General features: G+C 64.0%; 43 protein-coding genes and 1 pseudogene (1 of these 44 running past the window's edge). 22 read left to right on the plus strand and 22 right to left on the minus strand.

Annotated features, from left to right (window positions below; all coding sequences use genetic code 11):
• The coding region (locus EA187_RS20345; RefSeq protein ID WP_164856103.1) for a hypothetical protein at nucleotides 1-251 on the plus strand (251 nt) is incomplete at its 5' end.
• An 855-nt stretch (nucleotides 252-1,106) separates the two neighbouring features.
• On the opposite strand, the gene katG is transcribed toward EA187_RS20345, so the two are convergent.
• On the minus strand, nucleotides 1,107-3,311 hold the full coding sequence (katG, locus tag EA187_RS07865) for a catalase/peroxidase HPI (RefSeq protein ID WP_127779885.1): 2,205 nt from the start codon (nucleotides 3,309-3,311) through the stop codon (nucleotides 1,107-1,109).
• A 153-nt stretch (nucleotides 3,312-3,464) separates the two neighbouring features.
• On the opposite strand from katG, the gene EA187_RS07870 reads away from it, so the two are divergent.
• On the plus strand, nucleotides 3,465-4,451 hold the full coding sequence (locus tag EA187_RS07870; RefSeq protein ID WP_127779886.1) for a hydrogen peroxide-inducible genes activator: 987 nt from the start codon (nucleotides 3,465-3,467) through the stop codon (nucleotides 4,449-4,451).
• A 78-nt stretch (nucleotides 4,452-4,529) separates the two neighbouring features.
• Here the strand turns inward: EA187_RS07870 and EA187_RS07875 are convergent, their stop codons facing one another.
• The 5 genes from EA187_RS07875 to asnB all read right to left on the minus strand — a co-directional run bounded on the left by EA187_RS07875 (nucleotide 4,530) and on the right by asnB (nucleotide 11,080).
• Nucleotides 4,530-5,285: a cytidylyltransferase domain-containing protein gene (locus tag EA187_RS07875; protein WP_127779887.1), complete on the minus strand. Its 756-nt coding sequence runs from the start codon at nucleotides 5,283-5,285 to the stop codon at nucleotides 4,530-4,532.
• A gap of 87 nt (nucleotides 5,286-5,372) precedes the next feature.
• The gene (locus EA187_RS07880) at nucleotides 5,373-6,098 is read right to left on the minus strand and encodes an N-acetylneuraminate synthase family protein (RefSeq protein ID WP_127779888.1); all 726 of its coding nucleotides are present in this window, start codon (nucleotides 6,096-6,098) and stop codon (nucleotides 5,373-5,375) included.
• Nucleotides 6,099-6,159: 61 nt separating this feature from the next.
• Nucleotides 6,160-7,575, minus strand: coding sequence for a glycosyltransferase family 2 protein (locus EA187_RS07885; protein ID WP_164856104.1), 1,416 nt, complete (start codon nucleotides 7,573-7,575; stop codon nucleotides 6,160-6,162).
• Nucleotides 7,560-8,969, minus strand: coding sequence for a hypothetical protein (locus EA187_RS20350; RefSeq protein WP_164856105.1), 1,410 nt, complete (start codon nucleotides 8,967-8,969; stop codon nucleotides 7,560-7,562). Before EA187_RS20350 ends, EA187_RS07885 begins: the two co-directional genes overlap by 16 nt.
• A complete protein-coding gene (gene asnB, locus EA187_RS07890) occupies nucleotides 8,966-11,080 on the minus strand; it encodes an asparagine synthase (glutamine-hydrolyzing) (RefSeq protein ID WP_127779890.1) in 2,115 nt (704 codons plus the stop codon). Before asnB ends, EA187_RS20350 begins: the two co-directional genes overlap by 4 nt.
• Before the next feature lie 259 nt (nucleotides 11,081-11,339).
• Between asnB and glpD the strand changes: the two genes are divergently transcribed.
• The gene (glpD, locus tag EA187_RS07895; protein WP_206524222.1) at nucleotides 11,340-13,025 is read left to right on the plus strand and encodes a glycerol-3-phosphate dehydrogenase; all 1,686 of its coding nucleotides are present in this window, start codon (nucleotides 11,340-11,342) and stop codon (nucleotides 13,023-13,025) included.
• A gap of 103 nt (nucleotides 13,026-13,128) precedes the next feature.
• Here the strand turns inward: glpD and EA187_RS07900 are convergent, their stop codons facing one another.
• The 4 genes from EA187_RS07900 to EA187_RS07915 all read right to left on the minus strand — a co-directional run bounded on the left by EA187_RS07900 (nucleotide 13,129) and on the right by EA187_RS07915 (nucleotide 18,224).
• On the minus strand, nucleotides 13,129-14,307 hold the full coding sequence (locus EA187_RS07900; RefSeq protein WP_127779892.1) for a hypothetical protein: 1,179 nt from the start codon (nucleotides 14,305-14,307) through the stop codon (nucleotides 13,129-13,131).
• A 202-nt stretch (nucleotides 14,308-14,509) separates the two neighbouring features.
• Nucleotides 14,510-15,799 (minus strand): hypothetical protein, encoded by a 1,290-nt coding sequence (locus tag EA187_RS07905; protein WP_127779893.1) that lies wholly within the window; start codon nucleotides 15,797-15,799, stop codon nucleotides 14,510-14,512.
• Nucleotides 15,800-16,022: 223 nt separating this feature from the next.
• Nucleotides 16,023-17,063, minus strand: a complete 1,041-nt coding sequence (locus tag EA187_RS07910) for a diacylglycerol/lipid kinase family protein (RefSeq protein ID WP_115606316.1) — start codon at nucleotides 17,061-17,063, stop codon at nucleotides 16,023-16,025.
• Nucleotides 17,064-17,144: 81 nt separating this feature from the next.
• Complete coding sequence (locus EA187_RS07915; RefSeq protein ID WP_164856106.1) at nucleotides 17,145-18,224, minus strand: Gfo/Idh/MocA family protein; 1,080 nt, start codon at nucleotides 18,222-18,224, stop codon at nucleotides 17,145-17,147.
• 399 nt (nucleotides 18,225-18,623) lie between these two features.
• On the opposite strand from EA187_RS07915, the gene EA187_RS07920 reads away from it, so the two are divergent.
• Both EA187_RS07920 and EA187_RS07925 read left to right on the plus strand, forming a co-directional pair.
• Complete coding sequence (locus EA187_RS07920) at nucleotides 18,624-21,194, plus strand: FHA domain-containing protein (RefSeq protein WP_127779894.1); 2,571 nt, start codon at nucleotides 18,624-18,626, stop codon at nucleotides 21,192-21,194.
• A 209-nt stretch (nucleotides 21,195-21,403) separates the two neighbouring features.
• Nucleotides 21,404-23,269, plus strand: a complete 1,866-nt coding sequence (locus EA187_RS07925; RefSeq protein ID WP_127779895.1) for a VWA domain-containing protein — start codon at nucleotides 21,404-21,406, stop codon at nucleotides 23,267-23,269.
• A 137-nt stretch (nucleotides 23,270-23,406) separates the two neighbouring features.
• Here EA187_RS07925 and EA187_RS07930 read toward each other — a convergent pair whose 3' ends face one another.
• Entirely contained in the window at nucleotides 23,407-24,084 is a 678-nt protein-coding gene (locus EA187_RS07930; protein ID WP_127779896.1) for a hypothetical protein, read from the minus strand.
• A gap of 80 nt (nucleotides 24,085-24,164) precedes the next feature.
• Between EA187_RS07930 and EA187_RS07935 the strand changes: the two genes are divergently transcribed.
• The 5 genes from EA187_RS07935 (at nucleotide 24,165) to EA187_RS07955 (ending at nucleotide 28,988) form a co-directional block, all read left to right on the plus strand.
• Complete coding sequence (locus EA187_RS07935; RefSeq protein ID WP_127779897.1) at nucleotides 24,165-24,836, plus strand: hypothetical protein; 672 nt, start codon at nucleotides 24,165-24,167, stop codon at nucleotides 24,834-24,836.
• A 242-nt stretch (nucleotides 24,837-25,078) separates the two neighbouring features.
• Nucleotides 25,079-25,594 (plus strand): gluconate 2-dehydrogenase subunit 3 family protein, encoded by a 516-nt coding sequence (locus EA187_RS07940; protein ID WP_164856107.1) that lies wholly within the window; start codon nucleotides 25,079-25,081, stop codon nucleotides 25,592-25,594.
• Between the two features lie 34 nt (nucleotides 25,595-25,628).
• Nucleotides 25,629-27,203, plus strand: coding sequence for a GMC family oxidoreductase N-terminal domain-containing protein (locus tag EA187_RS07945; RefSeq protein ID WP_115606296.1), 1,575 nt, complete (start codon nucleotides 25,629-25,631; stop codon nucleotides 27,201-27,203).
• Between the two features lie 45 nt (nucleotides 27,204-27,248).
• Nucleotides 27,249-27,626 (plus strand): Rieske (2Fe-2S) protein, encoded by a 378-nt coding sequence (locus EA187_RS07950; RefSeq protein ID WP_164856108.1) that lies wholly within the window; start codon nucleotides 27,249-27,251, stop codon nucleotides 27,624-27,626.
• A 54-nt stretch (nucleotides 27,627-27,680) separates the two neighbouring features.
• Complete coding sequence (locus EA187_RS07955; protein WP_127779899.1) at nucleotides 27,681-28,988, plus strand: mechanosensitive ion channel family protein; 1,308 nt, start codon at nucleotides 27,681-27,683, stop codon at nucleotides 28,986-28,988.
• Nucleotides 28,989-29,015: 27 nt separating this feature from the next.
• Here EA187_RS07955 and EA187_RS07960 read toward each other — a convergent pair whose 3' ends face one another.
• Nucleotides 29,016-29,966 (minus strand): NUDIX hydrolase, encoded by a 951-nt coding sequence (locus EA187_RS07960; protein ID WP_127779900.1) that lies wholly within the window; start codon nucleotides 29,964-29,966, stop codon nucleotides 29,016-29,018.
• Between the two features lie 124 nt (nucleotides 29,967-30,090).
• On the opposite strand from EA187_RS07960, the gene EA187_RS07965 reads away from it, so the two are divergent.
• The 9 genes from EA187_RS07965 (at nucleotide 30,091) to EA187_RS08005 (ending at nucleotide 42,867) form a co-directional block, all read left to right on the plus strand.
• Nucleotides 30,091-31,167 (plus strand): OmpA family protein, encoded by a 1,077-nt coding sequence (locus tag EA187_RS07965; RefSeq protein ID WP_164856109.1) that lies wholly within the window; start codon nucleotides 30,091-30,093, stop codon nucleotides 31,165-31,167.
• Nucleotides 31,168-31,368: 201 nt separating this feature from the next.
• Complete coding sequence (locus EA187_RS07970; RefSeq protein WP_127779901.1) at nucleotides 31,369-33,810, plus strand: L,D-transpeptidase family protein; 2,442 nt, start codon at nucleotides 31,369-31,371, stop codon at nucleotides 33,808-33,810.
• 96 nt (nucleotides 33,811-33,906) lie between these two features.
• Nucleotides 33,907-34,647 carry a TlyA family RNA methyltransferase gene (locus EA187_RS07975; RefSeq protein WP_127779902.1) on the plus strand — a complete coding sequence of 247 codons (741 nt, stop codon included), beginning with the start codon at nucleotides 33,907-33,909 and terminating at the stop codon, nucleotides 34,645-34,647.
• Between the two features lie 585 nt (nucleotides 34,648-35,232).
• Complete coding sequence (locus EA187_RS07980; RefSeq protein WP_164856110.1) at nucleotides 35,233-36,552, plus strand: alkaline phosphatase family protein; 1,320 nt, start codon at nucleotides 35,233-35,235, stop codon at nucleotides 36,550-36,552.
• Between the two features lie 71 nt (nucleotides 36,553-36,623).
• Nucleotides 36,624-37,328, plus strand: a complete 705-nt coding sequence (locus EA187_RS07985; protein WP_127779904.1) for a TetR/AcrR family transcriptional regulator — start codon at nucleotides 36,624-36,626, stop codon at nucleotides 37,326-37,328.
• A 3-nt stretch (nucleotides 37,329-37,331) separates the two neighbouring features.
• Nucleotides 37,332-37,646, plus strand: a complete 315-nt coding sequence (cutA, locus tag EA187_RS07990) for a divalent-cation tolerance protein CutA (protein ID WP_127779905.1) — start codon at nucleotides 37,332-37,334, stop codon at nucleotides 37,644-37,646.
• On the plus strand, nucleotides 37,624-40,296 hold the full coding sequence (locus tag EA187_RS07995; protein ID WP_127779906.1) for a PEP/pyruvate-binding domain-containing protein: 2,673 nt from the start codon (nucleotides 37,624-37,626) through the stop codon (nucleotides 40,294-40,296). Before cutA ends, EA187_RS07995 begins: the two co-directional genes overlap by 23 nt.
• A 190-nt stretch (nucleotides 40,297-40,486) precedes the next feature.
• A complete protein-coding gene (locus EA187_RS08000; RefSeq protein WP_115606273.1) occupies nucleotides 40,487-41,533 on the plus strand; it encodes a pirin family protein in 1,047 nt (348 codons plus the stop codon).
• 197 nt (nucleotides 41,534-41,730) lie between these two features.
• Nucleotides 41,731-42,867, plus strand: a complete 1,137-nt coding sequence (locus EA187_RS08005; protein ID WP_115606270.1) for a metal-dependent hydrolase — start codon at nucleotides 41,731-41,733, stop codon at nucleotides 42,865-42,867.
• Nucleotides 42,868-42,979: 112 nt separating this feature from the next.
• On the opposite strand, the gene EA187_RS08010 is transcribed toward EA187_RS08005, so the two are convergent.
• A complete protein-coding gene (locus EA187_RS08010) occupies nucleotides 42,980-43,924 on the minus strand; it encodes a hypothetical protein (RefSeq protein ID WP_115606269.1) in 945 nt (314 codons plus the stop codon).
• A 238-nt stretch (nucleotides 43,925-44,162) separates the two neighbouring features.
• Between EA187_RS08010 and EA187_RS08015 the strand changes: the two genes are divergently transcribed.
• Nucleotides 44,163-44,582, plus strand: a complete 420-nt coding sequence (locus EA187_RS08015; RefSeq protein WP_115606267.1) for an HIRAN domain-containing protein — start codon at nucleotides 44,163-44,165, stop codon at nucleotides 44,580-44,582.
• On the opposite strand, the pseudogene EA187_RS08020 reads toward EA187_RS08015, so the two are convergent.
• The 3 genes and pseudogenes from EA187_RS08020 to EA187_RS08030 form a co-directional block, all read right to left on the minus strand.
• Nucleotides 44,567-45,367 (minus strand): annotated as a pseudogene (locus EA187_RS08020) (HipA domain-containing protein); the annotation flags it as partial. The gene EA187_RS08015 and the pseudogene EA187_RS08020 overlap by 16 nt on opposite strands.
• A 15-nt stretch (nucleotides 45,368-45,382) precedes the next feature.
• Complete coding sequence (locus EA187_RS08025; protein WP_115606263.1) at nucleotides 45,383-45,646, minus strand: helix-turn-helix domain-containing protein; 264 nt, start codon at nucleotides 45,644-45,646, stop codon at nucleotides 45,383-45,385.
• Between the two features lie 250 nt (nucleotides 45,647-45,896).
• Nucleotides 45,897-47,051, minus strand: coding sequence for a hypothetical protein (locus EA187_RS08030; protein ID WP_127779907.1), 1,155 nt, complete (start codon nucleotides 47,049-47,051; stop codon nucleotides 45,897-45,899).
• A 375-nt stretch (nucleotides 47,052-47,426) separates the two neighbouring features.
• On the opposite strand from EA187_RS08030, the gene EA187_RS08035 reads away from it, so the two are divergent.
• Nucleotides 47,427-49,172 carry a DUF4397 domain-containing protein gene (locus EA187_RS08035; protein ID WP_127779908.1) on the plus strand — a complete coding sequence of 582 codons (1,746 nt, stop codon included), beginning with the start codon at nucleotides 47,427-47,429 and terminating at the stop codon, nucleotides 49,170-49,172.
• A gap of 118 nt (nucleotides 49,173-49,290) precedes the next feature.
• The gene (locus tag EA187_RS08040) at nucleotides 49,291-51,021 is read left to right on the plus strand and encodes a DUF4397 domain-containing protein (protein WP_127779909.1); all 1,731 of its coding nucleotides are present in this window, start codon (nucleotides 49,291-49,293) and stop codon (nucleotides 51,019-51,021) included.
• Between the two features lie 135 nt (nucleotides 51,022-51,156).
• On the opposite strand, the gene EA187_RS08045 is transcribed toward EA187_RS08040, so the two are convergent.
• The 6 genes from EA187_RS08045 to EA187_RS08070 form a co-directional block, all read right to left on the minus strand.
• Nucleotides 51,157-51,504 (minus strand): hypothetical protein, encoded by a 348-nt coding sequence (locus tag EA187_RS08045; protein ID WP_127779910.1) that lies wholly within the window; start codon nucleotides 51,502-51,504, stop codon nucleotides 51,157-51,159.
• 6 nt (nucleotides 51,505-51,510) lie between these two features.
• Nucleotides 51,511-52,356, minus strand: a complete 846-nt coding sequence (locus EA187_RS08050) for a hypothetical protein (protein ID WP_127779911.1) — start codon at nucleotides 52,354-52,356, stop codon at nucleotides 51,511-51,513.
• A 107-nt stretch (nucleotides 52,357-52,463) separates the two neighbouring features.
• Nucleotides 52,464-54,569 carry a hypothetical protein gene (locus EA187_RS08055; RefSeq protein ID WP_127779912.1) on the minus strand — a complete coding sequence of 702 codons (2,106 nt, stop codon included), beginning with the start codon at nucleotides 54,567-54,569 and terminating at the stop codon, nucleotides 52,464-52,466.
• 267 nt (nucleotides 54,570-54,836) lie between these two features.
• Nucleotides 54,837-55,595: a hypothetical protein gene (locus tag EA187_RS08060; RefSeq protein ID WP_127779913.1), complete on the minus strand. Its 759-nt coding sequence runs from the start codon at nucleotides 55,593-55,595 to the stop codon at nucleotides 54,837-54,839.
• 166 nt (nucleotides 55,596-55,761) lie between these two features.
• Nucleotides 55,762-56,607, minus strand: a complete 846-nt coding sequence (locus EA187_RS08065) for a hypothetical protein (protein ID WP_115606253.1) — start codon at nucleotides 56,605-56,607, stop codon at nucleotides 55,762-55,764.
• A gap of 124 nt (nucleotides 56,608-56,731) precedes the next feature.
• On the minus strand, nucleotides 56,732-57,671 hold the 3' portion of the coding sequence (locus tag EA187_RS08070) for a DUF2325 domain-containing protein (protein WP_127779914.1). The gene runs 740 nt beyond the window's last position; 940 of the gene's 1,680 nt are visible here — the last part of the coding sequence; its start codon lies beyond the right edge, outside the window; it ends in the stop codon at nucleotides 56,732-56,734.

The raw sequence follows: 57,671 nt of genomic DNA on the forward strand, positions 1-57,671 counted from the left end.
TTTACGGGGCGATTCTGGCTCTAGCGCTCTCCAACCGCCTACTCGAATATCTGCGTAAAAAAGCTCGTGGACGAGCGATGCCGACGACCCGCTTTGCGGAGGTTTTTCGCACGCTCTCATACCAGCTGCTTCTGGAACTCACCGCACATCGCCGTCAGGAAAAGACCGACCTCTTCGCGATGCTTCTTTACGAGGCCATCGATCCAAACCTGATACGGGGGCGTTCGAGCGACATTCTTTGGGATTTGTGAGGTGTTAGAGAATGAGTGTTTATGCGGGTTTGAGGCTTAAGCGAACACGGATGCATGTCGATGACAAAGACGTTCTTCGCAATCAGTACTGCCGTTATCGTCGTCGTCTATTCCATTGTTGCAGATCTCAAAGACAATGTCGGAAAACGCGACCTCTTGTCCCGCTCGCCCCTCATCATCAGCTCCGCTACATGCGCTGATTAATAACGCCGCGACGCAAATCAAAACCCTTATATAGACTCTCACATTGGCCCTTTGAGTTTGCGCCAGACTGCGCAGTTTGGGGTACATAAAGAGAAGGACACTACCTATTTCCTTACCTGAGCGCAAGATCTGCAGCCGGACATGTTGATTATCATTGCGGTGACTTTTTTCCTCATTCTTTGTTTTGGGGGGCATCTTTAGAGTCGCACGCTGTGCGGGGGTGGCGCAACTGCTAGTTTAGACTTTTTGTGGTTATCGTTATAGAACTGGATTATACGTATAATCCAGTCAGTAAGCGTTCAGCACACCGTGCTTTTCGATTCGTTTAAGCGAGCCTGAGCGCCGACGCTGCGACTTCACCACGAAGCACTTCGACTGAAGCGGTGATACAATCAAGCAAGTTTCGACCTGCTGGCGACAGGTTTCGGCGACGGTCCTGGCGACGCCGATTACAGCCGTTTTTGACGAGATGATGGGCATCGCGTGTCCTGCAGCCTCCTACGTCAGCGCCTTCGTCTTTTTGCCACAGCGCAATCCCTCCCAGCCCCTAAACAAAAACCCCTCGCCGCATCCGCGGCGAGGGGTTTGTCGATCAGGCCAGAAGTCCTGATTCTATGCGGCTGAGAGGGGCATCACCCCTCCGGGTCGCACTTACGCGACATCGAAGCGGTCCAGGTTCATGACCTTGCTCCAGGCCGCCGCGAAGTCGCTGACAAACTTCTCGTCGGCGTCGTCGCAGGCGTAAACTTCGGCGATGGCGCGCAGCTGGGAGTTGCTGCCAAAGATCAGGTCGGCGCGGGTGGCCGACCACTTCACCTCGCCGGTGCCGCGGTCGCGGCCTTCGAAGCGGTAGCCCTTCTCGTCGGAGGCCTGCCACTCCAGGTTCTGGTCGAGGAGGTTGACGAAGAAGTCGTTGGTCAGGGTGCCCGGGGCGTCGGTGAAGACGCCGGCTTTGTCGCCGCCGGTGTTGGCGTCGAGGACGCGCATGCCACCGATGAGCGCGGTCATCTCGGGGGCGGTGAGCGTCATAAGCTGGGCGCGGTCGACCAGGAGCTCTTCGGCCGAGCGCTTGAGGCCTTCGGTGTAGAAGTTGCGGAAGGCGTCGGCTTTGGGCTCAAGCGGCGCGAAGGAGTCGGCGTCGGTCTGGGCCTCGGAGGCGTCGGTGCGACCCGGGGTGAAGGGCACCTCAATGTCGTAGCCGGCGTCTTTGGCGGCCTTTTCGACCGCGGCGCTTCCGCCCAGCACGATGAGGTCGGCCAGCGAGACGCGCTTGTCGTCGGATTGGGCGTTGTTAAAGCCGGTCTGCACCTCTTCGAGCACCTTGAGCACCGTGACGAGCTCGGCGGGTTCGTTGACGGCCCAGTCCTTCTGGGGGGCCAGGCGAATGCGCGCGCCGTTGGCGCCGCCGCGCTTGTCGCTGTTGCGGAAGGTCGCGGCCGAGCCCCAGGCTGTCTTCACCAGCTGCGGGATGCTCAGGCCGGAGTCGAGGATCTTCGCTTTGAGGTCGCTGATGTCGTCGGCGTTGATCAGCGTGTGATCGACCGCCGGGACGGGGTCCTGCCAGATGTACTCTTCGCTCGGAACTTCCGGCCCCAGGTAGAGCGAGGTCGGACCCATGTCGCGGTGGGTGAGCTTGAACCAGGCTTTGGCGAACACGTCGGCGAGCTGGTCGGGGTTCTTGTAGAAACGCTCGGAGATCGCGCGGTAGGCCGGGTCCATGATCAAGGCGAGGTCGGTCGTGGCCATCATCGGGGCGTGACGCTTGTCGGGATCGTGGGCGTCCGGCACGGCATCACTTCCCGCCCCATCTTTAGGGATCCACTGGTTGGCGCCGGCCGGGCTTTGGGTGAGCTCCCACTCGTATCCAAAGAGCGTCTCGAAGAAGCTGTTATCCCAGGTCGTGGGCGTGGGGGTCCAGGCCCCTTCGAGGCCGCTGGTGATGGTGTCTCCCCCCTTCCCGCTGCCGAAGCTGCTCTTCCAGCCCAGGCCCATCTCTTCGATACCGGCCGCTTCCGGCTCACGACCGACATGCGCGGCGTCGCCGGCGCCGTGGGTCTTACCGAAGGTATGGCCGCCGGCGATCAATGCGACCGTCTCCTCGTCGTTCATCGCCATGCGGGCAAAGGTCTCGCGGATGTCATGGGCCGCTGCGACCGGGTCGGGCTTACCGTTGGGGCCTTCGGGGTTGACGTAGATCAGGCCCATCTGCACCGCGGCCAGGGGGTTGGACAGCTCGCGCTCGCCACTGTAGCGCTCATCGCCCAGCCACTCGGTCTCGGGGCCCCAGTCGATGTCTTCTTCCGGCTCCCACACATCGGCGCGGCCGCCGGCAAAGCCCGCGGTCTTAAAGCCCATCGACTCCAGCGCGACGTTGCCGGTGAGGATCATCAGGTCGGCCCAGGAGATCTTGCGGCCGTACTTCTGCTTGACCGGCCAGAGCAGACGACGCGCCTTGTCGAGGTTGGCGTTATCCGGCCAGCTGTTCAGCGGGGCGAAGCGCTGGGTGCCGGACGTGGCTCCGCCTCGACCGTCGCTGATGCGGTAGGTCCCCGCGCTGTGCCAGGCCATGCGAATCATGAGGGGACCATAGTGGCCGTAGTCGGCTGGCCACCAATCCTGCGAGGTGGTCAAAACCTTCTCGATATCGGCTTTGACCGCCGCCAGATCCACACTCTTGAACTCCGCGGCGTAATCGAACTCCTCGCCCATCGGGTCCACAGAGCTGGTGTTCTGCACCAGAACTTTCAGGTTGAGCTGATTCGGCCACCAGTGCTTGTTGGCGATCGATCCGGTCGGCCGGGGGCCGGTGGAGCCGTGCATCACAGGACACTTATTCGCGTTCGCGTTCTCGGACATGGCCTCTCCTGATGGGGATGGTGGAATGATGGTTTTGCGGGGAGCGTCGACGCCTGCTGCGTCGGGCCCCGGTGACGGAGCTTGTTTTAATCACCCGTCGTGCATAAGACAAAGATATTGTAGGCATACCTCCCATAACTTCAGGTTACTAAAATGCTGCCCACGCTTCGCCAACTCGAGTACATCGTGGCCCTGGCCGACACCGGACAATTCGTGGAAGCAGCGCGCGTATGTTCGGTCAGCCAGCCCGCACTTAGCAAGCAGATCCGCGAGGTGGAGGAGCTCCTGGGCGTGGAGCTCTTCGAGCGGGCTCGCCCCCGGGTGCTCTTGACGGGAGCCGGCGAGGAGGTTGTGAAACGGGCGAGGAGCCTCTTGCTGGAGGCAAAGGAGCTGGTGGACGCGGCGCAGGTGTTTGCGGGTGCGCGCCAGGGCACGGTGCGCCTGGGTGTGATTCCCACCATCGCGCCCTACGGGCTGCCCGGTCTGCTGGCGAAGTTTCGCCGCATCTACCCCGAGGTGGCCTTTGCGATCGAAGAGCTTCAGACCGACGACCTTTTGCGGGAGCTACGCCAGGGAGCGATCGACCTGGGCCTACTCGCGCGCCCCTTTGACGATCAGGGGTTGAGCGGGCCGGACCTGATCGTGGAGCCCTTTGTGCTGGTGGCACCCGCCGGCCATCCGCTGAGCGCACCGGAGCGCATCGCTACCGACGAGATCGCCGGAGCCAGTCTGATTTTGATGCAGGATGGCCATTGTTTGAGGGATCAAGCGATGGATGTGTGTCGGCTGGCGGGAAACCCGCCGGCGACGACCGTGACCGCGGCCAGCGTGGCAACGCTGGTGCGCATGGTCGAGAGCGGGCTGGGCGCGACGCTTTTGCCGGCCAGCGCGCTGAGCGCGGAGGTGCGCCCGGGCCAGGATCTGGTCGCGCGCAGTTTTGGCGACGACCCGCCCGGGCGCACGCTGACCCTTCAGTGGCGCGCCTCATCGCCGGCGCACAGCTGGTACACCGAGCTTGGCGAGGTGCTACGCGAGCACTACCTGACCCTCAACGCCACCATGCCCGAGGTCGGAGGACCGCGCCCCGTGCTGCGCTCCCCGGGCTCGGCGCAGGGAGCAACGCCTGAGACGGGGCTCTGAACCCGACCTCTTCAAACGCACTCCCCGGGCCGCCCTTTGATGTGCGCTCCCCGGCGACACCCTACTCCGGTACTTCACTCAGCGGGCGCTGCGCTGCATGCAGTGGGCGTTGCGCTCCACCAGATCCGGGCGCCGGTGCAGCCACTCCAGCACGCGCCGGCAATCCACAATGTCGCCGGGGCGGTAGAGCGCGTCGTAGATCTCGCGCAAGAGCGCGTAGTCTTCGGGATAGTCCATCGTCAGCCGAAACCCGGAGCAGAGCGCCGGATCGGGATTGAGGTAGTCGACCGGGTAGACCCGCGGTCGCTCTTTAATAAAGAGCGTGACGTGCTCGCGCTCCTCGGGGCGCATCGCCAGAAGATGCGCGTCGACCAGCGCGCTCACCCGGTAAGCCTCACTGCCAAATCCTAAGGTGAGGCCGGTGCGGGCAAAATGCCCGTCGACGCCGATCGCGTCACTCTGCAGAAGATGGCCCAGCATGCGCTCGAGATGCTCCACGCAGACCAGCGGTGAGTCGCCGGTGATGCGCACCACCACCTCGGCCTCGGTCTGTGCAAGCGCGAGGTAGAAGCGGCCGAGCACATCATCGCGCGAGCCGCGAAAGAGGCGCACTCCGGGGGTGTTGAGCCAATTCACCAGCGCTTCGATCGGGTCATCTTCGGGCCGATCGCTGGTGGCGATGATGATCTCGTCGATCTGTGAGACCCGCTTGAGACGCTCAATGATGTGCCAGAGGGCCGGTCGCCCGGCCAGGGGCATCAGTACTTTTCCCGGGAGCCGCTCCGAGCTCATCCTCGCCTGGACCACTGCCACCACTTTCGCTCGCTCCGTCATCGTCGCCCCCCGCCCCTTGCCCTTGATCGATTGTCAGAACCTCAACCTTCGCCGACCCGGCGTCCCTGCCAGACCGGCGCGCTTCTTTTAGCCCGGCACGCCACCGACCCCGGGTGGGTCACCGCTTAAGCCCCTGGCGAGCCGGCTGAGCGGTCGGCCCAGATCCACCATCTGACGAAGTTCCTCGGGGGTCGCGCTCAAGATATGATCGCGGTGCACTCCGCGAATCGTCTTATCGAGGGTGAAGTGCTTTTCGATAAATTGCGCGCCGCGAGCAATCGCCAGCAGGCAGCCTTCGATGCCGTGCATATGGTCGCTGTAGCCGTAGTACCCGTCCGGCTCAAAACGCTCCGGAAGCCCCTCCAGGTGCACCGGGTAGGTGGGGTAATGAGAGCGGCAGAAGATATAGCGCAGGGTGTCGGTGGGCGGCCCAAAGGGCAGGTCTTCGCCTGTCCACCAGCCCAGCGAGATGTACGTCTCGCGCCCCTGCTCAAGCACCCGCTCCACGAGCTCCGGTTTGTCGACGACGGTGCGTGAGGCGATCTTGTAGCGGCTCGGATTAAGCGGACGCGCCAGCTCCAGGGCCTCTTCGTTGATGATCGAGGCCATGAAGTCGATCTCCCACCACTCGCACCAACGCTTGAGCTGCATGGCCATATCGGGGTTGATGTGGTTGAGCTCCCCGGGCTGATCGCGCCAGCCAAACTGAAACTTGGCCACATCGGCCCCGGAGAGTTTGGCCTGGCGGATCAGCTCGTAGGCCAGATCGAAGTTCCCCTCATGGTTGAGTCCTATTTCGGCAACAAAAAGCATGGTTTCCCCTCCCTTAAGGCGCCTCAATGAGCGCCTGCAACCTGTTGATTTTACTCAATGATCACTCTGCAGCAGCCGTCGGAGGCTCCTGCCGTCGCTCGCCATCGTGTCGCAGAAGGTGGTCGAGCATCCAGCGGTCGAAGTCGCTCTTGAGCTGAAAGCTCTCCCGCCAGGGCATCACCACATGCGAGATGCTCTTGCCGTGGTAGTCGTCCGAGCGGATCGCGTCGCGCCAGACCGCGGTCACGGCACCGTTGAAGACGTAAAGCCCCTCACGCTCCAGGCGCAGCTTGCGCATCATCGCCGGGTTGAGCGGCTCCAGGCCGTCGGCACCATGCTGAAAGTGCATGTCGAAATCCTCGTAGACGCTGATCACGCTGTCGGCGTCGTAAAGCACCAGGGTGTCGAGCGCCTTGGTAATGTGTTCGGCGCGACGAAGCGGACTGTGAGCGCTGAGCACCACCACCACGTCGGGAAAGAGATCGTGGTCGGTCTCCAGACGCGTGATGGCGTCGTGCACAACCTCCGAGAGCTTGCGATCGGCCTCCGAGAGGGCCGAGGGGCGCAGCATCGCCGGGATATCGCGCGTGGCGCAGTGCTCCACCACCCGCGGGCAGTCGGTGGTGACCCAGATCGCGTCAAAACGCCCGCTGGCCCGCGCCGACTCCAGGGTGTGGTCGATGAGCGGACGGCCTCCCACCTCGCTCAAAACCACATCGGGCATGCTCTTGTAGGTGTTTTTGGCGGGCACAAGCCCCACCACCCGTGGCTTGACCGCCCCTTCGAGCTTCTCGGCCATGGAGCGCTTGATCTGGCGGCGCGCGGTAAGCAGACGATCTTCGTTGCGGCTCAGCGACTCGGGATGCTGGCGGTAGAAGAAGAGCGGCGTGGCCACCCCATCCACCGCATAATGGCGCGAGACCTTGAGCCAGAGCTCGTAGCCATCCTGGGCGTTGTGGCGCTCGTCGTAGCCGCCCAGCGCCTTGAGCACCCTGCGGCGCACCATCGTGCAGGCCCCGTGGGCCGGCAGGTCGAGCAGGCGAGCCTCGCTGCCCGGGAGCTTGCGCTGCTCCACCCCCAGAAATCGCCCCTCGGCGTCGACATAGACATAATTGGGGTAGACCAGCGCCACCTCCGGGCGACGCTCCATACGCTCGCTCATCACCAGAAGCGCCGACTCATCGAGCCAGTCATCGGCGTCCAGGCGCATGATGTATTTGCCGCGGGCCATCTCCAGCACGCGATTGGCGTTGCGCTGCAGGCCCTGCGCCTGATCATGACGCAGCACGCGGATGCGCTGCGGGTCTTTTTGCAGATAACGCTGACAGATCTCCGGCGTCTCATCGCTGGAGGCGTCATCGACGATGATCAGCTCCCAGTTCTGCAGGCTCTGCGCCAGAACACTCTCAACAGCCTGCTCCAGATAACGCCCGTAGTTATGGCAGGTGATGTATACGCTGACTAACGGCCTCTCCATCTCGCCCCCCTGCGAAAATCTTCGGTGAAGTCGGCAAATGTGCGCGTGCGTGCCTTCGATGTGGGCTCGGCAGACGACGCGCCACCGGGCCCCCGGCCCCCTCTCAGGCCGGCGCGCAACCGCCAGGGGCGCGCGCTCAAGATAAGGAGCACCAGCAGGTACATCGGCATCATCGGCACCCGGTAGCGCGAGAGGGTGCCCAGGTTGGTGGTCGCAAGCCCCACGCCCAGCCCGAAAAGCAGCACGAAGACCACGCAAAAGATCAGCGGCGGTGAGCTGCGCAGCACCCGCCACGCCCCCCTCGCCCCCAGTACCCATAAGATGCGCACCCAGAGCAGAAGCACCAGCGTGGTCTCCACCGCGTTGATAGCTGCCACCGCGTTATGCGCCTCAAAGATAAAGGGCCGAAAGAGCGAGGCCGAGATCGCCAGAGGCGCAAAGGCCAGCTGCCCCCCAAGGCTCGTGGTCGTGCCATCGCCCATGCTGTAGGAGGAGCCCCCCTGGATGCGTTCGCCCTGGTACTGCAGGTTGGCCGTCTCCTCGGCCAACGAGTCCAACGAGTACTGCGGAAAGATCTGTCCCAGGCCGATCATAGCGCCCACACCCGCCGCCCCTAAGATCGCGATCTGAAAGGGTTTTCTGGCGATCGCAACCGTACCATGGGTGGCCATGGAGCGCCGCCAGTACCACCAGAGCGCGGCGGCGGCCACCATCGGAAAAAGGATGTAGCTTTTGACCAGCGCCACAGCCACCGCCCCGGCAGCCAACCACAGAATCCCCCAGCCCTTGCCGCGGCTCCCCAGCAGACGGTGCAGCCCGTAGATCATCCAGCCTAAGCCCCCCATCGCCACCGCTTCTTTGACCACCCCGCTCGTCCAGAAGACCGCCGAGGGCACAAGCAGCGTGGCTACCATCACCTGCAAACGCAGCTCTTTGCCAAAATGCGCGCTGAAGGTGCGGTACATCGCCAGCTGGCCGCTAAACGCCACAAAGCTCAAGATCAGCCCGCAACCAAACATCGAGGAGCCGGTCAGGATCAGCAAAAAGGCCGTGATCCCGATCATCGTGGTCGTCGAGGTGCCCTCCTGACCAAAAACCTCGATGGGGATCTCGGCGGGCTGCTGAAAGATCAGACGCAGCACCTCCGGCCCCCAGCGCAGCGGGTCGACGCGGATGTAATCGGCCAGCGCTTCGCCATAGCCGTAATAGACCTCCATATCGCCGCGACCGAAGAACTCGTAGGTGAGTACGATCAGCACAAAGGCCGCGATGACATGGGCCCAGAAGCTCATCCATACAAAACGACGATCCTCTCCCGGAAGCCGGGTCTGGCCCACAAAGAGGGCAAAGATGCCGGTGAAGATCAGGATGGTGCAGGCGAAGACCTCGTTCATCGTCGGCCCACCATTGAGGGGGCGTCCATCTGTCTGAGGCCCGGCGAGTGACCGGCGGCGCGGCGACTGCGGGTGGGGTGCTGACGCTCAAGCCAGGCCTGGAACATCAGAACGTTCCAGAGTTCATAGGCTCGCGAGCGCTTCCCGCTTAAGTGTTCACGCCAGATGGCGCGCACCGGCTCGGGGTGCAAAAAGCCCTCGCGCTCCAGGCGCTCCGGACGCAAGAGCTCCTCAGCCCAGGGGCGAAGCTCGGCGCGCAGCCAGGCGTCCAGGGGCACGCCAAAGCCCATCTTCGGGCGCTCCACCAGCGCGCGGGGCACATAGCGATAGAGCACGCGCCTCAAGATATGTTTGCCATCGCGCCCCCGCACCTTCATGCCTAAAGGCAGGCGCCAGGCAAAGGCCACCACGCGATGGTCGAGCAGCGGAACGCGGGCCTCCAGGCTCACGCCCATCGAGGCGCGATCGACCTTGGTGAGGATGTCATCGGGCAGATAGCCCACAAGGTCGCGGTACATCCAGCGCTCGGCCAGGCTCGCCACCTGAGGCTCCTGCTCCCAGCTCCAGGTGCGGGGAGGCTCCTGAAGATCGCGCACCGCCCGATGGCCGGTCGGCCAGTTGGCGAGCAGGCGTCGGTAGAGATCTTCGGCGTCGGGGGTATCCAGGAGCTCGGCGAGTTTGTGGAGTTTGTCGCCGATAAGCCGAAGTCGGCCGGGGGTAAAGGGAGCGGGCTCGGGCGAGGAGGAAGACGCCCCCGGCACAAGCTCGCGTACGCCATCGAGCAGCCGGCGCACCTTCGCGCCGGGGCTGAACGCCCCCTCCCCCAGACTGGCGAAGAGCGCCTCCCACTGCCCGGGACTCAACCAGAGAAGCGCGCGCCCCACCTGCTCGCGCAGCGGCGCGGGCACCCGGCTCATGCCCTCCCAGATCGGCGGTCCCCACACATGGCGATTATAACCTCCAAAGACCTCATCGCCGCCGTCGCCGCTCAGGGCCACGGTGACCTTCTGGCGCGCGAGCTGGCTGACCAGGAAGGTGGGGATCTGCGAGGCGTCGGCAAAGGGTTCATCGTAGAGGGTGGGCAGCCGGTCGATAACCGCCAGCGCGTCGGAGGGCTCCACAATAAGCGAGGTATGCTCGGTGCCCAGAAAACGCGCCACCCGCGCGGCATCATCGGCCTCATTGTAGCGCGCTTTGGCATTCCCGATGGAGAAGGTCTGAATGGGGCGGCCGGACTGCGCCTGCATCAGCGCCACCACCGTGGTGGAATCGATGCCGCCGGATAAGAAGGCCCCCAGGGGCACATCGGCCACCATGCGCTGGCCGACGGCGCGGCGAAGTTCGCGCTCGAGCTCATCGGTGGCCTGCTCCTCATCGCCCATAAATGGCGAGCGCACCCCCAGCGCGACGACCTCCTCAGCGCGCCACCAGCGATGCTCCTCGCCGCGATCTTTGCCCGGATCGCGGATGGTGAGCATCGCGCCCGGACGCACCTTGTAGACCCCCTCGTAGATCGTATGGGCGCCGCCGACAGCCGAGCGGCTCAAAAATCCGGCCAGAGCGCGACGATCGATCTCCGGCTCAAAGCCGGGATAGTTGCGCAGCGCCTTGAGCTCCGAGCCAAAGAGCAGCACCTGCCCGTGCCAGGCCCAGTAGAGCGGCTTGATGCCCAGCCGATCGCGGACCAGATGCAGCTCGGCGCGCTCGCGATCCCAGAGCGCCATGGCAAACATGCCCACCATCTGCCTCAAACTCTCTTCAAGGCCAAAGGTCTGCACCGCCCCCAGAATCACCTCGGTGTCCGAGCCGCCCACAAGGGGGTAGCTACCGCGGGTGGCCTCGAGCACCCGGGCCTTGAGCTCGGCGAAGTTATAGACCTCCCCGTTATAAACCAGCGCCCAGCGCCCATCGGCCGAGAACATCGGCTGGCGGCCCCGATCGGAGCAGTCCAGAATCGCCAGCCGTCGATGCCCCAGCGCCAGCCCGTGGCGCCCGTCAAACCAGTAGCCCGCCCCATCCGGCCCCCGGTGGCGCAGGGCGTTGGTCATCGCAAAGATCGCCGGCTCAAAGCGCACGCAGCGCCGGTCCCAGAACCCCGCAAGTCCACACATCGATCCCCCTCCCCTCAGACGTTTCAGCTCAAAGAAACCTAACCATATTCGGGGCCTTGAGTAGTACCTGCGACCGCCGCCCTGGCGTCGCTCTGACCCGGGCCGACACCCTGTCCTCCTCAGCCCCCGTTGCTTTTGACGCACCCCGTCATTAAGTTGACAGGTGCTGGCCCGAGGGCGGCAGAAACCTGCGCACCAACCCCTTTCAATTCCACAAAAAAATCAAAGACTTATGAGCAAAAACACCTCAAGACAGGCGATGTGGGACGCGCTCGGCGAGCCCGTCGATCTTTTGATCATTGGCGGCGGGATCAACGGGGCGGGCATCGCCCGCGACGCTGCGCGTCGCGGGCTCAAGGTGGCGCTGGTGGAGGCCCGCGATCTGGCCTACGGCACCAGCTCGCGCTCCTCCAAACTCGTGCACGGCGGGCTGCGCTACCTCCAGCAGTTCGAGTTCAGCCTGGTCTTCGAGGCGGTCAGCGAGCGGCGCATCCTGCTCGACATCGCCCCGCACCTGGTGCGCCCCTTAGGGTTTCTCTTCCCGGTCTACCGCGACTCCCCCCATAACCTGCTCACGCTCAAGGCGGGGATGTGGCTCTATGAGGGCCTCTCGCTCTTTCGCTCCCCGAAACGCCACCGCAAGCTCGGGGTGCGCGACGTCGCAAAAGAAGAGCCCGCGCTCACGCGCGAAGAGCTCAAAGGCGCGCCCCTCTACTACGACTGCTCCACCGACGACGCCCGCCTGACCCTGGAGAGCGCGCTCGACGCCGCCGCTCACGGGGCGACCATCGCCACCTGGACCCGCGCCCTCTCGTTCATCAAAGACGAGGAGAGCGGCCGCATCCAGGGCGCCGTCGTCAAAGATATGCTCGGCGATGGGGGGCTCAAAGAGATCCGCGCCCACGCCGTGATCAACGCCACCGGCCCCTGGACCGATCGCACCCGCGCGTTGAGCGCCGAGCCCACCTCCACCCTTCTGCGCCCCACCAAAGGCGTGCACATCGTCGTCGACCACGCCCGCCTGCCGGTCAACAACGCCGTGGTCTGCTTTCACCCCGACGACAAACGCGTGCTCTTTGCCATCCCCTGGGGCGAACAAACCTACATCGGCACCACCGACACCGACTATAAAGGCGACCCGGGCCAGGTCTACGCCGAGGCCAGCGACGTGGAGTACCTGCTCACCGCCGCCAACGACTACTTTCCCGAGCATCCGCTCACGGCCGACGATGTGATCGCCACCTGGGCCGGGCTGCGCCCGCTGATGGCTCAGGGAAGCGCCTCGGGAGCCGACATCTCCGAGAGCGAAGTCAGCCGCGAGCACCAGATCGTGGTGGGCGAAGACGGCCTGATCACCATCGCCGGCGGCAAGCTCACCACCTACCGACGCATGTCTGCCGAAGTGGTGGAGACGGCCCTGAAGATGCTGCGCCTGGGCGATCATCTCCCCGAGACGGTGCATAATCCTCGCACCGACACCTCAGCGCTTCCCGGCGCGGCCGACTGGCCCGAGGCCGAGAGCGACGAAGAAGCCTTCGAGCTCATCGCGAAACACACTCTGGAAGCCAGCCAGAGCCAGCTCAGTGCATCCTCAGCGCGCTTTCTGGCGCAGACCTATGGCACCCGCGCCCCGGCCCTGGGAGAGCTCGTGGCGGCCGATCCGGCGCTCGGAAAACCCATCACCGAGGGCCGCCCCGAGCTTTTTGTGCAGATCGACTGGGCCATCACCCGCGAGCTGGCTGCCACGCTCACCGACATGCTGGTGCAGCGCACCCAGATCTTCTACCGGGCCGCCGATCAGGGGCGCGAGGCCGCACGCCGCATCGCCGAGCATATGGCCGGGCCGCTGGACTGGAGCGAGGAGGCGATCGACGCCCAGGTCGCACGCTACCTCCACGATGTCGATCTCTCCCAGCGCTGGCGTCGCGACTACGACGCCCTCTAAATCTTAAAGTTCCCGGTTTTTTGCATGAAAAAGGCCTGTTTTGATCCCAGAAGGATCAAAACAGGCCTTTTTTCGTGCGTATCACTTCCGGCGCTCATGCCACTCAGGGCTCGGGCACCTCGCAAATCTCTGCCGCCACACAGACCCACTCCATGTCGCCCTCACAGCGTCCGCTGGCACAGTCCGTATCCGATTCGCAGGGCTCCGAGTCTGCCAGAAGTTCGGCGCAGACGCCCTCGTCGTTGCACCTCAACCCGAAGAGGCACTCCTCATTCTCGGTGCAGCGTGCGTCGGCCTCACGGGGCGCGCCACAGACCCTGCCGGCCTCTTCGTCGAGCTGCCCCTCGCTGTCGAAGAGCGCGCCGCAGACCAGGCCGGGTTCGCAGAGCTGCGGCAGGCTCGGGTCACAGGACTCGCCATCGGCGATCAGGGTAAGTTCCATGGGCTCGGGCTCCTCGCAGAAGCCGTAGTTGCAGCGCTCACCCTCGGCGCACTCACCGCCCCCCTCGGTGCACTCGTCACCGGCCTCGGCGTAGGGCACGCAGGTGGGGCTATCACCGCTCTCGTCGCATGCTTCCCAGGGCTGGCAGACGCCCTCATCACCACAGGTATCCGGCCCGGCGGGGGTGGTGCAGCTCCCGTAGCACTGCGTAGATCCCTCAAAAGTGCACTCCAACTCGCCAGTACACTCGTCGCTTATCAAGCAGGCTTCGCCTTCGTTGCGCGTCGGCTCGAGGATCGCCTTGCACTCCGGCGGCGGCCCGTCCGTATCGGGCCTCTCGCAGTAGGTCGTGGTCAGCGCCTCGGCACAGGCGTCGGCCCCGTCGCGATCGAGAATCACGCGCCCCTCAGCCACCGCCTCAAGCAGATCGGTGAAGCCAATCAGCGAGAGCCACTCGGCCCCGCCGGCCACACAGGCCTCAGGCGAACCAAAGCGGCCGAGCTGCGTACTCAAAAAGGCCGCCGCAGGTGAGCTGTCGGCGCAGGTGTAGGCCGCCTCGCAGAAGCCCCTGGCCAGAATGTTGGCAAGGAGCTCCTCGTCCGTGAGCTCGGGCTGCGGCTCGGTATCGGCGTCCGGAGCGACGTCGGCGTCCGGAGCGACGTCGGCGTCGGGCTCGTCGTCGACATCAGGGATGGGATCGGCGTCGAGCTCGGCGTCTACGCCCGCATCCTGATCGTTGTCGCCTGAGGTGGGGGCTGCCGCGTCGTCACCACATCCCACGGAGATGGCCGCAGCCATCGAAAGCGCGAGCACGCGCATCATCCATTGCCTGGCATTCATAGGATACTCCTTAATTTTCAAGTATTCGCTGTTTTCAAGCGTCATCACATCATGTCGGAGAGGGGCCTTTCATGGCCCCTCTCCCGAAGACTCTCGCCACATCGAGTCTGCGATATCGGACTGGAAATCAAGAGACTAACGAGAAATCAAACACGCATCAAACAGGTGAACGCGCCGCGAAGCCCCCATCATCACAGGACATTCAAGGCAATTCACATACCTCGCGCACGGCACAGGTTCCGTGGTCACCACTCACATCAAAATCGTAGAAACAATACCTGCTCAAACACTCGCCGCTCTCCTGACAGGGCTGTCCGAGCGGCAGGAGCCCGCCGCAGATTGAGGATTCGCCTGGCTGCAGGGAGCCGCAACGCAGTCCGGGCTGGCAATCGCTGATCTCACTACACGTCTCACCGGCGGTCCGAGGGAGCTCACAGGAGGCGACGCTGCCATTGGCCGACGAGGTCTGACAGGTCAGCCCCGCCCGACAGAAGCTCTGATTCACGTACGAGCAGGCCTCCCCCTCATCGACCAGATTGATGGGCTCAGGCGGCGGATTGTACTGGCAATGGCCGCGCACGCATTCGTAGTCTTCGGAGCACTCGCCACCGCCCGCGGTGCACTCATTGCCGAGCTCGTAGGCCACGCACTGCGGCTCGGAACCGCTGCGATCGCAGTATGCGTCGTCACTGCAAATGCCATCATCGCCGCAGGCGTCGGCCACCGCCGGATCGACGCAGGTGCCGTAGCAGGGGGCGTCCTGCTCGTAGCTGTAGTCGCAGCGAAGCCCGGAGGCGCAGTCTTGAAGGTTGATGCAGGCCTCGCCATCGCCGGCCTGGCCGGCCATCGCCGTGCGGCAGGCCTCGGGGATCTCCAGACCGCCCCCATCGTTCTCGGCGCTGCATGCCGCCTGAGTGACGGCATCGCTGCAGGCGTCGAGCTGGTCACGATCCACGACGATGCGCCCCTCATCGACGCTGCGAATGAGCTCGGAGAGATCCATCGAGCCTGCGCCGGTGCGCCAGGCGTCGGCGCAGGCCTGGGCGTCGGGGTAACGCCCCAGGGTGATGCTTAAGTAGGCCACCTGCTCGGAGCCATCCTGACAGCTCCAGACCGCATTACAAAAACCGACGATCATCGCCCGGGCCGCAGCCTCACCGTCGGTGAGCGGGCCAACATCGCCGCCGTCGGGCTCATCAACATCGGTGTCGGGGTCGTCATCGGCGTCGGCATCGGCATCGGGCTCGTTGCCCCCGTCGGGCTCGTTGCCCCCATCCAGATCGCCGGCGTCGCCCGCGTCGGGATCGGCGTCGACATCCGGATCAAAACCGGTGTCGGGATCGCTGCCGGTATCGCGCACATCCGAGTCGGCGTCGCGCGCATCACCGGCGTCGTTCCGAAGATCGATCGTCTGACTCGGACCACAGCCCGGCGCCATCAAGCCCGTGGTGCTCAACACCAACATCCCGCAGAGCCACTTCATTCTCGACATCATCGCATTCCTCCCGCGCCGCGCGCGTTGGTGACCTCCGCGCCCTCTTCCACGCACCGCAGAGCGCGAGCGTCGGGCCGAAGTTTGACTAAAACCACCATCAACCTACCATCCTCAAAGCGCACGCGCGGTGCAAGCCCCCGATGTTGGCATGATGTAAAGCCCGCGGGAGGCCTCCGGCGCAACGCTTCGGAGCGTTTGCGCCCACGTGGCCCCCCGCCCCTTACTGCAGGGGCACCGCCAGCAGACTGGGATGATCCGAGAGCGACCACTCCACCCGGGTGCGGTAGCCGGCCGCATCGCCTGCGACCTGGTAGCTCATCGCCTCCTCAACCTCCACCGCCACCCGCTGGACCAGCCAGTCGCCCAGCTTGCCCTCCTGAACCTCTCCCCGCCAGAAGGCCGGAAGGTCCAGAAGAATGCTGGAGATCGAGCCGTTGTAGGAGCGCAGCTCAAAAAAGCCCGGCTTTAAGTTGGCGTAAGGGAACATCCGGATCTTAAAGCCCCAGTAGGGAATCGAGGCCGAGCTGGTGATCTTCATCGGCCCATCATACATCAACTCCCCGGGGCCGATCTCACGCACAATGCGACCGTGCTCATCGAGCTCGTAGGCGACCTCACCGAGGTTGGTAAAACGGGCGTTACGCGAGCCGCGAATGGTGGCTTTGGGAATGGTTCGCGAGCCGATCGAGAGGGCGTAGCCTCCCAGCCCCGTGGCGAAGTTCTCCAGGGCGGTGTCGCGCACCGCGGCCTTAAAACGATCGTAGTCGTTGAGAATATCGGCGTCCCAGCCAAAACCGCCGAAGGGAAAGCGGTGCTCTCCGTCTTCGACCATGTTGACCTCGTGGACTTTGAGCGGAGCGCCCGCGTGCAGCGCGCGCAGATCCTCGATGATGGGACCGGCACCCACGTACGAGGCCACGGCGTTGCCCGTGCCCAGGCGCAACACCCCCACCGGAGGGGCGTCTTCGCGGGCGATCTTGCCGGCTCTGACCGCCGTCTCAATGGCATTGATCAAAAACATGATCGTGCCATCCCCCCCGCCGGTGAACACCACATCGTAATCCTGCGCCAGGATGCGCTCGACGGTGGTCTGCGCCTGACGAAAGTCGTCGGTCAGATAGAGATCACGCGCCGGCACGAAGCGCTGAACCGCCTCATGGATCTCGCCGGTCCAGGCCTTGGCGCGCGCATTCAGCAGCACCGCATAGCGCCGCGGCGCCTCCATCACACGAATTCGCCCCAGGTCATGCTGCTCGGTCATGAAGCCTCTTAACGCCTGATTTTAATTCATTTTCGTCTGTACGTGCCGGGGATGACCAACGCTTCGGCCATCCCCCGGAGCTCAGCCGTGCTGCAGGTTGACCGCCCGTCCGCGACGCGAGCTCTCCTGGTAGGCCAGGGTCAGCAGCAGGAGCTGGCGGGCCTCATTGGCCCCCAGCAGCGGATCTTCTTCACCCAGGCAGGCACCGATGAAGTTGCGCGTGGCGCGCACGAAGCTGTCTTCATAGGCGGTGTTGCGCTGACCGTAGGCCACCTTGCGGCTGTCGCGACGAAGCTCCACCGGCGCCTCAAGCTGGGTGGGATCGGAGGAACGAATGATGTCGATGGTGCCGCGGGTGCCCTCCACCGTAATCGTCGCCTCCAGCGGATGGTAAGGAGTGCGCAGCTTGCGCTCGGGCGCGTAGTTGAGCGTCATCGTCCCGTAGCAGTCCTGCTGGAAATGCTTCCACATCGCCACCGTCGGCGCGTCGAGCTTCAGCCCCTCGCGGATGGCGGTCTCGGAGCGCCAGACCTCGATCTTCTCGACATTGCCGATCAAGAAGAGCGCGATGCAGAAGGTCTGATACCCCACATCATAGAGCATCGGCGAGCCGCCGGAGAGCTGTGGGTCGAATCGCCACAGGGAGGCTTCGTCTTCGATGGAGGCAAAGTCCCACACATCGCTCTGCCCTCTGGCCACGGTCATCGCCACGCGGATGCCGGTGGGCTTTCCGATCTCGCCGGCGTCGATGAGGTTACGGGCGTCGAGCAGGGGCTTGTAGAAGAGGCAGGGCTCGTAGACCTGCACGATCTTGCCGACCTGACGGGCGGTCTGCACGACCTGGTTGGCCTCCTCGATCGAAAGCGCCAGGGGGCGCTCCACCGAGACGTGTTTGCCGGCCTGCAGTGCGTCGATAACCTGGCTTGCGTGCAGGTAGTGAGGCGTGAGGATCTCGACGGCGTCGATCTCCTTATTCTCCAGCATCTCGCTGAAGTTGGTGTAATAGGCGCGCGCGCCCCAGTCCAGGGAGCGTTGAATGGCGCGGTCTTCATCGCGGTCGCACACCGCCACAATCTCCGCACGCGGGTCTTCTTGATATCCTCTGGCGTGCAGCTCCGAGATGCTACCCGCGCCTACGATACCTACTTTCAGTCGCGCCATCGACGTCTCCGCTTCGCTCTCCATCCTGAGCCACACGCGCCCGGCCTACCACAGACCTGTCAGCCGTCGCGGGCGCCATCACCCGCTCGGCCGCGCGCAATCAGGGTCGGAGAGAATCTGCCTCCTTATAAGTGAGCGCGCTCGGAATTGTCAAAACGCTATTAGCGTGGCAAGCCTGTGGAGGCATGCCCTTCGCAAGGGCTCTTTTCTACGCCTTAAGCAGACGTTGATGTCGCGCGATGCGACATCGCGAGTGACGCGGGCAAGGCGCAACGCGCAGGTGATGCTCTGGCATCGTCGAGGCTTTGCAACGCGGCACGCGGTGCTCTCGATGCCGCAGACGAACGCGGCATCAACGCTGGCTCAGGGCGTCATACTCACTCTCGGTTGGAATCTTCGATGACGCGCCAGCGCTGCACGCAATGCGACGCCCTGATGGAGTCCGATGCGCCCTTCTGCCCGGCGTGCGGTACCCGGGTGCCCGGCGCGCCGGCCTTTGACGACTTCGACGCCGAGATCACCCGCACTGAGATTCAACTTCAGAGCCCTCAGCTGCGTGCGCGTCGCGAGCCGGTGGGCAAGCAGCGGGCGCGCCGGCCCGCGCTCAACACCGAGCGCAGCAGCTCGGTGCGCACACTGCTGATCGGTCGCGATCATAGCTGCGATATTGTGCTCGACGCCCCGCAGATCTCGCGCCGCCATGTCAGCCTCACCCCGCTGGGGCCCGAGCGCTGGCTGGCGCGCGACCTGGGCACGGCCAACGGCACCTACCTGGGGGACCGCCAACGCCGCCTGACCCAGACAGAAGTCGGCCAGGACGACGTGCTCTTTTTAGGGAGCTACCGCTTTCCCTTAAGCCGCCTCAAAGAGTTTACGCGCCGTAGTGCCAGCCCGCGCTCCGGCAGCCAATTGAGCCTTCCGCCCGATAAGGCAGTCATCACGCTGGGCCGAGGCCCCGCGAACGATATCGTGCTGCAATCGCCCCAGGTTTCGCGCCATCATGCCCGTCTGGTGCGCGAGTCGGGTGGGCTTTTTCTCGAAGATCTCTCCAGCGCCAACGGCACCTTCGTGGGCGGCCAGCGTATCCGCCGCGCCCCCATTGAGCACGATCAGATCTTTAGCCTGGGCAGCTTCGCGCTGCGCCTGGATCTTGAGAAGATGCGCCTGCAGAAATCCTACCGCGGCGACATACTCTTGCAGGCCGAGAACCTGCGCATCGAAGTCCCCACTCCCCAGGGAACTCGCCGCCTGCTCGACGGCGTCTCCTTCACCGTCTACCCCACTGAAATCGTTGGACTTCTCGGCCCCTCAGGCGCCGGAAAAACCACCCTCCTCAATGCGCTGATCGCCTACACCCGGCCCTCGTTCGGGCGCACGCTGCTTAACGGCGATGAGATCTTCGCGCATTACGATCGCTACCGCGGCGCGATCGGTTATGTGCCTCAGGAAGATATCATTCACAGCGAGCTGACCGTCTATCAGTCGCTTTACTACACGGCAAAGTTACGCCTCCCACCGGATACCACCGACCAGGAGATTGACCAGCGCATCTGGCAGGTTCTCCACGATCTGGAGATCGCCCAGACCGCCGACCTGCGCATCGGCTCCCCCGAGCAAAAGGGCATCAGCGGCGGCCAGCGAAAACGCGTCAACCTGGCGATGGAACTTCTCACCGACCCCAGCCTGCTCTGCCTCGATGAGCCTACCAGCGGCCTTGCCAGCGAGGATGCGCTCAACGTCATGCAGCTTCTGCGCCGGCTGGCCGACCGCGGCAAGACGATCTTGCTGACCATCCACCAGCCCTCGCTTAAAGCCTACCGGCTGATGGACAACACGCTCTATCTGGCCGATGGCGAGCAGGTCTACTACGGGCCGGCCTTCCCCGACTCGATGCTCTATTTCAACCCGGAAGTCGAAGCCGACTCGGAGGCCGCCGAGCAGCTTTTAAGCGATCCGGGAAGTTGCATGCGTCCTCTGGTCGCCGCGGCGCGCGCCGGCGAGCCCATGGAGACCTTCGCGGCACGCTACCGGCAGAGTGGGTATTTTGAGGAGTTTGTGGCCGCGCGCCGGCGAGCCTCCGAGGAGGTTCATCTCAGCGTGGATGCACGGCGCAAGCCGCCGACCTTTGAGCTTCGCCAGCTGCGCACGCTCACCCATCGCTACCTCACCATCAAACTCAAAGATCGGGTCGGCACGCTGATCCTGCTGATCCAGGCCCCGATCGTCGCGCTCCTGCTCAACCTGGTCTTTTTCCAGGATGAGGGCGGGGTCTTCACCCGCATGGAGCATACCCCGCTGGCGCTCTTTTTGCTGGTGATCTCGGCGATCTGGTTCGGGGGCTCCAACGCCGCGCGCGAGATCGTGGGGGAGCAGGCCATCTACCGCCGTGAGCGCATGGTCAACCTCTCGATTTCGGCCTATGTGACGAGCAAATTTGTGGTGCTGGGGTTCTTCTGCCTGATCCAGTGTGTGGCGCTGCTCGCGCTGACCTACGGGCCGCTGGGATTCCACGGCAACCCGCTGATGCACCTGCTCACCCTCTGGCTCTGTGCGCTGGCGGGGCTGGCCATCGGGCTCTTGCTCTCCGCGGCGGTGCGCACCAGCGAGGCGGCCATTGCGCTGGTGCCGATTGTGCTCATCCCCCAGGTGATTTTAGGCGGGGCGATCATGCCGGTGGAGCGCATGGACACGCTCACCCGCGCGCTCAGCGCCACGACCTTTAGCCGCTCTGGTTTTGAGGCGATGATTCACACCGAAGATCGCGCTCTGGCCTACGAGATCGCGCTTGATGAGCTCCCCATGGCCACCGCCGAAATGCCCGTGGTCCTACCGCTGATGCCCCATCCTCTCGATCGTTTCTTCGGAGAGGCTCAGGCTGGCCACCTCCTCAATCTGGGGGCGCTCGGCGGCTTTACCGTCGTGCTGCTTGGCGGCGTAGCGCTTACGCTTCGTCGGCGCGACATGGATTAAATACGTGCAAACATTGCGCGACACCAAAACTTGCAGACATTTACGACGATTTACAGTCAATCCCCCTTAAAAGCAGCTGAAATTTGTCGAAAGCTTCGCGAGCATTTGCTACCATCGCCTCGACAGAGTTTGGGTTATTCCCGGTCCACGGTATTTCGCGCTACGCTGATTTTATTGCAACGCGCTCCTCACCTCACAGGGTACGAACCATGCGAACATCGCTCATAAACTGGACACTTCCCGCGCTGATCGCGCTGACCTTGCTGGCGTGTACCCCTCCCCCCGGCGAGGTCAACAACTGCCCCGAGGGTCAGGAGCGCAACCCGGTCAGCGGCCAGTGCCGCCCCGGAGGCACCGACGTTCCCGATAGCGGTGATCCGGGTGATGCCGGCGACGGCGATACCGATACCGGTGGCGATCTCAGCGATACCGATCACCCCCATGACGGCCGCGACGAGCTTCCGCCCTGGGACGACGAGAGCAATGATGGGGTGCCCAACCAGTACGACAACTGCCCCTTCGTCCATAACCCCGATCAGCTCGATACCGACGGTGACGGCGTTGGTGATGCCTGCGACAACTGCCCGGACACCTCCAACACCGATCAGGCCGCGTTTGCGACCAACCCGGTCGACGATCGCGGCATCCAGATGGGCAACGCCTGCGCCCCGGGCGTGGAGTACGTCGACACGGTGACCGACACCGATAACGACGGCACCCCCGACACGCTGGACAACTGCCCCGACGTGTCCAACCCTGACCAGGCTGACAGCGACGGCGACAGCATCGGCGACGCCTGCGATAACTGCCCCCTGGCAGCCAACGTCGATCAGACCGCCAGCCCCGGTAACCCCACCGGCCCCAACGGCCTGGTCGTGGGTGATGCCTGCGCGCCGGAGCCCGGTCAGATTCCTATCTGCGAAGAGCAGACCACCGAGTTTGAGCGCCTCGACCCCAACATCTACGTGGTCCTTGACCTCTCCGGATCGATGGGCTGGGGCCTGGGGGGCAGCAACGACAGCAGCCGCCCCAACCGCTGGGAACGCGCCACCGCCGGCATGAACGCCGTGGCCGACGAACTCCACGATGAGATGCGCTTCGGCGTCGGCTCCTTCTCCGGCGGCTGCAGCAACAGCGCTCTGACCAATCGCCTCGCCATGGGCTCGCACTCCGCCCAGTCCATCAAAAACGCCTATAACTCCCTGAGCCCCGGTGGCGGCACCCCCCTGGACTGGGCGCTGCAAAACGTGATCAACAACGACCGCGTCAGCGCCCCCTCCGATCCCCTCGACGACCAGCGCGTCAAAGCCGTGCTCGTCATCACCGACGGGGAGCCGGGCTGCGAAGGGGTTTCGGGGGCCGTCGAAAAAATCCAGGCGCTGCGTAGCCGCGGCATCCTGACCTTCGTCGTCGGCTTCGCCTTCTCCTCCAACAGCCTCCAGCAGATGGCTCAGGCCGGCGGCACCAACACCTTCTACGAAGCCTCCAACGCGACTCAGCTTGCCGACGCCGTGCGCGACATCTCCAACATCCTGGTCAGCTGCTCCTACAGCCTCGAAGACACCCCTCCGGATCCCAACCAGATCTGGGTCTCGGTCAACGGCACCTACCTGCCTGGCTCCGACCTCAGCTACAACGCCAGCGAGAACACTCTGACCCTCTCCGAGGGCGCCTGCTCCCAGATCCGCCAGATCGATGCCGAAGCCCTCGACCTGCAGATCAAGATGGGCTGCGCCAACGCCTGCGTCCCCGAGCAGCCTACCGGGCTCTGCGACATCTACTACCAGACCTGCGGCGAGCCTCTGGACTGCGAGAGCTGCTCGGCGGAAGTCTGTGATGGCGTCGATAACAACTGCGACGGTCGCGTCGACGAGGGCTGCCCGGAATGCTCCATCAACGGGTCGAGCTGTGAGTCGGACACGGATTGCTGCGGCAATCTGGTCTGCGGCAGCGAAGGCACCTGCGGCTTTGGCTGCTTCCCGACCAACGTCGCCTGCACCAGCAACGCGGACTGCTGCAGCAATCAGTGCGCGCCGGTATCCGGCTCGGAGTTTGGCACCTGCGTCATCGGCTGATGCTGGCTAAACCTCTCGCCAGATAGCCTCCAACAAAAAGCCCCGCGGACTTCGGTCCGCGGGGTTTTTTGTTGGAGGTTTGATGAAAGCTGACTTTCGGCCTGCGCGCGGCGCATCACCGGGCCGCTTTGAAGCTCTCAGGGGGTAAACACGCGCTGCATCTCCTCAAACGCACGCTCCAGGCTATCCTCGACCTTCTGGCGGGTGGCCTCGGTGGCCTCCTGCGAGGTGGACTGCAAGAAGGCGTCGGGCTCGGTGCTGTGCTCGTCCTGCGCGGGAGGCTCCGAAGGCTCAAAGCGATCGTCGAGGCATTGCGGTCCGGCGTAGAGCTCAAAGAGATGGGTGCGAATCATCTGCGCCTGCGCCTCCCGAGCGGCCAGCTCAGTCTGACGCGCCGCACGGCGCTCACTCCAGTCCACCCTCTCCTCATCGCCACTGCGGTGTGTGCCATGGTACACGGCATGCCTGGCGGCCTGGCGGCTGGCCTCAAAGGCGCGTTGCGCCACGATCTGAGCGCGCCGCTGCGCTTCGCGCTCCGCCCTGTGTTCGGCGTTGAGGCGGCGAGCACGCTCCACCCGTGACTCACTGGCGACCCCGTCGGTGTAGCGGATGGTGCCGGCAGCCCGAAGACCTCGCTCGCCATGCACCCAGATCACCTGCGATGATGTCGGAGAGCTGACCTCCCGCTCCTCACGCTCCCCCGTCTCCCATACCCCGGTCTCCCATACCCCTGTTCCCCACATCCCCATGCCCAACGCCAGGATGCCGATGGCACCGATCGCGCTGGACTGGACAAGCCAATTCGGGCTGATCATGATCGCACCTCGTCAAAGACCCTTGTCGTCCCCACCTCTCAAATATGCCCCCGACTTCCCGCGGGTAAAGCAGGCCCCCCATGACTGAGACATCCCCCGCCCCCACACGCATGCTTCTGGCCCTGGCGCTGGCTGCCTCGGTGGGGCTGTCCGCCGCGCATCTTCTGCTGACGCCCCCCCTGGTGGCGCTGGCCGGGGGTCAGGTACAGGTCGCCGCCGGAGCCTGGTTCTTTGCCCCGGCCACCCTGGCGGCGCTGGCCTTTCTGGTGGGCCAGGTGGAACTCGCTCAGGCCCGCGCAACCCCCGCGCTCCGGCCGCAACACCTCCCGATCGTCGCCGCTCTGGCTGCTCCGCTGACCCTGGGTGCGCTGTCCCTGGTCCACACCCCGGCTCGCTTTCGCCCGGCAACCTGGCTCACAGACAGCGCCACGCTCGGCCTGATGCTGGGCCTGAGCCTCGCGCTCAGCGCGCTCTTCTGGCAGGGCTCCGTCCAGCAGCACCTCTTTGAAAAGCTGCCGCCGGCGCTCCGCGCGATCGTCGTCGCCCTGCTCAGCCTTTTGCCCCCGGCGGCCTTTTTGGTGCACCCGCAGACCTCCCGGGCGCTGCTCGACGGGTTTCTCCCCGAGTTTGCACTGAGCACGCTTGTGCTGGCCCTGCTGCACGAAGCCGGACTCAGCCACCGCCTGGTCGCCCTCAACGCGCTCGTGCTGGGGGTGGGCGTCGGTGTGATCAACCACGCCCAGCTCATCTGAGCCTCCCGAGAGCGTTTTTTGCCGAAGCGTCACCACGACGCCGGGAATCGGTGCCCGGCGCGTTGCGTTTTGCTTAAAACCAACCAGCCGGTCGGTTTTTACTACGCTTTGAGACGACGACGCGTTATCCTCTTCATCTAAGAGATGTTACGCGTTCTGGCGCTGTGATTTTACACACCTTTTCCACAGGGCTCGGGACTCCAGAAATCAGGCTCGCACAGGGACAGACGGCCATGGATGCCATGCGACGACGCACCTTCCTGAAAGTCAGCGTGTTGGGCGTGCCGGCGCTCGCGCTGAGCGCCGGCACCGCTCGCGTCGGCCTGGGCTGGTACGATCAGCCGGCGTCCCCGCCGATGGCCACCCTGAGCGCGCGCGAAGTCGAGATCTGCGAAGCCATCTGCGACGCCCTCTACCCGGGCGACCACCTGGGCATGCCCCCGGGAAACGAGGTCGGGGTGGTCCAGGCCGTCGACGCGTACTTAAGCGCCATCCCCGAAGACACCGCCAATCTGCTGCGTCTTCTTTTGCACGCCATCGACGATGTCGGGCGCATGGCCACCCTGCCCCCCAGGGCCTTTCACCGGCGCAGCCGCCGCCAGCGCCAGGCCATCCTGCGCGCCTGGGACACCTCCAGCTTCGGCGCGCGTCAGGACGCCTTTAAGGCGCTCAAGATGATCTTCGCCATGGGCTACTGCGAGGCCCCCGAGGTCATTCGTGCCGCCGGCATCGACTACACCTGCGGGGATTGGCAATGATCCTCAACGCCATCACCTCGGAGCGAGCGCGACGATGACGCACCCCATCCTGGACTACTCCGCCGAAGACCATCTCGGCGACCGCCTGCAAACCTACGAGAGCTTTGAGGCTCAACAGGCGCCCGAGAAGCAGACCCATAAGGTGGACGTGGCCATTGTGGGCGCGGGGCCGGGCGGGCTGGTCTGTGCCGCGACGCTCGCTGCGGCGGGCTTGAGCGTGCTGATTGTCGAAGACGGGCGCTTCTGGCCGCGCCACAGCTTTAAGCGAAAGCAAAGCTGGGCGGCCAAACATCTGATGCAGGAGCAGGCCACGCGCGTGATGCAGGGAAACGCGTTTATTCCTCTGGCCAGCGGACGAGGGGTGGGAGGGGGCACGCTGGTCAACTCGGCGATCTGTTTTCGGGCGCCGGATGCGGTGCTCGACGAGTGGGTCGACCGGTGGGGTCTTGCCCATTTTGGGTCGGAGCGCCGCGATCGGATCTTCTCGGAGGTTGAAGAGGTCATCGGCGTGGCTCCCACCCCCGCAGCGCTTGCCGGTGAGAACGCCCGGGTGGCGCAGCGCGGCTTTATGCAGCTGGGCCTCGACCACGCCTACATGCCCCGAAACGCCCCGGGGTGCGTGGGCTGCGGCACCTGTCAGACCGGCTGTCCCACCGGCGGCAAAGCCACCGCCGACATCACCTGGCTTCCCCGCGCGCTCCGCTTTGATACGCGTCTTTTTGCCGACACCCGCTGCGAGCGCCTCACGCTCAACGCGCAGGGCCGCATCACCGGATTGATTGCCCACACCCGCCACCCCGAGACGCGCCAGGTGCGCGTGGAACATACCATTGAGGCCGGCCGTACTCTGCTTGCCGCCGGGGCCGTTAACACCCCGATATTGCTTCTGAATCAGGGGCTGGCCAACTCCAGCGCTCAGGTCGGACTGAACCTGCACGTGCATCCGACCGTCGGCGTGATCGCAAAGTTCGAGGAGCCCATCCGCCTGTGGTCCGGTGCCACCCAGGGGTATTATGCCTATCATCCCGACGATCCGGAGATCTTGCTGGAGACCTTCTCGGCCTCCCCCGACGTCTTCTTAAGCCAGGCCGCGCGCGCAGGCGTCGATCTCAGCGCGGAGTTCTTAAGGGAGTTTCGCACCATGGCCGCCTGTGGGCTGCTCATCCGCGACAGCTCCACGGGGCAGGTCAGCCCGGGCAAGGACCAACGCGCAAAGGTGCGCTATATGCTTGAGCGCGACGATCAGAAAAAGCTCACCGCCGGACTGCACACCCTGGTCGAGATGTTCTTTGAGGCCGGGTCCCGTCGCGTGATGCCGATGGTGCGGGAGAGCCGCTTTTTTGAGAGCGTGAACGCAGCAAAAGATCATGTGCGCATCCACCACACCCCGGGCGACCTCTCGCTCTACGCAAGCCACCCGATGGGCACCTGCCGCATCGGCGATGACCCGGAGCGCTGTGTGGCGCGCCCGCAGGATGGTCGCACCTACGACCACGAGGGGCTTTACATCGTCGACTCCTCGCTCTTTCCCAGCGCGCTGGGTGCCAACCCCCAGGTCACGATCATGGCTCAGGCGCTGGCATTAAGCCGCGCCATCGCCGCCGGCTGAGCCACCATCTTCGACCTCTCCAGCATGCCTTGCCAGGTCCGCATCATGCCCACCCCATCTTCCGACGCCCTGGCCATCGTCGACAGCAGCCAGCTCAAAGCCCCCGGCGACGCCCGCCATTTTGACTACCGCGATGGCTCCGGTCGCACCGGCCGCGGCGTGCTTTTACGCGTCGACGCCCGTACGCTGGTGGCCTTCGACGATCATTGCCCCCACTGGGGCGTGCCCCTTGGTGAGGATCCCTCCCGGCTCTTTGATCCACGTGACGCCTCGATCGTCTGCTCGATGCACCGCGCTCGCTTTGACCCTCACTCCGGTCTGTGCCACACAGGGCTCTGTGAGGGCCAACACCTCACCCGCTTTCAGGTCAGCGAAGGCCCCGGTGTGGGCCTTGTTATCGTGAAGCGCTCCGGGCTCTTTTAGTCCGCCTTTTCTCACGTCTGCCCGGGGCCCCTGCAACTTCTTCAGGAGCTTCGTATGGACAACCTCCCCTTTAAAGACTGGTTTGCGGCCTTCGATCCTTCGGCGCTCTACGCGCTGGGCTTCGGGCTTGGCGCGCTTCTTCTGGCGCTGGCCATCGTCACGCTCATCACGCGTCGCATCGCGCTTCCGGCGCTGCTCAGCTTTGCCCGAAAAAGCTCCATCGCCTGGGATGACATCCTGGTGGAGCAGAAGGTCTTGCACCGTCTGGCGGCGCTCCCCTCGCTGCTCACCCTGCAGCTGGGCATCACCTGGGTGCCGCATCTTTCGGCGAGTTTGAGCGAGGCGATTCGGCTGATCTGTCTGTGCGCGGTGATTGTGGTCATCGCCCGCAGCATCAGCGCGCTGCTCTCGACCTTTAACGAGCTGCATCGGCGCTTCTCGGTCAACCGTGATCGCCCCATCAAAGGCTATCTGCAGGTGGTGCAGGTGCTCGTCTACTGCGTGGCGGGCATCCTCATTGTCTCCTTTCTGCTCGACCGCTCCCCGCTGATCCTTTTGAGCGGTCTGGGCGCGATGACCGCGGTGATCTTGCTGGTCTTCCGCGACAGCCTCTTAAGCCTGGTGGCGGGCATTCAGCTCACCCAGAACGATCTTCTGCGCGTGGGGGACTGGATCGAGATGCCCCAGTTCAACGCCGACGGCGACGTCACCGACATCGCGCTCAACGTGGTCACCGTGCAGAACTGGGACCGCACCCTGACGATCATTCCCACCCATAAGTTTCTGGAGCACTCCTTTAAAAACTGGCGAGGCATGCAACTGAGCGGCGGTCGACGCATCATGCGTGCGATCCATCTGGACCTGGGCTCGGTGCGCTTTTTGAGTGAGGAAGACATCACCGGGCTGCGCACCATCCGGGTGCTTCGGCCCTACCTGGATCAAAAACTCAAAGAGCTCCGCGACCATAACGAAACGACGCTCTCCGAAGAGTTTGCCACCGAGGGCATCAACCGGCGTCGACTCACCAACATCGGCACTCTGCGGGCCTACATCGGGCTGTACCTGCGCGAGCATCCGGGCATTCATAAAGACATGACCTTCATGGTCCGCCAGCTTGAGCCCACCTCCCAGGGGCTGCCCCTGCAGATCTACGTCTTTACCAACACCACCGTGTGGACGGAGTACGAGGCGATCCAGGGCGATGTGTTCGACCATATCCTGGCGTCGCTTCCCCGCTTCGGGTTGCGGGCGTTTCAGGCCCCCTCGGGCGCCGATATCAGCCGCACCACCGAGGCGCTCCAGCCTCTGCGTCAGCTCCCCGCCCCGGAGACACCCCGCGAAAGCGCTCCGGCCTCCCCTTAAAGGCTGGCCGGGTCTTTTCGTGGGCTCTCAGCCCCGCTCGGTCCACCAGAGCCCGCTGCGGCGCACCACCCGGGTCACCCCGCTTCGCTCGCGCAGCGTGCGGCCCGGAGGGCACCGGGCCACGTCCACATCGACACGCTCCTCGCGGTAGGCCGCATCGCCGGGGAGCAGCAGCACAGCCTCATCACCCTCGGGGACATCTTCGAGAAGTTGAGGCAGAATCGGGTCGATCGAGGCATGCTCAAGCTCTGCAACGAGCGCGTCGACGCCCCCGCTCTTCTGAAAGTGCTGCAGATCTTCAAGCACACACAGGGTCGGCGGCGCGAGCAGAATCTCTCCTCTGCGGTACGCCACAATCGCCTCTTCGGGACCAAACCAGCGACTCTCCACGAGCTCGCGCGCATCGACCCGGACCGCCTGGCCCGCGGGTGCCCGGGCCACAAAAAAACGCGTATCGTAGCGCCGCGACTCAAACCCCGGCGTGATCCAGCGCGCGTAATAATGCAGCCCGGAGGCATTCAGGCGCACCGGCCGACCGCAGGCCTCCTTGAGCGCGTCTAAGAACGCCACCATCGAGACACTCCCCTCGTCGAGCTTCTGACGCCACCCCTGCCAGCGCTCACGATCGGCCTCGAAGATCGCCGAGAGGCGCGGGCCATCCTCGCCGGCCGTGCCCTCGGGTTGTGCGAGCAGAACCCCCGTCTCTTCAAAGACCTCACGCAGGGCCGCGATGGTGAGCGCGCGCGCGGCGTCTTCGTCTTCGGCCAGGCCGGCGGCCGCTTCAAAGGGCTGAGAAAACGCCTCTTTGAGCGCCGCATCACCATCGCGCGCATCGACCCGTCCCCCCGGAAACACCCAGCGATCGGCCATGAACGCATGCCCGCTGTGGCGGCGCATCAAAAGCACCTCAAGCCCCGACCCACCATCGCGCATCAGCATCACCGTGGCCGCATCGCGGACCTTGACCGCCTCATCCATCGCGCTTCTCCTCGCTTCGGCATCACTTCGGCGTCGACTCGCATTGAATCGACGCGCTGCCACGTCGTATACCACAGTGCGACGCACCGGCCATCGGCCCCACCTCTTACCCCGGCGCCCGACGATGAAGTTTTTGACTCTGCCCTCCCTCACGAAAAGAAACCTGCGCACCCTTGCTCACTTTAGCGGGGCATCTCTGCTGATGCTCGCGTTGAGCACCTCACCGGCAAGCGCCCAGGACTTTGAGTACCGCGTCAACAACCGCGTGCAGGTCGGCCAGGGCCAACCCTCGCTCACGCTGCGCTCTCCGGCGGTACTGAGCGACGCCGAGCTCACTTTTAAGCGCTCCGACGGCCACACCACCACCCGGCGTCTGGGGAGCCTTGAGCGCGGCGAAGTCAAAGAGGTCGTCATCGAGCAGCCCCCGGGCACCTTTGATTACACCGTCACGTTGCGCGCAAAAGACATCGACGGGGAGCCGGTGGAGTTTGAGCTCACCTTTGATGTCGCCTACACCGAAGCGCTGAAGGTCGAGGTGGACACCGAGGAGGTCGAGCTCGGCCAGGGCCGCCTGCCCATCCGTGTCAACCGCCCGGTCGAGAAGGTGGAGATCGAGTTTTTCGACGCCAACAACCGCCCGCTGGGCACGCACACCTCGCAGCATCGGGGGGCCCGCGGCGATATTGAGCTTCGCTTTGAGGTTCCCGAAGGCGATCTGGCCGCGCTGCGGGTGGCCGTGCACGACACCGAGGGTTTCTGGGAGTCCTTTATTCTGGAGCCTTTCTGGGTGGAGATTCCCCACCAGAGCGTGGTCTTCGACAGCGGCGAACACACCTGGCAGGAGAGCGAGCTTCCCAAACTCACGGAGACGCTGGAGCGGGTGCAGCAGGCCATGCGCGCCCACCGCGACAAGGGCCTGCAGATGCAGCTCTACATCGCCGGGTACACCGATACGGTGGGCAACGCGTCGAGCAACCAGGAGCTCTCGGAGCGCCGGGCCCGGGCCATCGGCCGCTGGTTCTCCGCTCAGGGGCTCGACATCCCCGTCTTCTATCAGGGCTTTGGCGAGTCGGTGCTGGCCAAACCCACCCCCGATGAGACCGCCGAGGAAGCCAACCGCCGCGCCATCTACATCCTGGGCAACGGCGCACCACCCACCTCCTCCGAGCTCCCCCGATCCCGCTGGCAACGCGTGCGCTGACCCCCCACCCTTCCTCGCCAGGCGAGCTAAGGTCGTGCCCGTGTTGATGATTTTCCATCCCGACGGGCGAGCCCTCTGCTTTACTTTACAGAAAAGCGAACGAGCTTTTCTTAATCTTTCGCCGGCCCTGGTTTATACTTCCAACGCTGTAGTGCCGCCTTTTCGGCCCTCTTACCGCGCCTTTCGGGCGCCCCGACACCCATGATCTTCAACACACCGCATCGCGCCTCTCACTCGCTGCGTCTTCTGGCGATGGGACTTCTGACCTCCTCTCTGCTTGCCTTCAGCGCCTGCTCCGAGCCCACCATTGAGCCGGCCGCCGCGCAGAGCTACGCCGCTCAGTGGGCCCCCACGCTCGAAGACGCGCTGCGTGAGAAGAGCGCCTCGGCAGCGGCCAGCCAGGCGCTTAAAGCCGCCTTTGAGAAGAGCGATGAGGTCCGTCAGGCAAGCGGTGAGCCCCCCTTTGCGACGCTCGTCAATCAGATCTATCGCGAGCGGGAGTACGAACCCGCGCTCGTTAAAAACGCCACGCTCACCCCGGCCGGCGAAGCCCTCTGGAACGCACTTCAGGTCATCGAAGATCATCAACTCGATGCCGCGCCCTACCGCCTCGACGAGCTCGCCAGGCTCTTTGAAGAGCTCGAGGCCAAAAAGCAGGCCTACGCCGACTTTGAGGGGCTGCAACCCACCGAGGCCGAAATCGCCGCGGCCACCGCCTGGCTCACCGAGCAGCCCGTCTCCACCTTCGCGCTCAGCGACGACTCGCGTCCGCAGCTGACCGAGGCCCTGCTCAACGCCCCCGAAGGTCAGCGTCTCAATGAGGCCTTGAAGGCCTACGAGACGAAGTCCGCCGATGTGATCGCCATTGAGGCCAGACTTGAGCGGTTGCTGGCCATGGGCCTTGCCCGCTACGCCCGCGAACTGCGCTACTTCCGCCTCAAAGAGATCTTCGTGCACGAGCGCCACTGGGATGAGTACAACGAGCCCGACAGTCGCTCCACTCGCCCCGACGCCGCCAAAGGCCCCTTCCGCGCCGGCCAGGTCTGGCGTCAGGCCTCCCATGTGGCCACCGAGATGGCCAACCGCCGCAAAGAGGAGATCTTTCACCGCGGTATCCAACAGACCTTAAGCGACCTGCTCGACGCCAAAGCCCCGCAAGAGGCGCAGGCCGTGATCGACCGGGTGCCCCCGCAGAACCCGCAATACATGGGCCTGATCAACGCCTACCGGCGCTACCGCGACATCGTCGAGGCCGGCGGCTGGCAGGAGGTTCCCACACCCCGCTCGCTCAAGCCTGGCCAGCGCTCGGAGGCTGTCACCCACCTCAAGCAACGCCTGCGCATTGAGGGCTTTTATCCCGAAAACGCCCCCATCGACGACCACTACGACGAGGCGCTGGAGGAGGCGGTACGCGAGTACCAGCACACCCACCAGATGGTCGCCAACGGCAAGCCTCATAACGTCTTCTGGGGCTCGCTCAACGTGCCGGCCCAGCGCCGCCTGGCTCAAATCGCCCTCAACATCACACGTTGGCGCTCCACCAACACCCGCCACGCCGAAGACGATCAGTACGTCTTCGTCAACATCCCCGACTTCAACGTCGAGCTCTGGAAGGCGCAGGAGCTCAAGCTCCGCTTTGGCATCGTCGTCGGCAACAACAACAAAGAGGTCAACCCCCTCACCGGCGAAGCCGAACGCGCCAACCGCACCCCCACTCTGGCGGCGTATATCGATCGCATCATCTACAACCCCTACTGGAACGTCACCCCGCGCATCCGGGCGGAATCCATCATTCCCAAGGTCCACAACCACATCACGGACGCCTACGTGTCTCGCCTGAGCGCTCTGTTGGCCTCCGCCAAACCCACTCCGGCCCCGGGTGCCCTGCGCGCGCCTCAGGCCCCGACCCTCACCGCCAACCGCGCTCCCGGCATGATCGGAGGCCCCCCGGCCGCTGCTCAGCCCGCCGCTCCGTCAAGCGCGCAGCCGGCTGCCCAACCCACGGTGCCTGCCGCCCCGGTCACCGCTCCCGACCCCGCCGAGTCGCTCACCACCATGCGCTCCACCGATACCGGACGCGTGCGCGCCATCAAAACCGAGCCCCTGCGCCGCATCCTCGAGCATCATTTCCCCGGTGAAGAGGGTCTGGCCCGCTTCAAAGCGCAGTTCCCCTACCTCGACCCGCACACCGGCATGGTCGATGTCTCCACCACCAACCCCGACCACATCCCCTCCTGGTACGAGGCCAACGGCTACGAGGTTGCCTTCCCCGGACGCACCTGGGAGTACGTCCGCATGCTCCCCGGCGGCGAAAATGCCCTGGGCTTTGTCAAAATCATCTTCCCCAACCTCCAGGACATCTACCTGCACGACACTCCCCACAAGCCCCTCTTCTCGCGGCCGGTTCGCGGCTTCAGCCACGGCTGCATTCGCATGGAACAGCCCCTGAACATGGCCGAAACCCTCCTGCAGCTCGACGGCCAGAACCCCGACATCGACCGCATCCTGGAGAAGGGCGACTACAACCCGATCTTCCTCAAGCACCAGGTCCCCGTCTTCATTGAGTACTACACCGTGCGCGTCGACGATGAGGGCCGTCCCCACTTCCTGGCCGACATCTACAACTACGACGAAGAGAGCTGATACAGCCCGACCGCACTCAGGCCGCCAGCGTTGTACCGATGCGGGCGATACCACCGCGCGCTTCCGATTTCTCTTCGGCATCACCGAGCAGTACCTATGGCCACCAAACAACGCCTGGACCTTTTGCTGGTCGAGCGCGAACTCGTCGAGACCCGCTCCCGCGCCCAGGCCCGCATCATGGCCGGTGACGTCTTCGTCAACGGGCAGCGCGTCGACAAAGCCGGCACCCGCATCCCGCTGGACGCCCCCATCGAACTCAAAGGCGACGAGCTCCCCTACGTCTCCCGCGGTGGCCTCAAACTGAAAGCTGCCCTCGATGCCTTTGGCTACGACTGTACCGGCAAGGTTGTCATCGATGTCGGCGCCTCCACCGGCGGCTTTACCGACTGCGTCCTTCAGGAGGGGGCCCTCAAGGTCTTTGCCGTCGACGTCGGCTACGGCCAGCTGGCCTGGAAGCTCCGTCAGGATGCCCGCGTCATCAATATGGAACGCCAGAACATCCGCCACCTCTCCCCGGATGCCCTCGACGCCCCCTGCGATCTGGCCGTGATCGACTGCTCCTTCATCTCCCTGGATCTCGTCCTGCCGGCCACCCTCCCCTTCCTCTCCCCCACCGCCGATCTCATCACGCTGATCAAACCCCAGTTCGAGGTCGGCCCCGACAACGTCGGCAAAGGCGGCGTGGTACGCGACACCCGGGCTCGCCAGGACGCCATTGAGCGCGTCATCGACCAGGCCCGCGCCTCCCAGATGGCCTTCGTCCAGGGCATCGACTGCCCGGTCCACGGACCGGCCGGCAATATCGAATATCTGGCCTGGTTCTCGCGCGTCTCCTGAGCCGAGCGCCCCAGCGCTCCGCTAGCTGCGTCGACAGGGATTCGCAGTAGCGCTGCTACAGCTTCATCCCTGCCTCCTTGCTATCGAAGGCGCTGGATGCGCTCGGGTTGGGGGGCACACGAAGAGGCGCCCCCCCCAACGCGCACACGAATCGACCAACATCGCGAACCCCGGCGTCCCTCAACCACACAACCCCACAACCTCCTAACCACAAAACGCACCCCACCAGACGCACGCACACATCGACCAACGTCGCGAACCCCGGCGGCCCTCAACCACACAACCCCACAACCTCCTAACCACAAAACGCGAACCTCGGAGGTACGCCCGAATCGACCAACATCGCGAACCCCGGCGGCCCTCAACCACACAACCCCATAACCACAACGCAAACCGCCCAACCCGACCGCACTCAGGGCGAAGTCCAGCAAGGAGCCAGGACGAAGCTGTGGCAGCGCCACCGCGAGGACGCAGCGACACCGCTGGCTTCGTCCTGATGCGGTCGGCACCTTGCGCACACCTCCCAACTTCGCCACTATGCGCCCGACCGTGCCGCCCCCCGAATCTCTCCCCCACGAGCCTTCGATGACGTCCCCCACCCGCGCGCTGACGCTGGCCCTCTTCGCCACCCTGCTGCTGGCCGCTCCGGCGTGCTCCTCTTCACCCGCCGACAACGACACCGACACCCCGGAGTTGGACGCCACCGGGCCCGATGTGACCGAAGATCCTGACGACGGCGACACCTCTGATCCGATCAGCGATGAGACTCCGCTGATTCTCATCGGTTTTGATGGCTTTCGTCCCGACTACTTAAGCCTGGCGCCCACGCCCAACTTCGACCGTCTCATCCGCGAGGGTGTGGTCGCCGACTCGCTGGAGCCGGTCTTTCCCACAAAGACCTTTGTGAACCTCTATTCGATCGTCACCGGTCTTTATGCTGAGAACCACGGCATTGTGGGCAACACCGTGCGCGACCCGGCCACCGGCGACCGCCTGCGTATGAGCGACGCCGAACTTCAGGGCCAGTCACGCTGGTGGGGCGGCGAGCCCATCTGGGTGACGGCCGAGAAGCAGGGCAAGCGCGCCGGGACGTACTTCTGGGTGGGCTCAGAGGCCGAGATCGGTGGGGAGCGCCCCACCCACTGGATGCCCTTTGCGACCAACTACATGAACCCTGCCCGCGAGCGCATCGACCAGGTCGTCGCGTGGCTCTCGGCCGACGACCCCGTCGACTTTGCCACGCTCTACTTCTCCGACCTCGACGGCGTCGGCCACTCTCAGGGGCCCCGCGGCTCGCGGCTCTTTAGCGAACTTCAGGAAGCCGACGCCAACCTGGGCTACCTCATCGACGAGCTGGAGGCGGCCGGTCTCTGGCCCAACGTCAACATCCTCATCGTCAGCGACCACGGCATGACGGCTCTGGACGACGATAAGGTCATTCGCCTCGATCACATCATCGACGAGCGCGACGTCTTTGTGGTGGAATGGTCACCGGTGGCCAGCCTCATCCCGGACGCGGGCAAAGCCGACGAGGTCTACCAGGCGCTCAAAGCCGCCGAAGAGAACTACACCGTTTATCGAAAAGAAGATGTGCCCGAGCGTTTGCGCTACTCCAACCACGAGCGCATCCCCGAGATCCTCGTCGTCGCCGACCCGCCCTACACCATCGCCAACCAGTACATTCTGGATAACATCGGCGTCAGCGCGGGCGGCCACGGCTACGACCCCGAGTTTGAAGACATGCACGGCTTCTTCGCCGCCATTGGCCCCGACTTCAAGCAGGGCCTGCAAAGTGAGACGCTGAAGATCGTCGACCTCTACGCCCTGATGGCGCATCTTCTCGCGCTGGAGCCCGCCGACCATGATGGCGACCTCGTGCGAATCAGCCATATCCTGGCCAACTGAATCGACGTACCAGACTGAATCTATTAAACCACTCAACATCCGCCCCTGACTCTCCTTTTTTCGGAGCCCCGATGAGTGCCCAGCGACAACGCCGACAGGCCCGCCGCGATGAACGCCGCGAAGAGCTCAAGCAGGCCGCCATCGAAGTCTTCCACGAGCACGGCTACCACGCCGCGCGCGTCTCCCAGATCGTGAAAAAAGTCGGCGTCGCCCAGGGCACCTTCTACCTCTACTTTGAGGGCAAGCAGCAGCTCTTCTCCGAGATCATCAGCGACTTTCTGGAGATGGTCGTCACCACCGTGGCCAGCTGGGAGCCCGGCGCGATCGACTCCCGCGAGGATCTTCGCGAAGAGCTCACCCGGGTCGGCCTGATGCTCACCGAGGAGCTCTTGAGAAACGAGCTCTCCACGGCCATCTTCTTCAACGAGGCGATGGCGGTGGCGCCGGAGATCAACGAGCTTATCCGCCACTTCTACGAGACGCTTCAGGCGATGCTCTCCGACTTCAACCGCATCCTCTGCCAGCGCGGGCTTATCGCCCCGATGGATTTTACCATCCTGGCCTCCATGACCATCGGCATGGTCGAGCGCGTCATCATGGAACGCGTCGTCTACGGCACGCTCAAAGACGCCGAGCCCCGCGCCATTGTCGACCACCTGCTCATGCACTTCCTGGCGGGCACCATCGAGCCGATTGACGCACCGGCCCACACCGGGCAAGCCGAAGGGCTGGAGGTTGAGGAGATGTCTGATAGCGCTGCCCCCACCCAGGTTTAAACCATGGTCCGCATCGTGCTCTGCAACTGCCCGCCCGAAGATGCCCCGCGTCTTGCTCGCCAGCTCGTCGAGGAGCGCCTGGCCGCCTGCGTCAACGTCATCGCCGGGGTGACCAGCTTTTATCTCTGGGAGGGTGAGCTCTGCGAAGATCAGGAGCATACCCTGCTGATCAAGACCACCGAGGAGCGCTACCCTGAGCTCTCCGCACGTCTGGCCGAGCTGCACTCCTACAGCGTGCCCGAAGACATCGCCCTGGACAGCGCCCGCGTGGCCGCCGCCTACCACAGTTGGGTTCATGAAACGCTCTCCCACAGCTGATCCCATCGTTCGCTTCGGCCCCCACCGCCAGCCCGGCAGCCCGTCGAGCTGGACGCTGGCGCTGAATGCACCGAGCAAGAGCGCGGCGATGAGCCGCCACCGCGTCGGCGGCAAAGCCTACGGTCTGTGGCAGCTGGTCCGTGCCGGCTTCAACGTGCCGGAGGCCTTCGTCATCACCACCGAAGCCTTTGAGGCCGCCCTCGCTCCCCTGGCCCTCCAGGCCACCTCGCTGGCCGAGCTCCGCGAGGCCATCCTGCAGGCGGAGCTCCCGCGCACGCTCCTCGAAGAGATCGAGGCCCGGCTGGCGTCGAGCACCACCGAGACCTGGGCGGTGCGCTCCTCGGCCACTGACGAAGATGGCAAAGAGCGCTCCTTTGCGGGCCAGGGCCTCACCCTGCTCGATGTCCGGGGCAGTGACGCCGTCGCCGACGCCATCCGCCAGGTATGGGCCAGCGCTCTGCGCCTGGAGCGCCTGGTCTACGAGGCCAACGACACCATCACCCTGACCCCGGCGCCGATGGCGGTGATCGTCCAGGCCATGCTCACACCGGTCTGCGCCGGCGTGCTCTTCTCCCAGAACCCTTTGAGCGGTGACACCAACGAAGTTGTGATCAGCTGCGCTCCCGGCGCCGGAACCGCGGTGGTGTTGGGTCAGGATACCGAGACCTTCTACCTCGACAAACACTCCGGCTATGTGCGCCGGCATGTGGCGGCCGGCGGCGAAGATGCCTCCCCCGAGCAGCCCCCCACGCTCAGCGCCGAGCAGCGCGTGGAACTCACCGCCGCCGGTGCCACCATCGAATCGACCTCGGGCATGCCCGTCGACGTGGAATGGGCCTACGCCCTTCCCCACCCGGAGGCCCACCGCCCCGAGCTCTTCTTTGTGCAGGCGCGCCCCATCACCTCCACGGCCACCCGCGAGGCACACCCCGATCAGGTCTGGACCAACACCAACGTCGGCGAAGCCCTCCCGGGCGTGGCCACCCCGCTGACCTGGAGCATTTTAGAGAGCTTTAGCCGCCGCGGTTTTGAGCAGGCCTTTGGCTCTCTGGGCTTAAGCGTGCCTGACGACGCCGAGCTTGTGCGCGCCTTTAAGGGTCGCATCTACCTCAACCTCACCCGCTTTATGAGCATCGCCAGCGGGCTGCCCATCTTCAGCCCGGAGCGCCTCTTTGAGATGGCCGGTGGAGGCGGCGTGGAGCTTGTGCGCGATATCTACGAGCGCCGCTCCAAACGCGACTTCTTCAGACGCCTGCCCACCACCATCCCCAAAATCCTCGGCGCCCAGCTCTCCATGCCCCTCGTCGCCCCGCTCTGGGGCCGCTACTTCACGAGCAAGGTCGACGAGTTCTTCGATCGCGACCTCTCCCAGCTCTCCTCCCCCGAACTTCTGGGAGAGCTCGATCACCTCGATGGACTCTTCGAGCGCACCGGCCTTGTGATGCTCTCGGTGAGCTCCAACTTTTTGATGAGCTACGCCCTGACCTCCGAGGCACTCCGGCTCCTGGGCGCTACCGGGATCGACGCCCCCTCCTCCCCCCGCGACTTCATCGCCGGTCTGGACGTGAAAAGCGCCGAGCCCGGGCTGGCCCTTCTGGAGCTCGGTCGCATCGCGCGCCGCTCCCTGCGCCTGCGCCGCCTCATCACCGAAAACGCCCCCGGCGAGGTCCATGAGGCGCTGCATGCGCAGTCGCAGCACGACGATGTGGCGATGTTTCTCGTCGAGCTCGACACCTTCCGCAAACACTACGGCCACCGCGCCCCCCGCGAGGCCGAACTCGCCACGCCTCGCTGGCGCGAAGATATGAGCTTTCTCTTCGAGGTCCTCCAGAGCTTCATTGACGCTCCCCACCTCCCCAGCTCCACCGAGAGCGTGCGCCAGCAGCAACGCGCCCGTCAGCTGCCCACCCCCGAGCTGCCCGCCCCCTTTGGCAAAGCCCTCTCGGCGGTCATCGGCTTGACGCGCAAAAACGCCCGCCAGCGCGAATACATGCGCGACCGAGTCGTCGACGCCCTCGACGTCTACCGCCGCTTCTTTCTGGAGTGCGGACGCCGTCTGACCGAACAGAACATCCTGCAGGGCCCCGAGGAGGTCTTCTATCTGACCGCCCCCGAGCTGCGGGCCTGGCTGAGTGCTCCGCATCTGGCCTCCACCTTCGCGCTGCGTGTGCTCGCCAGACGCGCCCTCTTTCAGCATTACAAACAGCTCCCCGACCCGCCCGCGACCTTTTTGCTGCGCGGCCACGAGATCATCGCCGACGATGATCTTCACCAAAACGCCCCCGACCCCTCCCGCGCCACCGGACGCATCAGCGGTCTGGGCGGAAGCCCCGGCCGCGTCACCGGACCGGCCCGGGTCATCCTCGACCCCTCCAGCGAAGATGCCTCGATTCGCCCCGGCGACATCCTCGTCGCCCCCTACACTGACGTGGGCTGGACCCCGCTCTTTTTAACCGCGGCCGGCGTCGTCATGAGCCTGGGGGGCCCCTTAAGCCACTCCTGCATCGTCGCCCGGGAGTACGGCATTCCCACCGTCGTCAACGCTCGCCGCGCCACCGAGATCATTAAGAATGGCGATCTCATTACCGTCGACGGCGACCAGGGCCTCGTCTTTATTCACCCCCGCGACGACGCCCCCGCCACCCCCTGAACTCGCCAGGCCCCTGAACTCGCCAGGCCCTGAGCCGGCGTCAGACGCGTTGCGCTCGCGCAACATCACCGCTCATCCCGCGGGGGATTGCTCCAGCGACCTCGGCCGTTGTCCAGGTGAATGCGCAGAGGTTGCACCCGCAACGCTGCGCCCACCTACGCAACCCAATGTTTGCCCAACGGAGCTTCCCATGAGCGAAAAAAATGCCATCCGGGCCATCGTCCCCCTGACCTCCAACCCCTGGCCCACGCTGGACCCCTTCCTCTTCTGCACGCATCACAACGACCGCTACCCCCGCGCCAACGAGCAGATGGGCCCCGATGCCTCACTGGCCGGACGCAACATCGGCCAGGACTTTTCGGGCAAAGACGGCTGGTCGATGTACCACGGCGACACCGTCCCCGGGTTCCCGCGCCACCCGCACGCCGGGTTTGAAACCGTGACGATCGCCCGCCAGGGGTTCATCGATCACAGCGACTCGATGGGCGCCTCGGCGCGCTTTGGCCAGGGCGACGTGCAGTGGATGACCGCCGGCAAGGGCGTGGTGCACTCGGAGGCCTTCCCCCTTCTCGATCGCGAGAACCCCAACACCACCGAGCTCTTTCAGATCTGGTTGAACCTGCCGCGCGAAGACAAAAAGAACGACGCCTACTTCACCATGTTCTGGAACGAGACGATCCCTCGCCACCTCATCAAAGAGGGCGACGAGGTGGTCGGTGAGGTTGCAGTCATCGCTGGCACCCTGCACGGGCTTGATGCCCTCGCCCCGCCCCCCAGCTCCTGGGCGGCCCGCGACGAGTCCAACATCGCCATCTGGACGCTGAAACTTCAGCCCGGCGCCTCCTTCACCCTGCCGGCCGCCAACGAGGAGACCGGCCGCGTGCTCTACTTCTTCGAAGGCGACGCGCTCACCCTGGAGGATGTGGCCCTGGAGCCCCGGCACGGCGCCCAGGTTGAGGGCGACGCCGAGGTCACGCTGAAGAACACCGGCACCGCTCTGGCCGAAGTGCTGGTGCTTCAGGGCCGCCCCATCGGCGAGCCTGTGGTTCAGCATGGCCCCTTCGTGGGTAACTACCAGGGCGATATCCGCCAGATCATGATCGACTACCAGAACACCGGCTTTGGCGGCTGGCCCTTTGAGGCCGACGCCCCGGTTCACCCCCGCGACAAAGGCCGCTTTGCCATTCACGCCGACGGCCGCGAGGAGACCCCGGCTCCCCCCGAAAACGCCGCGTGATTTTTGCCATCACGCCCACCCCTTGAGCGCCGCCCCCTCAGCACATGAGGGCGCGGCGCTCGTTTTGTTTGTGTTTGTTTGCGCCCACATCAAAGTTACTCTGAACATCCTTGCCCTTACGCCCCGAAGAGCCACAATCCACGGCGTCTTCCCGAACCTCCCCCCCTTTCGTTTCTCACGTCCCGGCAGTCTCCCCCATGGATCCGATCGCCCACACCCTGGCCGGCGCCACCCTGGCACAGACCCGTCTCAAAGAGCTCACCCCGCTGGCGACCGCCACTCTGATCATCGGCGCGAACATCCCTGACATCGACGTCATCGTCTCGGTGCTCGGCGACGACGCCTCGCTGCTTCACCGCCGCGGCCACACCCACGGTGTGCTCGCCATGATCTTCCTGCCGCTGCTCCTCACCGCCCTGATGGTGGCCTACGACCGGCTGTGGCGACGCCGACGCGACCCTCAAAAAGCCCCGGTCGACCCCCGCGCCACCTTAGGGCTGGCCTACCTGGGCACCTTGAGTCACCCGGCGCTCGACTGGCTCAACACCTACGGGGTGCGCTTGCTGATGCCCTTCGACGGGCGCTGGTTCTACGGTGACACCCTCTTCATCATCGATCCGTGGATGTGGCTCTTGATGGGCGCGACCATCGTGCTGACCTACTCCCAACGCCGTCTGGCCCTGGGTGCCTGGGCCGTGCTCGGCGCGGCCATGAGCGTGCTGATCACCTTTGCCGGCATGGTCCCCACCCCGGCGCGCATCGCCTGGTGGGTGGGCGTGGTGGCCATCATCGCGCTGCGCGCCTCGGGCTACACCCCCGATAAACGCCGCCTGGCGGCGGCTTCATGCCTGGCCCTCTTCTGCACCTACTTAGGCCTGATGGGCCTGGGCAACACCCTGGCCTCCTCCCGCGTCACCGACCATCTGGCCGGCCAGGGCATTGAGGCCGAAGTCGTGATGACCGGCCCGGCCGCCGCCAACCCCCTCGCCCGCGAGGTGCTCGCCAGGTCCTCGACCCACTACCACGCGCTCAAGCTCACCCTCTGGCCGGGCGAAGACGCCATCGCCCCCCGCTACGCCCCGGTCCCCATCGAGGAGCCCGGCCCCATCGCCGAGGCCGCGCTGAGCGCCCCCTCCCAACGCGGCTTTGCCAACTGGGTGCGCTTCCCCGTCTTCGAGGTGCAATCCCACGACGAGGGCCACACCGTCTTCATCCGCGATCTGCGCTACGTCGAGCCCGACGCCACCGAGAGCCGGGGCATCGGCCTGCGCAAAGTCGAGCTCGATGCTCAGCTCCACGAACGACCGAGCGACGCAGACGACGCGCCTCATTGATCCCGACATGCCTCCAACAAAAACGCCCCCTGATCGTCGACGATCAGGGGGCGTTTTTTCGTGCTGCGTGGTGCTCAATCTCTCCGAAGCTGCGACGAGCCTCGGGAGGGAATCAGCAGCCGCGAAGCGCCGTGCGCAGCGGCTCGTCCAAAAGCTCCCAGCAGCCCTGATAATCAAGCCCGGCCACGCATTGCGTCGCCGCGCCACAGCTCGCGTAACACGCCTCTTCCTGCGGCAGGAACCCGTTGAGGCACGTAATCGCCTCCAGCATCTCCCCGCGATCGTTGAGCACCACCTCCTCGCAGCCACTCATATCGTGCGAAAACACCTCCACGCACTCCTCCACGCTGGAGAAGGGCTCGCTATCGCACTCGCAGCTCGCTTGCGTCACCGCAGCCACGCCTTCGCCGTAGGTGTGGCGCGCCTCATCGAGCATCTCCACGGTCACCGGCGCCTCCCCGGGCATCGTGATGGCCGCGAGCGCCCCTTCAAAGGTCGCGGGATCTTCATAGCGCAGCCAGAGCGCGGTGGCGCCGTTGGGGATCGCAAAGAGCACAGCGCAGCTGACCGTCTCCCCGGTCGCGGCGAGCGCTTCGGGGCTTTCCGCGGCGCACCCGCCTTCGAGCGAAGCTCCCAGGGTCAGCGCCTCAACCTGGGCCTCACCCTCGGTTGTGGTGATCTCCAGGGCAAAGCCCTCCACCACCATCCCCACCTCCGAGGTCACCCCCACATTCTCCAGCGTGGCATCGACCTTCAAAAAGACCTCTCCGGCCCCCACCGCCTCCTCGCCAACCCGATACGCATAGCTCGCGGGCGCAGCGCTCAAAACCACCCCGCTCTCCTCCCCGCCGCCATCTTCAACATCGGCGTCCCCGTCGGCGTCGGCATCCTCCTCAACGTCGACCTCATCGTGAGCGTCGGCATCATCACCGGCATCATCCTCGCCACCATCCTGCTCCACCCCACTATCGGGCTCAGCGGTTGGAGCGGGCTCATCCGTCGAGCACCCCACAACCCACGCCGCCGCCAGCATCATCACCATCACACGCTTCAACATCGTCTCCCTCACAGGCTTCACATCACGCGTCATTTCCATCGCATACGCCCGATCTTTACCACCTCCCCCACCGACTCGCCATCCGCCCCCCGACGCGACGCCCTGCGGCAGTTTTGACCAACTTTCGCGATGCATGATCGTATGACCCCAAACCAAACCCTGGTTCTGCCCCTCGGACGCACGTATTCTTGACGCATCGCCAGCATCCCATCACCTCCACCGCCGCCCGGACGCCGCCATGCATCCCTCCCGCACGCGCCAGCACCGCACCTCACCTCCGCCGCCCCCGAGCCATGCCCTGCTCATCCACACCCCGGTGGCCGGCCTGCGTTTTCATGAGTTCGAGCTGGCCGCGTTTCCTCTGGATCTCGGCCAACGCCTGCGCGTGGTCCGCGAGCCCGAGAACCCCTACGACACCCGCGCCACCGCCCTCTACGCCGGAGAGCGCCGCATCGGCTACCTTCCTCGCCGCCTCAACAAAATGCCCGCGCGCCTGCTCGACGCCGGCTGGCCGCTCATCGCCCGCATCGAACACCTCAGCACCGGCTACAGCGATCGCGGCCCCGCCCACACCCGCGTCTCCCCCCACGCCTACCCCCGCGAAATGAAGATCATCATCGCTCTCTTCATCCCGCTGCACGCTCAGGGACGATCCTGACGGAGGTTGTTTTCGAGCGCGCGGGCGCGTTTCTCCATCGCGCGCTCGACCCGCTCGATGGCTGGCGAGTACTCAACATGCTCCTGCAATGCAGCGAGCGCCGTCTCCCAGGCTCTTTCGCGTTGTTCCAAAAGACGCTCAAGCTCTCGCGTCGCCAGCGCGGGGCGCATATCCCAGCCCTCAGCGAGCGCTTCAAAATGACGTGGTCGCAAACGATCTGCGTTGACTTCGCCATCCACAGCCATCGCCAGCCCCGTATGCAACCCCTCAATCGCCCGGGTGCACACAAGATCATAAAAGGGCGCAAGACGAGGACCGCTGGGTGCGTAGAGCAGCGAGAGATTCTTGGCATGCCCATCCGCATTGCCGCTCAATGCGTTGAAGATCACCCATCGAAGCAGATTGAGCAGATCCTTTGCAGCTTGCGTCGACACCTCACCTAAACACCTACCGATCTCCAGCAGCGTGGGGCCCCCTTCGCTCTGGTATTTGCGATGCCGTGACATACCGAAGACCTGACAAAAATCCTCCTGGTGAAGCCGCATTATCGCCCCGTCGAGGTCTCGGCGGTCATAACGCTCCACGACCAAAAATGGCGTGCTCGCCCCTACGTCCAGGTCGACATGACAGACCGGCAGCCCCAGCGCGGAGGCAAAACGCATCGTCAAAAACTCGTTCACCGACAGATGCCGAAACCTCAAAGAGTCGAATTTTAATATATGAGTGCTCGCCTCGTGACTTGCCGGCACCACGTAATGTTCCCCCTCCCGAATGCACGCCATTTTGTGCTGGGCGCCGTCTCATTCATACCGCGACTCACCCCAGTACCAGCTCTGCTCATGGTGTCGGCCCAACACTATCACATCGAGCCCTGCGCGGCTGAGCAGTCGCAGCACCAACCCGATCTCCGCGCTCTCTTTGCCGCGCTCAACCTCCGAGAGAAAGCGCACCCCCACGCCGCACACATCGGCAAACTCCTGCTGGGTCAACCCCTGCGACTGACGCGCCTCCCGTATCCTCGCCCCCAACTCCGCCACGCTATGTATCGGCTCTTGCTTCTTCATCACGCTCCTCCATTGCGTTGGCACGCAACCCGGGAACGCACCACCCGGCGATGATGCAACTTTCCCGTACGGGAAAATTAGCAACGCCATGTCCTCCCATCAACATAATCTTCCCGTTCGGGAAAAAACGCTGCGAATGCCCCCCTTCCTCATCACAATCTTCCCGCTCGGGAACATCCCCCCCTTCTTTTTGCCGATCTCTGTAGCATCTTCCCGCTCGGGAAAACGCCCCCCCGGGCCCCCTCAAACCTCACTCACACCGGAACGCACAGTAGAGCGCCTCTTCCCCCTCCTCGACCGGCACCCTGCACGACATGCCCACAAAATAGGCCAGCGGGTTCTCGGTGAGCACCGAGCAGGGCTTGCCCTCAATGGCCTCCACCGTGGTGCCGAACTCCACACTGGAGGGCAGCGGACCGGCGCGGCGCTCGGCGTTGCCCTCATGCAACCACCCCGATTCATTGTCGTAGTCAAAGGGACGCGGGCCAATATGCGTCAGCGTGTAGGGGCAGCTCAGCTCGCAGCTCTCTCCCTGCGACGCGGGCTCCTCCCCCTCACAGAGGTCGGGGTGCGCAAAACCGCCGGCGTCGCGCGCGCACGTCACCATGCGACTCTCTGTGCCTCCGACGTTCGTCTCCTCCACACACTCCACCCCGGCGCAGCGCCAGTCGGTGGTCTCCCAGGCGATCTCGTGCTCGGGGCTTGCGCAGTAGCCAAAGAGGCTGACCTCGGCCACCTGCACCTCGCCAACCAGGGGCGACTCCGAGCTGAAGGTCACGCCGTAGGCCACGAAGTTCCGGGCGTTACTCAGCTCCTCGGGGGTGAAGACCACCGGACTCTGCGCATCAAAGGCTTTGGAAGCGACATCATGCCAGTGGGTACTGTTGGCGCGGCGCCCCACCACCTGCACCGTGCCGCTGCCTCCCTCCGGGAAGTTCGTCGCGTCATACATAAAGAACCCATCCTCAGGCGCGTGCACCTCCAGGCGACGCAGCCGTGTCTCGCAGCGGAACTCCTTATAGAGGAGAGGATCGTCGTCGAGATCTTCATAAATCGGCGTGATCGCCGACGCGTCCACTCCCTGAGCGATCTGCCCGTCAAAGGCCGCCTCCAGGCGCTCATCAAAACGCCCGTCCACAACCCCGACCTCCGGCCCCAGCGGGTAGAGCGTGCCATCGGGATCAGGCTCCGGATCGGGATCCGGGTCAGTGTCAGGATCGGGCTCTCCCACATCAAACTGAGGACCGCCCGTATCCTCCTCACCGCTATCGGCAAGCCCCGGGCAATTCGCCTCCACCCTCGGATCGCATCCACTGGGCTCCCCGCGCCGCGGGCCATCATCACCGCATCCGCTCCACGCCAGACTCGCCAGCACCCCGATCAGTACGTTTGCTTTCTTCGTCATTGTTTATGCCTCTACATCGTCCAGCGCTTCAGAATGCGCCTGAATCTGGCTCCGCATGCACATCCGCTGCGCCTGCGTCCGAGCCTCCATGAGTTCTCCTGCTCAGGCCCGAATCCTCACCGGGCTCGCTGCATTTGTACAGGGACATCCTCACCACGTTTTTGAGGCTCCCCGCAACACGTCGACATCGCACGCAAGCGGAGACACAACGTCTCAAACATGAAGCATGCGCACATCCGACTACATTTTGGTTCAAAATGTGCTAAGGTACCGACAACTCGTCATTTATTCTGGCGTCAGCAGGCCCTCCGACCGTGGTGGAAGGAGAGAGCTGACGCGCGTTGTCGTGAGACAAAACAACCGAGGCACAGACGTATGAAGTTTGGTACCAAGCAGGGAATTCGTCTGCTGATCTGCGCGATGTTCGCAGCCGGCGCGGTCGCATGTGGTGGGGAAGTTGAGCAGGGAGCCACCGGCCCCGAAGGCCCCGCAGGTGAGCAAGGCCCCCAGGGTGAGCCGGGCGAAGACGGCGCCCCGGGCGCCGATGGTGAGGACGGCGAAGACGGCCAGGACGGCGAAGATGGTGTCGATGGCCTCAACTCCCTCATCGCTACCGAGGCCATTGAGCCCGGCGCTGTCTGCGCTAACGGCGGCGTGGCCATCTCCACCGGCGTCGACGCCAACGCCAACGGCACCCTCGACGAAGACGAGATCGCCTCGACCGAAAACGTCTGCAACGGCGTCGACGGCTCGCTCCTCTGCGACGAAGCCCTGGCCATCAGCGGCATCACCGGTCTGGACCAGCGCCTCTTTGCCGGCTATGCGAGCGACCCGATCACCGTGGAAACCAACGGCGACGGCGCCCTCAACCTGAGCTTCATCGGCCAGGGGGCAGAGTTCGATGCCTCCGCCGGCGACGGCACCTTCACCATCACCCCCGACGACATCATTGAGGAGGGTGAGAGCCTTCAGTTCGCGCTTATCGCCAATGGCGAGTGCGGCACCGCGGTGACCAACTTCATCATCGACGCGGTCGAAGCGCCGGTGGCCAACATCCGCCTGGTGCACCTCTTTGAAGGTGCCGGAGAAGTCGACGTGGCGCTCACCGGCACCACCGACGCGCTGGCCACCATCGACTTCGCCTCGGCCGAAGGCCCCCTCGAAGTCGACCCGGGCAACTACAGCTTCGACCTTATCGCCGAAGATACCGTCGCCGGCACCACCGATCCGGCTGACTTCGCGCTGGGTGGGTCCTACACCGTGGTCGCCTACAGCAACGCCGGCGCGCTGGACTTCATGCTCCTCGAAGACGACGTCGTCAGCCCGCTTGCGGACGACACCTTCCGCCTGCGTGCCATCCACGCCGCCGACGGCGTGGGTAACGTCGCCATCAACGCCGGCGCCGACGAGGCCTCCGCCGCCGAGATCGTCGCCGACCTGGCCTTCGGCGCGGCCACCGACGCCACCGACGTCGCCACCGGCGTGGGCTTTGTCCAGATCGATTCGGCCGGCACCCTCTTCGACTACGTCGGCTTCTCGGCGACGACCTTTGCTGACGGTGCCATCGCCAACGCCTTCGCCTTCATGATGGGCGGGGAGCCCCACATCTTCGTCCAGCAGCTGAGCGAAGCCGGCAATGATGCCATCCTTATCCCCGGGCTGGAGACCCTGCCGGTCTCCATCGGCGCCGATGTGCTCAACGCCACGGTGCGCACCGGCGGTAGCGCCGAATGGTATGTCACCGACGAAACCGTCAGCGCCGGTGACTTCTCGGCGACCAGCGGCGATATCGGCCACAGTCAGACCTCCTGGATTGAGGTGACCTTCGAAGCCACCGAGCCCGGCGTCTTCGCCTTCGACTGGAGCGTCAGCTCGGAGCCCGAAGGGTACAGCTTCTACGACGGCCTGGTCTTCTGCGACACCGAGGGCGAGAGCTGCAGCCACTCCAGCGGCTTCATTGAGCGAATCAGCGATGAGATAGATTGGACCAACGTCACCTACGAGATCGAAACGGCGGGCTCCTACACCTTCACCTGGCTCTACCGCAAAGATATCTCCGGCAGTGACGGCCAGGACCGCGGGTGGATCGACAACCTGACCTTCACCCCGGGCCTTCCCTGATCGCTCCTGAGCATAGCCTCATGCGATCGAAGCAGCCGCGGCGCCTTCCCCTCGTAACGCGGGGGGCTGCCCGGCCTCAAAGGGACGATGAAGACCTCATTTCTGGAGTACCTACGCTATGAACACATCTCCATCCTATAAACTCCGCCTGCTCCTCTGCGCGGCCCTCACCACCGGCGCACTCGCCTGTGGCGGCGCCGAAGCCGAGCAAGGCGCCCAGGGGCCCCGGGGCCCGGTGGGTGAACAGGGCGAACCCGGCGAAAACGGGCAGCCCGGAGCTGAGGGCGAAGACAGCGTCGTCAACGGTGAAGACGGCACCGACGGCGAAGCGGGTCTCAACTCGCTCGTCATCACCGAGAGCGTTGAGCCCGGCGCGCTCTGCGCCAACGGCGGCGTGACCGTCGCGGTGGGCATCGACGACAACGGCGACGACATCCTCGACGAAGCCGAAATCGACGCCTCCGAGACCATCTGCAACCAGAACGACGCCGTGCAGGACATCTGCGACGAAGCCTTCGCCATCACCGGCGTCTCCGGCACCGAACAGGCCCTCTACGAAGGTCAAGAAAGCAGCCCGATCACCGTCGAGACCAACGACGACGCCAACGTCTCCCTGGCCTTTGTTGGCGGCGGCGCGCTTGAACCTGCGCTCACCTCCAACACCACCTTCACGCTCACCCCGCAGGAGCTCGGCGAGGGTCAGCACATCACCGTGGTGGCCGCCGGCCAGTGCGGCACCGACGTGATCACGCTCCCGCTCTCCGAGGTCGAGCCCTTCGAGAGCCTCTTGAGCGTGGTGCACATCTTCTCCGGCGCGGGACCTGTCAATGTGGCTCCCTCCGGCACCCTCGATATCCTCACGACCCTGGGCTTTGGCGAGGCCACCGGCCCGTTGACCCTCACCCCCGGTGAGTTCACCTTTGATCTGCTCGTCGACGAGACGGTGGTCGGCACCACCGAATCCTACACCCTGGAGCCGGGCACGGCCTACTCCCTGATCGCCCATAACAACGGCGGATCGCTGGCCGTCACGCTCATCGAAGATGATCTGAGCGCGCCGAGCGGCGAAGACACCTTCCGCGCCCGCATCGTGCATATGGCCGAGATCGCTGGCACCGTCGACGTCAACGCCGGTCCCGATCTTGGCACCCTGGCTCCCATCGCCGACAACCTGGCTTTCGGGACCGTAGGCGACTTCGCCGATTACTCGCTGGCTGATGTGGGCGTCATCCAGCTCGACTCCGGTGGAACCCTTCTCGACTATGAAAATGGCATGGCCACGGCATTCTTCGCTGGCGATGTGGCCAATATCTTCGCCTTCGAGACCGCCGCTGGAAACGTGCGCCTTCTGGTGCACTACATTGAATTCGGTTTTGCCAGCGTCTTCACCGCCAACGGCCTGCCCGTGCCTCTCTTCGATTTTGAAGATGGCACCATCCCCGCCGAGTTTACCACCTCCGGTGCCGCCGACTGGTTCGCCACCGACACCACCTCCAGCGAAGGCACCTTCTCGCTGGCCAGCGGGGCTATCGGCGGCAACGAGCGAAGTGACATCTCATTGACCTTCAACTTCCCCGGTTCTGGCGTCCTCAGCTTCGACTGGAAAGTCAGCAGCGAAAACAACTGGGACCGATTGCTTCTATGCGACGAAATCAGTGTCTGCACCCGCACCACTAACAACGCTAACATCAGCGGCAACGTCGACTGGACCCCGGCCAGCTATACCATCGACGAGGCTGGAGAGCGCACCCTGCGCTGGTCCTACCTCAAGGACGGCAGCGGCGACGTCGGTGACGACATGGGCTGGATCGACAACATCACCTTCACCGCCGAGCCCAGCTTCCTCTAAGTCGCTCTTCACCCCGATGCCTTCGCCGGCCGGCGAAGGCATCGGGCGTGATACGTCACACAAAAAAGCCCCGCGACCGATAGCGTCGCGGGGCTTTTTTGTGTCTTTCTCGTCTTCGCGCCGAAGCGCGGCGACTTATTTGGTCGCCGCCCACTTGCGAATCTCGGTGCGGAAATGCTCATCGGCCGCATCGGTCCAGCTAAAATTCTCGCGGATGTACTTCACCGTGTCTTTCTCAATGTCGGTGTAGCTGTCGCCATCCTTAACCGCTTCGAGAAGTCGGTCGGCATCGCTCCTGGAGAGGCGCCCGTCGCCCTGGCCTTTGGTCAACTTCTCGGCCAGCTCCAGCAACTCACGATCGTACTTCTTGCCATCAATTTCTTTGTAATACGACATCGGGTTCTCCTCAGCATGGGGTGGGCAGGGGGTAAAACGTTGCCCGTAGTTGTAGTGCGCCGAGGGGGTGGAGACAAGGGGGTGCATGATATCTCAGTCGCAGGGCGCGTCACTTAAGCCGGAGAGCTCCACGGTCGGCGGACGTTCCTCCAGCTGATCGATCAACGCCTCCACCTCACAACGGCGGAGATTGGGCGCGCCTTCAATTTGGATGCCCTGATGCACCCGACGAAGGTTTGGCCATTCTCCCAGACTTGCGACTTTGGGGTTGTGGACAATCGCCAGGGATCGGACTTCCTCGACCGACTCCATAATATCGATCGACTCCAGATTCTTATTGTACCGAATGACCACAAACCCCGCCTCCCGGACCTTATGCAGACCTTCCAGGTGGGTGATGCCGTTCATGCCATCGAGAAAGAAACCAAGATTATCATCCCCGAGATCGTCGGCCGGTCCCAGATACTCCAGATGATCAAACGCTTGAATCGAGTCGATCCCGTCCATAGAACTAAGCTTCAGGTGATTCACCTCTCGCAGTGAACCGAACGCATCAATCGCATTCAAGCTGAAGTTATTCTCGATAATTATGGAGTTTGAATATTCAAGATTATCGAACCCCTGCAACGTATGAACACTGCGAAGACCGGAGATATTCAAGTTTCCTTCCACACGTTTGAGCCAGGAGAACCCCGTCAACTCCGCTACTTCACGAAGATCGTAAAAGTAAAGTCTATACACCTGCTCACAGGCATCCTCACAATAGGCCTCCAGGTCATCGGCTGTTTCAATCTTGATCCAGCTATCTTCACTGAGGTTACATTCCTGCGACGTCTCTAAGCCACACGCTTGTGGCACCCCCTGAAGATCTGGCTCTCCGCAACCCGATCCCACATTCATTAGCGCTGTTATCAGTATCAACTGACGCTTCCAGCCCATCTTCGCCTCCGCACCTATATTGTCATTATGGTGAACATCAGGAGCAACGGGAAACTCGTAAACTTCCCGTTGCTCCTGATGTCATTAATCAACCTACGTCAACGGAGTTAGCTCTGATCGTAGTACACGCAGCGCGCCACGGCCCTTACCGGCTTGTTCGGCGCGGCACTGGCGATGAGCTGCCAGTGCGTCCGAGTTGGCACCACGCGAACGTACTCGCGGCCCCCGTCAAATTTCCCGGAGATTTCGGCGAGGAAGCAGAAGGCTTGCGAGACGGGTGCCAAATTCGCCACGCGCTGATCGGGCTCGCCCTCGGAGGTGGTGATGACCTCGGCCGTCACATCAGCCCCCTGCGGACTGCTCCAGAATGCCATCTGAGTGTTCGCCGCATCCCACAGACCAAATCCCATAAAACTGGCGAAGAAGGGTCCCTGCTCCGACTTTATGCGGTAGTCAACAGTAGACGTACCAGAAGGATGCTCAACCACCGCACGTTCCCCAAACCCTTTCAAACTCCCTCCAATACCTGCCACGGAGAAAGCTTTGGATCGGTACCCAAGCTGATCGATCTCCTCTTCCTCATCAATAGTGAACGTCTGGACGGGTTCGCTGATCCAGTCACCGCTGCCGGTGGTGTCCGTAAAGATTGAGCGGGGTACGCAGTTGTACTCACTGAAAACGCGCTCGGTGACCTCGGTGCGGCCGGAGTCCGAGCGGCCGTGCCAGTACATCTCGTTGGTGGTGCTGTCGAACTCGGTGCCGAGTGTGACCCGTTCTCCCAGACCGGCGAACTGTCCGCCCATGCCCGAGAGCGTGCAGATCCAGCCATCTACTTTTGCAATCTTGCCGTCCTCATTATTACCGAAATACGCCGTGAAAGGATCGTAGGGTCGACCGGGCGCAAACACCTCCGCGGTGGGAAGCTGGTTGGCAAGCGCTACAAATTGATCGACCGCGCAGCCCGGTTCGACATCACACTTCCCGCATACGGCGTCGTTGATCTCCGTCGGCGAGGAGAGGTTGTCGACCGCATCCTGCACGGAGTCGAAACAGGTTGCTCGCTGGATCTCGAAGTTGGCCTGACAATCCTCAAACTTGCCGCGGAAGTTCTCATAGGCATCGATCGCGTCGGCCTGCGGCGCGGGCCAGAGCACCCGGCTGGGATTGTCGAGCTTCCAGACCACGCTCTCGTAGGTCCCGGTCAGATCGCCGGTCGGGTCGAGGGCGGGCTGGGCCAGGGTTTCAAAATCCTGGATGCACTCCAGGCCTGTGATTCCGAAATCGAAGCCACACCAGTTGTAAAGCACCTGATCATAAGGGGCGGTGGTGTAGTTGAGCACACGACCGTAGGCTGCGGCCTCCCATGCATCGTTCGCAAGAGCGACCGCCACGTCATCGGCGATCTCGTCAAGGTAGGTCATCCAAGCCGAGGGTAGCTCCGCGAACCACTCGCCGGGCGGCGGAATATCCGGGCCGTTTACAAATCCGTAGGTCCGCGTGCTCCAGACAAGCTGATTAAATCTAGAGTTATTGAGCCGCTCGAGCGTAGCGTTCAACGAGAGATCGAGGGTCGCAGATTCGTTGAGCGGGATATCGCCACCAATCTTACCACCAATCTCCTCGCGCTCTTCGGTGGAAAGTTTGGTGAGATCGGCCACGAAGACCACCATGCCGCCGAGTTGCTCACGATCCACATAGTGCGTGCCGCAGTTGTCGACAGCTGCAGCCAGATCTTCAGGGTGGTTGGGATCTTTCGGGTCACAGAGCGACCCATCCTCAAAGAGAGGATCGCCATTCGCATCTGCGCGAGCAGGTTGCGGAATTGCCACGCGATCGACGGTGCGAATCAACCCGATGATCACCGCCGCGCTGAAGTCTTTACGCGTGCCTTGCATCTCATCGAGCTTGCCTTCGAGATCCGCCACCGAGCTTCCGGCGATTTTGAGCTCACCGTTAAAGAGCAGGTTCAGGCGCTCTTTCACCTCCGTGGAGGTCGACACAATCGTGCCCACACTTTCAGTGCCACCGGCGGCCTGGACCATCCGCTTGACTTCAGGAATGCACTGGTAATGCCCCTGGGCTTCATAACCGTTGCCCGAAGGCGTCACCCCCTGGCCGACCAGCGTATAAGGCGGCGAAGCAAAGAGGGGGGAATGGGTCCGCGCCAGGGCCGCGCCGGGCTCGGTGTCAGGTGCTTCACTGCACCCGATCATGGTCGCTCCCAGCATCACAGAGAGAGAGAGAGAGAGAGAGAGCTCTTGAGCGAGCGCGTCTCGGGGTGCTGATACGACTTCAAAACATCCTCCTACTAACAAAAAGTCAGCGTGATGGTGCTCGAACGAACGTACTGCCCTTCTCTGCAGGCCTGTTGAGAGAGTGGGGAAAGACTAAGACATACCCCCTGAGATGTATAAACACTTTCGTGTAACGCTTCTTTGCGCACAGAGCCGACGTACCATCCCAGTCGCAGATGGCATCACTTAAGCCGCCACCTTCCGCCGACCTCGCAGCTGGCGCTTCAGCGTGGTGCGCAGCATCGCTCGCCAGTTCGACAGGTTGAGCGGGGTGAGCGTGATGAGCACATCCCCGCGGCCAAAGCCCGGGTTCTGGGCATAGAAATAACGCACGTGCGGGTCGCTCAGCTCCCGCTCGGTGATCGGGGCCACATCACCGCGCAGGTGTTTGGGCACTGTGCCGATCCATTCGCCCCCCGGGCCCGGTCGCACATCGTCGCTGTAGCGGGTGGCGATCTGGCGGCAGAGCTCGCGCTCGGCCGCCGGCGTCGGCTCTTCGTGGCGCGGCCAGAAGGTCTGGTAGGTGCGCGGAAGCAGCAGATAGCTCTTGTAGCTGAACACCGCCATCGCCAGATCGATCGGGGTGCGCGGGTGCTTGAGCCGGGCTTCCAGGAAGTAGGCCATCACGACCGTCTGCAGCACATTCTTGCCGCGAACACGGGGCTCTAAGAGCGCGTTGCCCGGGTAGAGCACGATGCGGGTCTGGCCCGCCACCTCGTAGCTCTGCACATCCATCGTGCCCACGCCCACAAGCGGCCCCTCGGGGCGCTCGCGCACAAGGATCACGTCACGCTTGCTCCGATACCCCTCTTCAATGACCTCGGGGCTCCCCTCGATAAAGCGGCTGGCGAAGGCACAGATCATCTCCACTTCGGCGGCGCTCAGTGAGGTGGTGGGGCGAAACTCCAGGCGCAATCCGTTGAGGCGCAGATAAGGCGGAAGCATAGGCGTCTCAAAGCTCACATTCCAGGGAGGGTCAGCGACGATCGACCGTGTTCTCAGTCAGAATTGCGCGCGTTGTAGTCGACACTCCCGGCGAGATGCAAGCTCGTCAGATCCGGCCGGATTGCTTTCCGGCCCTGTGTTTAGCCCCTCGCCGCGCCACGCAAACTTAGATATCGCGACACTCCCCGCCCGCACAGTCATCGACGCAGGCCCACTCCCCGAGTTCGGTGCAGACGCAGTAGGAAGAGATGCAGACCTCAGGATCAATCACACATTCTTTACCGGCCGAGCAGCTTCCCGGGGTGCAACCCTGGGGGTTCTCGAAGAGATCGCATGAAATCCCGTTAAGTACCCGCTCACAGACCCCGCCACCACACTCCTCGTCACAGACCCACTCGCCTCCCTGGCAGCTGCAGCCGGTGGGAATACACACCTCGTCGTCGATATCGCATCGAAGATCTGCTGCGCCACAGTCTGAGTTTTGGGTGCACCCCTCGGGATTAGGGCCCTGACACGCCTCATCGGCCGGCTTGCAGACCTTGCCGGAGCAGTCGCGGTTGCAGAACCACTCCCCCTCCTCGGTGCACACACATTCGGTAGGGGTGCACTGCGCTTCATCGGGCACGCAGAGCTCATTGCTGGCGCACGCCTCGTGATCCTGACAGCCCGCAGGGTTGGGCTCTTCGCAGCGGGCCTCGGGATCGCGGCACTCCCCGCCTCCACAGTCTTCCGAGCAGAACCACACCCCCTCCTCGGAGCAGATGCAACTCGACGGTTGGCATACATCCTCACCGCGGGCGCAGAATTGATCCCCCGGGCATTGATCGTCGTCGGTGCAACCGGTCGGATCGGGCTCGGTACATCCCGTGCCCGTGTCGGCTCCGGCGTCGCTGCCCGCATCCTCCGACGTGTGGGGGGCCGCGCTGGTGTCGTCATCATCGCCACAGGCCGCCGTCCCACATGCCAACGTTATTATCACCGTCATCATCGCCATCAGCTTTCGTGCGCGCATCGCATCCTCTCCCTCATTGAATTATGACATGGTGCTATCCCTCAGATGGAGGAGCGATAGCAAAGGTGTCAGGGGAGTTCAAACCTTCAGGATGTGCACACACTCCACAATGATGAGCCTCGTCTCACGCCTCGCTGTGCTCGGCCCGATCGAGTTCGACAAAGTCCTCAATCCCCTGTCGCAACTGGGTGATGCCGTAGCCGCGGTTCACGTAGACCAGGGAGACCCCGTGGGCTTTGACCATCGCGTCGGTGATCATGTCGCTGACCTTATGGCTCAAAAAGCTCGTGAGCAGGATCACGATATCCACACTTCCCTGCTGCATGCGGCCGGTCAACGACTGCACCTGACGAAGGTTTTCGCTGCCGTTGACCGTGAGCCACTCAAACTTTCGGGGTTCAAAGGTCTGCTCGATGCGCGCCAGGGCGTCGGGGCGGCTGTCGCCGCCCACCATCACAACCCTGGAGCTCTTCAACACCTCGCGCCAGGGCCAGTCCTCGGGCAAGAGCTCGTCGACAAAATCGGGCTCGGCGTCTTTCTCGGCGTCGGCCGCGTCGATGGCATGGCGAAGTTTGGCGAGCGCCGCCCCGCTTAAATGGTCACGAAAGGGGCGCATCAGACGCACCAGCCGGGGATCGTCGCCGCTTAAGCCCCCGGGAGTCGAGAGGATGTCTTCGACGAGCGCGCGGATGCGATCGACGGGGGGATCCCGGTCGATCAACGCGCGAATCTGACCCAGCGCTCGCTCGGTGTTCTGCGGGGGGCTCTTCTCATCGACCTCCTCGCCATAAAGATCATGGGCAAGTCGCGCAAGCTCGCGGTGGTAGTAGGCGGCGTCCTCGCTCCAGCGCGCGCCATGGGCAGGGCGGTGACCACGGGCCAGCCCGTGCACAAAGCCGGCGCGGGTGATATCGAAGTGGGTGCTGAGCCGTCGCATGATCCGCGCGGCGTCTTTATCGTCGCGAACCGCACCACAACATCGGGCCGGCGTCTCGTCCTGAAGGTGGCGGTAGCGCGCGGCAATAAAGCAGCCCAGCGCCACCTGAACCTCATGGGGCAGCTCC

It is taken from the genome of Lujinxingia sediminis, from assembly GCF_004005565.1.
In the GTDB taxonomy this organism is placed as follows: Bacteria; Myxococcota_A; Bradymonadia; order Bradymonadales; family Bradymonadaceae; genus Lujinxingia; species Lujinxingia sediminis.

What these genes read in the sequence shown, in the direction of transcription:
- katG (WP_127779885.1), bottom strand. Translation starts at nt 3,311, where the DNA reads ATGTCCGAGAACGCGAACGCGAATAAGTGTCCTGTGATGCACGGCTCC.
- EA187_RS07870 (WP_127779886.1), top strand. Translation starts at nt 3,465, where the DNA reads ATGCTGCCCACGCTTCGCCAACTCGAGTACATCGTGGCCCTGGCCGAC.
- EA187_RS07875 (WP_127779887.1), bottom strand. Translation starts at nt 5,285, where the DNA reads ATGACGGAGCGAGCGAAAGTGGTGGCAGTGGTCCAGGCGAGGATGAGC.
- EA187_RS07880 (WP_127779888.1), bottom strand. Translation starts at nt 6,098, where the DNA reads ATGCTTTTTGTTGCCGAAATAGGACTCAACCATGAGGGGAACTTCGAT.
- EA187_RS07885 (WP_164856104.1), bottom strand. Translation starts at nt 7,575, where the DNA reads ATGGAGAGGCCGTTAGTCAGCGTATACATCACCTGCCATAACTACGGG.
- EA187_RS20350 (WP_164856105.1), bottom strand. Translation starts at nt 8,969, where the DNA reads ATGAACGAGGTCTTCGCCTGCACCATCCTGATCTTCACCGGCATCTTT.
- asnB (WP_127779890.1), bottom strand. Translation starts at nt 11,080, where the DNA reads ATGTGTGGACTTGCGGGGTTCTGGGACCGGCGCTGCGTGCGCTTTGAG.
- glpD (WP_206524222.1), top strand. Translation starts at nt 11,340, where the DNA reads ATGTGGGACGCGCTCGGCGAGCCCGTCGATCTTTTGATCATTGGCGGC.
- EA187_RS07900 (WP_127779892.1), bottom strand. Translation starts at nt 14,307, where the DNA reads ATGAATGCCAGGCAATGGATGATGCGCGTGCTCGCGCTTTCGATGGCT.
- EA187_RS07905 (WP_127779893.1), bottom strand. Translation starts at nt 15,799, where the DNA reads ATGTCGAGAATGAAGTGGCTCTGCGGGATGTTGGTGTTGAGCACCACG.
- EA187_RS07910 (WP_115606316.1), bottom strand. Translation starts at nt 17,063, where the DNA reads ATGACCGAGCAGCATGACCTGGGGCGAATTCGTGTGATGGAGGCGCCG.
- EA187_RS07915 (WP_164856106.1), bottom strand. Translation starts at nt 18,224, where the DNA reads ATGGCGCGACTGAAAGTAGGTATCGTAGGCGCGGGTAGCATCTCGGAG.
- EA187_RS07920 (WP_127779894.1), top strand. Translation starts at nt 18,624, where the DNA reads ATGACGCGCCAGCGCTGCACGCAATGCGACGCCCTGATGGAGTCCGAT.
- EA187_RS07925 (WP_127779895.1), top strand. Translation starts at nt 21,404, where the DNA reads ATGCGAACATCGCTCATAAACTGGACACTTCCCGCGCTGATCGCGCTG.
- EA187_RS07930 (WP_127779896.1), bottom strand. Translation starts at nt 24,084, where the DNA reads ATGATCAGCCCGAATTGGCTTGTCCAGTCCAGCGCGATCGGTGCCATC.
- EA187_RS07935 (WP_127779897.1), top strand. Translation starts at nt 24,165, where the DNA reads ATGACTGAGACATCCCCCGCCCCCACACGCATGCTTCTGGCCCTGGCG.
- EA187_RS07940 (WP_164856107.1), top strand. Translation starts at nt 25,079, where the DNA reads ATGCGACGACGCACCTTCCTGAAAGTCAGCGTGTTGGGCGTGCCGGCG.
- EA187_RS07945 (WP_115606296.1), top strand. Translation starts at nt 25,629, where the DNA reads ATGACGCACCCCATCCTGGACTACTCCGCCGAAGACCATCTCGGCGAC.
- EA187_RS07950 (WP_164856108.1), top strand. Translation starts at nt 27,249, where the DNA reads ATGCCCACCCCATCTTCCGACGCCCTGGCCATCGTCGACAGCAGCCAG.
- EA187_RS07955 (WP_127779899.1), top strand. Translation starts at nt 27,681, where the DNA reads ATGGACAACCTCCCCTTTAAAGACTGGTTTGCGGCCTTCGATCCTTCG.
- EA187_RS07960 (WP_127779900.1), bottom strand. Translation starts at nt 29,966, where the DNA reads ATGGATGAGGCGGTCAAGGTCCGCGATGCGGCCACGGTGATGCTGATG.
- EA187_RS07965 (WP_164856109.1), top strand. Translation starts at nt 30,091, where the DNA reads ATGAAGTTTTTGACTCTGCCCTCCCTCACGAAAAGAAACCTGCGCACC.
- EA187_RS07970 (WP_127779901.1), top strand. Translation starts at nt 31,369, where the DNA reads ATGATCTTCAACACACCGCATCGCGCCTCTCACTCGCTGCGTCTTCTG.
- EA187_RS07975 (WP_127779902.1), top strand. Translation starts at nt 33,907, where the DNA reads ATGGCCACCAAACAACGCCTGGACCTTTTGCTGGTCGAGCGCGAACTC.
- EA187_RS07980 (WP_164856110.1), top strand. Translation starts at nt 35,233, where the DNA reads ATGACGTCCCCCACCCGCGCGCTGACGCTGGCCCTCTTCGCCACCCTG.
- EA187_RS07985 (WP_127779904.1), top strand. Translation starts at nt 36,624, where the DNA reads ATGAGTGCCCAGCGACAACGCCGACAGGCCCGCCGCGATGAACGCCGC.
- cutA (WP_127779905.1), top strand. Translation starts at nt 37,332, where the DNA reads ATGGTCCGCATCGTGCTCTGCAACTGCCCGCCCGAAGATGCCCCGCGT.
- EA187_RS07995 (WP_127779906.1), top strand. Translation starts at nt 37,624, where the DNA reads ATGAAACGCTCTCCCACAGCTGATCCCATCGTTCGCTTCGGCCCCCAC.
- EA187_RS08000 (WP_115606273.1), top strand. Translation starts at nt 40,487, where the DNA reads ATGAGCGAAAAAAATGCCATCCGGGCCATCGTCCCCCTGACCTCCAAC.
- EA187_RS08005 (WP_115606270.1), top strand. Translation starts at nt 41,731, where the DNA reads ATGGATCCGATCGCCCACACCCTGGCCGGCGCCACCCTGGCACAGACC.
- EA187_RS08010 (WP_115606269.1), bottom strand. Translation starts at nt 43,924, where the DNA reads ATGTTGAAGCGTGTGATGGTGATGATGCTGGCGGCGGCGTGGGTTGTG.
- EA187_RS08015 (WP_115606267.1), top strand. Translation starts at nt 44,163, where the DNA reads ATGCATCCCTCCCGCACGCGCCAGCACCGCACCTCACCTCCGCCGCCC.
- EA187_RS08025 (WP_115606263.1), bottom strand. Translation starts at nt 45,646, where the DNA reads ATGAAGAAGCAAGAGCCGATACATAGCGTGGCGGAGTTGGGGGCGAGG.
- EA187_RS08030 (WP_127779907.1), bottom strand. Translation starts at nt 47,051, where the DNA reads ATGACGAAGAAAGCAAACGTACTGATCGGGGTGCTGGCGAGTCTGGCG.
- EA187_RS08035 (WP_127779908.1), top strand. Translation starts at nt 47,427, where the DNA reads ATGAAGTTTGGTACCAAGCAGGGAATTCGTCTGCTGATCTGCGCGATG.
- EA187_RS08040 (WP_127779909.1), top strand. Translation starts at nt 49,291, where the DNA reads ATGAACACATCTCCATCCTATAAACTCCGCCTGCTCCTCTGCGCGGCC.
- EA187_RS08045 (WP_127779910.1), bottom strand. Translation starts at nt 51,504, where the DNA reads ATGCACCCCCTTGTCTCCACCCCCTCGGCGCACTACAACTACGGGCAA.
- EA187_RS08050 (WP_127779911.1), bottom strand. Translation starts at nt 52,356, where the DNA reads ATGGGCTGGAAGCGTCAGTTGATACTGATAACAGCGCTAATGAATGTG.
- EA187_RS08055 (WP_127779912.1), bottom strand. Translation starts at nt 54,569, where the DNA reads ATGATCGGGTGCAGTGAAGCACCTGACACCGAGCCCGGCGCGGCCCTG.
- EA187_RS08060 (WP_127779913.1), bottom strand. Translation starts at nt 55,595, where the DNA reads ATGCTTCCGCCTTATCTGCGCCTCAACGGATTGCGCCTGGAGTTTCGC.
- EA187_RS08065 (WP_115606253.1), bottom strand. Translation starts at nt 56,607, where the DNA reads ATGCGCGCACGAAAGCTGATGGCGATGATGACGGTGATAATAACGTTG.